Here is a 57,671-nt window from a genome sequence, read left to right as displayed (position 1 = left end):
GCATCTGGTAAGTTAGACATACCAGGGAGTTTATCGAGCATCGACATCATGCCACCCATATTTTTCATTTGCTTTAGTTGATCCGCAAAATCATCAAGGGTAAAGCCTGCGCCTTTAAATACTTTTTCAGCAACTCTGGCAGCTTGCTCTTTATCTACTTTCATCTCGACTTCTTCGATTAATGAAAGTACATCACCCATGCCTAAAATACGTGACGCTATACGGTCAGGATGAAAAGGTTCAAGTGCGTCAGTGCGCTCACCAACACCCATAAACTTAATAGGCTTACCTGTGATATGACGAATAGATAAAGCCGCACCACCACGTGCATCACCATCAGTCTTTGTTAATATAACACCGGTAAGTGGTAATGCCTCGTCAAATGCTTTAGCTGTATTTGCCGCATCTTGACCTGTCATTGCATCAACAACAAATAATGTTTCAATTGGGTTGATTGCTTTATGAAGGTCTTTAATTTCGTCCATCATGTCACTATCGACATGTAAACGCCCTGCGGTATCAACAAGTACTACATCGATGAATTTCTTTTTTGCATGAGAAATAGCTGCTGTTGCAATATCTACAGGTTTTTGCGAGATATCACTTGGGAAAAAATCAACATCAACTTCAGCAGCAAGCGTTTCTAACTGCTTAATTGCCGCAGGACGGTATACGTCGGCACTCACTACTAGTACAGATTTTTTCTTACGCTCTTTTAAAAATTTTGCAAGCTTTGCGACACTGGTTGTTTTACCTGCACCTTGAAGACCAGCCATCATTACAACCGCAGGCGGTTGCGCGTTTAAGCTTAGCTCTTCGTTTGCTTCACCCATCGCTTTTTCAAGCTCTTCACGTACTATTTTTACAAATACTTGGCCTGGGCTTAAGCTTTTTGTAACTTCAACACCGACTGCACGTTCCTTTACTTGCTTTACAAAGTCACGAACAACTGGCAACGCCACATCGGCTTCTAAAAAAGCCATACGCACTTCACGAAGAGTGTCTTTAATGTTGTCTTCAGTTAGGCGGCCACGACCACTGATATTTTTTAAGGTTTTACCTAATCGTTCTTGGAGGTTCTCAAACATGTATCGGTTCCGATAAGACGTTATATCAATCTAATTACACAGCTTTTTTATTTAGCCATCCAATTAAGGATATTGATATTATTAAATTTGAATTAAAAACAGTATACCGTAAATGGTGCCGGACAATACAGTGTTCAAGTGCCGCTAGTTGAGTTTCTTTTTTTAAGGTCTATCCATTTGCTTTGCTATAAAATACAATGCCAATATAACAACAAGGATTTTTTGACTCAAATTAAGTGGCCCAAGCACAATGCTGATTATTAGTTTAACTATTATTGCCAGTTTATTTTATGTGTTAGCAACGTCTCACGTGCTATCACGACTGTTTCATCAACAAGGCCCTAGCCAGAAAGTAACTGTAATATTAAGTACGGTTGCTATATTGGCGCACATGCTGCTGTTAGTTAATTCAGTGTTTCGATCCGATGGTCAAGATTTAAGTATCGTTAATGTCTCTTTACTTACCTGTTGGGTTATTGTTGTATCTGTCACAGCCGTGTCATTAAAGTTTCCGGCGACCCTATTACTTCCGGTTGTTTACGGTTTCGCAGCACTTCTAACTATCGCTAGTTTATTTATACCGCACCATCTTTTGTTGCAAAGTATAAATGTTGAAATAGGTTTAGTGACACATATCTCTATTTCTTTACTCGCATACTGTATTTTGATTATTGCTACCCTATATGGCGTACAGTTTTACTTTATCGATAAGCGATTAAAACGAAAAGATTTAGCAATTGTACACAGTCATTTACCCCCTCTGATGGTTGTTGAGCGCCAGCTCTACCAACTTTTAAACTTAGGGACAATCCTTCTTACTTTTGCATTATTGTCAGGGTTTTTATTTCTTGATGGGATGTTTGCTAAAGAGTTTATCCATAAAACGATACTGTCGTTAATCGCGTGGGTAATTTTTGCTGTTGTTGCATTAGGTCATATGAAAAAAGGTTGGCGAGGAAAACCGGTCGTTATTACAATTATGATTGCTGCATTTATCCTCACACTTGCTTATTTTGGCAGCCGTTTCATACAAGAAGTAATACTAAATAAGTTTTAACTTGACTCTGCTTGCTCACTCTAGCTTAATACGCATTGATTTATAAGAAAAGGATCCATCGTTGGACGACATATCGACAAGTACCCTATTTATCATTTTAGGTTTTTTGGTGCTTTTTTCTGCTTACTTTTCCGGCTCAGAAACCGGAATTATGTCAATCAATCGTATACGCTTGCGACACCTCGCTAAAGAGGATCATCGTGCAGCTAAACGAGTCAGTAAATTACTTAGCCGTCCAGATAGGCTCATCGGTTTAATCTTAATCGGTAACAATCTTGTTAATATAGCAGCAGCCCAAGTTGCAACGATTATAGGCATTCGCCTTTACGGTGACCTTGGTATTGCTATAGCAACGGGTGTGTTAACTTTAGTCGTGCTTATATTTGCCGAAGTAACTCCGAAAACCCTTGCTGCCCTCTATCCTGAAAAAGTGGCCTTTCCAAGCTCAATAATACTTAAAGGGTTACTAAAAATTCTATTCCCTTTTGTCGTTGTTATTAACTGGATGACCAACGGAATACTGCGATTATTTGGTATTAGCGCCGCTCAAATAGACGAACACAGTATGAGTAAAGAAGAATTAAAAACCGTACTCAATGAGTCAGGCGCACTTATTCCTGCACGCCACCAAAGCATGCTCACCTCAATTTTAGACTTAGAACAAGTAACCGTTGAAGATATCATGATCCCACGTAACGAAATTGTGGCGATAGATATAAATGATGATTGGAAACTAATTAGCCGCCAGTTAACTCATGCACAACATACCCGTGTGTTGTTATACAGAGATAACATAGATGATGCCGTCGGTTTTATTCATTCACGCGATGCGCTTAGGCTTCTTACAAAAGAGCAGTTTGATAAACCTTCGCTGCTACGTGCTGTACGTGAAATTTACTTTATTCCTGAAGGTACGTCCCTTAATACTCAACTTTTAAAATTCCAATTATCTAAAGAACGTATTGGCCTCGTCGTTGATGAGTACGGTGATATTCAAGGCCTAGTAACCCTTGAAGATATTTTAGAAGAAGTGGTTGGCGATTTTACAACAACACAAACACGCACTCCGAGCGAAGAAGTAACAACCCAAACTGATGGTTCTTGTATTGTGGATGGCGGTGCTAACGTACGCGATTTAAATAAAGAAATGGGTTGGGATTTCCCACTTGACGGTCCTAAAACATTGAGTGGTTTAATTGTTGAATATTTAGAAGATATTCCTGATGCAAATATTAGTTTACGTATTGCGGGATACCCTGTTGAAGTACTTGAAGTAAAAGAGAACATGATTAAACAGGTAAAAATACATCCCAATAAACGAACTCGTTAAAGTAAAAAGGAGCCGAATTGGCTCCTTTTTTAGTAATGAAAATAATTAACCTAAACTCTGGTTAAGAGGTTTTCAGTAAATTCAATAAAATTAACGCTGAAAATAGCTACTCGAGATAGATTTATTATCCAGAATTCAGGTTAATTAACTAAATAATCGCTCTAACCACCCTTTATCAAGCTCTTCTTCACAACGCTTTAATTGTGCGCCATAGCGACTAGCTCGGTGTTTAACTTTATTTGCGACGCCCATTAGCCATTTTTTCTTTTTATAAGTACCACGCTTATATCCGCCCCAGCCTTCGTGATAATTAAGATATTGCGCATAAGCATCCCATTTAGAAATACCATTCACTTTATGCGTTTTATAAACAAACCATGCCATAAAATCTATTGCATCATCAAAGTCATCTCTATCAGCACCATTATTACCTGTTTCGCGAATATAATCTGCCCATGTAGGAGTCTTAGCTTGCGAGTAACCATAAGCGTCACTGGCACGCCCAGTTGGAATTATCCACAAAAAGTATTCCATTGGTGGCGCTGCATCGTGTTTAAATGAGCTTTCTTGATACATCATGCTCATTAATACATGCTTAGGTGAACCCCACTTTTCTTGAGCGTCTCTTGCATCGAAATACCAATCGGATTTTTCCTTAAAAATCTTACAAATATCATTCGGTTGCTTTGGTGGGGCTGTAGCGCACCCCGCAAGAGTAATAGCTAGAGATAACATTAGTGCATTTTTTTTCATGTTTTTAGATCTCACTGAACTTTTATAAAAAGTGTGGGTCTGATTTTATAATGCAGCAGTACAGCATTGTTTCATCCCTGAAAAGTATTTACGCAGCCAACTTGGGCTGCGTTTTTTTTGTTTAAAAATAGTGGGCATTAAACTTACTTACTGGCAAAATATGCATCTAAGAATGCTTTGAACGATTGCGTATCCGCTTGCTCAATTGCCACTTGTGCCTCATTAGACTCTATAACTTGTTGTTCCAGCCAAGGCTTTAAAAACTCACTATAGTCAGTTTCAGCATGACTTTTTTTATACTTATTAGCTAATGCTAATGCGAAGTGCCCGTTATCTAAACCAGATTCTTTTAGTTGTGAAACGTAACGCCCCGAGTAAGTCAGTGCGGGGTTATCAATCCACGTTGCCATACGCTTTATAGTATCTGAGTAATAATTAACACCGTAAGCATTATCCATCCATTTAGCAACATCCGTTAGCTGGGTAAATATTTCGCCCCCCCACGACTGCAGGCTTCGTTCTTCGTTATTAAAGTTAAGCATTAGTCCTTCTTCTCGACCTTGATTTACTACTGTGTCGAGGTTTTCAGTACTACGCGCTTGTTCTTTCCAATCCATTGGAGCTGAATCTTTTAATAAACAATATGTTAAAAATACATCTAAAAAGTGAATTTGCTCTATATCAATACCCACTTCGCTAAAAGGGTTTACGTCTAATGCGCGAATTTCTACATACTCAATGCCAGCTCTAAGCAGCGAGTCTGTCGGCGTTTCACCATTTTTAGCATTTCGTTTAGGGCGAATTGGTGAGTAAAATTCATTTTCTATTTGCAAAATATTTTTATTAAGCTGTTTAGGAGCTTCACTCGTATAATCGTCAATATCGCTATAGATTTCAGATGGGGTATTGATCGCTTTTTTCAAACCCGCTACATATTCATCTAGTGAATTATACATTACGCGCAATGATGACTGTGCGCTATTTGTATACCCCAGATTACCTAAACGAAGTGCAGTACCGACTTCTAAATAAAGTGTACCTTTCCCTAATTTTTTAAATGGCAAGTCGGTTTTGCGACCTTGTAAAAATGAATTACATAGCGCCGGAGATGCACCGAACATATAACTTATCAACCACAGCTCGCGTTTAAAATTACGGATCAGTGCTAAATAACCATCAGAGATAAAATCTTGTAAACTGGCGTTACTTTGTTTTAGTGAATGAAGTGATTGCCAAAGTGTGTCCGGAAAAGAAATATTAAAATGTACGCCTGCAATTGCTTGCATCATACTACCGTAACGATTTTTTAACCCTTCACGGTATAACGTTTTCATTTGACCAGTATTTGAGCTGCCAAATTGTGCTAATACAATATCATCTTGATGTTCAATAAAGCACGGCATGCTAATAGGCCAAAGTAATTCATCGCCCATTTTTTCTAAAGTGAATTTTTGCAAATCTTTTAATTGCTTAAGTGTCTGTATAGACGATTCGCTAACAGGGGTAATGAACTCAAGCAAAGACTCAGAAAAATCAGTGGTGATATGCCCATTAGTTAATGCACTTCCAACCCCTTTAGGATGCCCTTGAGCTGATATAACACCATCGTTTTTTATTCTTAACGACTCTCGCTCAATACCACGCTTAATGCCTTTAACTGCGTGTTTATGCTCATTTGCTGATAACGCGTTTAGCGTATTTGTTAAATCATGTGTTGTCAAAAATGCTTCCTCGGGCCACGTGGCTTAATCATAGGGTTATGGGGGCTAATTACCTAGACTCAAGATTAAATTGCTAAGAACAAAACAATTTCTCAAAATTAATTATCATTTATCCAATTTGGATATGCGTTTGATATGGCAGGCATCATACAGTAAACCCTAATATTGCCACCGCTCTTGGTATTATACAATTTTTTTGCATGGGTATTTAACCTAAAAAACGTGAAGACTCACGCGACTCAAAATCTCTCATTGCAGTACTTACGGTGTTGAATCCACTTGCAGTCGATTCATTTTAATCTGCGTTCAGAGTAAAGATTAAATTTCATCAATAAATAGACCGGCACTTACACGACATTGGCTCACCTAACTTTCAATAATCAGCTTAACAATTCAATTACTTGATGTAGATCATAAAAATATGAAATTTAAATTATAAGTACTAAAGAAATACTTTGTTTTTTTGCTTTGTAGTTAACAAGCAATATAATGACGCCAACGATAAAGGATGATAAAAAATACAATGCGCAATAATAAAAGCTTAAAAAATGAAGAAGTCCATTTTGATGAGTCACAAGAACTTGTTTCTACGACTGACCTAAGGGGAGTAATAACTTATGCTAATCAAGAGTTTTGTATCATCGCTGGATACACCTCAGAAGAACTCATAGGAAAAAATCATAATATAGTACGTCATCCTGATATGCCTAAAGCAGCATTTAAAGAAATGTGGGATATCTTAAAACAAGGCCATTCTTGGCGAGGTATGGTAAAAAATCGCTGTAAAGATGGCCGCTACTATTGGGTTGATGCATTTGTAACGCCTATTTTTGAACATGGTCAGCTTATTGGCTATCAATCTGTAAGAACAAAACCAAGCCAACAACTAAAACAACAAGCACAAGACTTATATAATAAAATAAATGCGGGTAAGTCACTATTTAGCCTCAAAGAACAAACAACAATAAGACAAAGCATCAGCTTTGTATGCATATTACTATGGCTAATTTATGTTGCTCTATTTGGTTCGCTAAGCATTGTCTTAATAAACTTATTTATTTGCTGTTTAGTTATTGCTCTTAATTATGAAGAGCTAATTGTGACACCTAAAATATTACGTGATCAAAAAGCTAAGTCTGATTCGGTATCTCGTTATATTTATAGCGGCTATAACCCGCATAGTATAAGTGATTACAGAGAACAAATGATCAGTGCAAAATTACGTACTGTATTGGGTCGTATGAAAGATTCAACATTAAGCTTTAATAACATTGCGACCGACTTAGATAAACAATCCGCGATGACTGAAAAAGGTATTGCGGCACAAGGTGAGCGTTTAGAACAAATAGCATCAGCTATGGCACAAATGAGCTCAACAATTGGTGAAATATCAAATAGCACCACAGAAACAGCAGATAAAGTAAACCTCACTCACCAAAGCTGCTCTGATATTAAAAATCATATTGCCGAAAACAGTATCATGGTGTCTGATTTAGCAACACAGGTGGAACAAGCCGCGACAACCGCAAGCAGCTTAGCTTCTGAGGCTGATAAAATAGGTCAAGTGATGAGTGAAATTGAAGGGATTGCGGATCAAACAAACTTACTGGCATTAAATGCAGCAATAGAAGCAGCAAGAGCAGGCGAACATGGTCGAGGCTTTGCCGTTGTAGCAGATGAAGTAAGAACCCTATCGTCAAGGACTCAAAATGCAACAACACAAATCCATAGCTCAATTAAAGAAATACAAGATACCTTATTTAGCTGGTCTAAAGTAATGCAGAGCACTAAAACTCAAGCCGATACTTGCGTAGATACAACCGCTAAAACTCAGATCGAACTTGATGGTATTTTTGTTCAAATAAGTGAGATTTCTCAACTAGCAATTCAAATATCGACTGCAGCAGAAGAGCAACAGGTAGTTAGTAATGATATTGGTAATAATGTATCGCAGATTAAGGGGTTTGGTGACGAAAATCTCAATTTAAGTTTTAATGTCGCAAAAGGTGCAGCAGAGCTGGTTGAAGGTTCTCGTAAAGTAAATGACCTTTTACTGACGTTTAAAGTTTAAATTAGCACCTATAAAAAAGCCGCTGATTGAAGTGGCCCACAATAATTGGAATGTCCAACTATTGGGTGTCACTTTAGGTAGCGGCTTTATATATTTAACTTCTATTGATTAGCGATTTGTAAATACTAGACCTTCATCGGTTGCATCAATAATGATAACACTGCCAGGTAGATAATCACCACTGAGTAACTTTTGCGCGAGTGGATTTTCAATGGTTTGTTGAATCGCACGTTTAAGTGGACGCGCGCCATAAACGGGATCAAAACCACTTGCTGCAATGCGTTCAAGCGCAGTGTCCGTTATTTCCAGTAAGTAACCCATTTCAGTTAAACGCTCACGTAATTTCATTAACTGAATATCAGCAATCTCTTTGATATGTTCGTTAGCTAATGGATGAAATACCACAGTCTCGTCTATACGGTTTATAAATTCAGGCCTAAATTCATTTATTAATACATCCATCACTTTAGCTTTAAGTGTTGTGTAATCATTATTTCCAGCCTGCTCTTGAATAATATCTGAGCCTAGGTTTGAAGTCATAATAATAACGGTATTTTTAAAATCAACGGTTCTACCTTGTCCGTCGGTTAGACGACCATCATCTAATACTTGCAGTAAGATATTAAATACATCAGGGTGTGCTTTTTCGATTTCATCAAGCAGTATTACCGAATAAGGTTTACGGCGTACAGCCTCGGTTAAATAACCGCCCTCTTCGTAACCCACGTAACCAGGAGGAGCTCCAACTAAACGTGCAACTGAATGTTTTTCCATAAATTCAGACATATCGATACGCACCATGGCATCTTCGGTATCAAACATAAAACCAGCCAGTGCTTTAGTTAGCTCTGTTTTACCAACCCCCGTTGGGCCTAAAAATAAAAACGAGCCAATCGGACGGTTAGGATCAGCAAGTCCGGCACGAGAGCGGCGTATTGCGTTAGAAACAGCAACAACAGCTTCATCTTGGCCTATTACCTTACTGTGTAACTTATCTTCCATTTGCAGTAGCTTTTCACGCTCACCTTGTAGCATTCTCGATACCGGTATACCGGTCCAGCGAGAAAGTATTTCTGCTATTTCATCCTCACCGACTTGGTTTTTAAGCAGAGTCATTTCTTGCATTTCGGCTTGTGAGGCTAAATCAAGTTTTCGTTCAAGTTCAGGGATACGCCCGTATTGCAGCTCTGACATACGCTGTAAGTCACTTGCCCTTCGCGCTACATCTAAATCTAATCTTGCTTGTTCAAGCTCAGCTTTAATTACTTGCGTGCCTTGAAGTGATGCTTTTTCAGCATTCCATATCTCGTCTAGCTCACGATATTGCCCATCAAGGTCGGTGATCAACTCTTGCATTTCAGCTCGGCGTTTTTGGCTTGCTTCGTCTTTTTCTTTCGCTAGTGCATTATCTTCTAACTTTAGTTGGATAATACGACGTTCGAGTTTATCTAATGACTCTGGTTTTGAATCAATTTGCAAACGAATTGAAGAACCCGCTTCATCAATCAAGTCAATCGCTTTATCCGGTAGCTGGCGATCACTAATATAGCGGTGAGATAACTGCGCTGCAGCAACAATCGCGGGATCTGTAATTTCTACTGAATGATGTAACTCATATCGCTCTTTTAAGCCGCGTAATATAGCAATGGTATCCTCGACTGAAGGCTCTTCAATGAGTACTTTTTGGAAGCGACGTTCAAGCGCTGCGTCTTTCTCTATGTATTTACGGTATTCATCAAGCGTGGTTGCGCCAACACAGTGTAATTCACCGCGCGCTAATGCTGGTTTTAGCATATTGCCCGCATCCATTGCGCCGTCACTTTTACCTGCCCCCACAATGGTGTGTATTTCATCAATAAATAAAATGACTTGGCCTTCTTCTTTAGCCAATTCGTTTAATACTGATTTTAAACGTTCTTCAAATTCGCCACGGTATTTAGCACCCGCAACTAACGCGCCTAAATCAAGTGATAGTACGCGTTTATTTTTTAATCCTTCTGGTACTTCACCATTAATAATACGCTGCGCTAAGCCCTCAGCGATTGCTGTTTTACCAACGCCAGGCTCACCTATTAGTACAGGGTTGTTTTTAGTCCTGCGCTGCAGAACCTGAATCGTACGGCGAATCTCATCATCACGGCCTATAACAGGGTCAAGCTTACCCTGCTCAGCGCGTTCAGTTAAATCAATGGTGAACTTTTCTAATGCTTGGCGTGTTTCTTCTGCATTTGGATCATCAACTTTTTGACCTCCACGAATCGCTTTAATCGCACTCTCAACTTTGCTGGCGGTTATATTTAACGCTTTAAAAATAGTCCCAAGTGGGCCTTTATCATCACATGCAACAAGTACAAATAATTCACTAGAGATGTATTTATCTTTACGCTTTTGCGCATATTTATCGCATAAGTTGATAAGCGACACCATGTTATTGGACAGTTGAACATCACCGCCGACCCCTTCTACTTTAAATAGCTTTTCTATTTCTTGGGAGAGCTTGGTATTGAGTTCGTCTGCACTTATGCCTATTTGGGCAAATAGCGCTCGAACACTTGACCCGCTTTGCTGAAGCAATGAGTACATTAAGTGTACAGGTTCAATAAATTGATGATCGCGGCCAAGTGCCAGCGATTGCGCATCAGAAAGCGCAGATTGAAATTTACTTGTAAATCGATCTAAACGCATAAGGGTTTACCTATCAAATAATCTAATTGCTTAATTAATGGGTATGTTTAGGCGTTTGTTCAAGGTGTAGCAGAAAATATAATCACAACAATGATAAATTACTTGCGCCAGATCAAACTTGCCATGCGTCCAGTTTGGCCATCACGACGATAAGAAAAAAACAGGTCTTTGCGAGAAACAGTGCAGTACTCTCCCCCTGTAATTTTTTTTATACCTGATTTATTTAGTAATATACGAGCAATATTATAAATATCGGCAAGGTATTTGTGGTTAGTTTGTAGTTTAAACGCTTCAACAAAAAGAGATGATTGAGCTTGAAATAGCTCAAAAATGTCTGAGCCAACTTCGAATTTATTTGGACCAATAGCAGGACCTAACCATGCATTGATATCCTCATGCTTTGCATCAAAACAATCAAGAGTACTTTTAATTATACCCTGCTCTAACCCTCGCCACCCTCCGTGAATGGCCGCAACTTCATTGCCATCATTACTACTTAATAATATGGGAAGGCAATCAGCGGTCATAATAGCAAGTGGTTGATCAATTAGTTGTGTATAAAGAGCATCAGCATTATGTAACTCAGTGAAGTCAAAATGCTCATCAACAATAACAACATTGTTACTGTGAACTTGATTTAGCCATACCGCTGGTTTTGGAATATGCGTATTTAACAATGCGCGATTTTTTAATACGTACTCTTTATTATCACCAACATGAAGTCCAAGGTTTAAACTTTTAAATGGGACTTGAGAAACGCCACCTTCACATGTAGTACTTAACGTACCTACATTATGAAGGTTTTGCCATGTCGCTGATAATAAATACACTATCTATCTATATCAGGATTAGCTTTGGTGTCTTCGCGTAGTGCTAGCGTCATAGCAACCATATCATCAGGTATAGGCGCTTGCCATGTCATCATTTCACCCGTAATAGGATGAGCAATGCTTAATTTAACCGCGTGGAGAGCTTGGCGTCTAAAACTACGAAGTAGCTCAAATAACTCAGGAGTTGCACCTTTTGGTGGACGCGGACGGCCGCCATAAGACTGATCACCAATTAATGGGTGATTTAAGTAAGCCATATGAACACGAATTTGGTGTGTACGACCGGTTTCTAAGCGCAAACGCAAGCGAGTATGTGCGCGAAACTTTTCAGCCACACGGTAATGCGTAATAGCAGGCTTACCCATTTCATGAACAGCCATGTGTGTACGCTGTGTCGCATGGCGACCAATAGGCTTTTCAATCATGCCACCAGCGGTCATGGTTCCATTACAAAGCGCTTCATATTCACGGGTGAAGTTTTCACGTTTTTGTAGTGCTGTCACTAAATGCGTTTGTGCAGGGATCGTCTTAGCCACAACCATTAATCCGGTCGTATCCTTATCTAACCTGTGCACAATACCAGCTCGCGGAACATTGATAATTTCCGGGTAGTGATGTAATAGCGCATTTAATACTGTGCCATCAGGATTACCCGCCCCAGGGTGAACCACAAGCCCCATTGGTTTATTAATTACCAAAATATGATCGTCTTCATAAACTATGTTCAAATCGATGTTTTGTGCAAGGTATTCTCGCGGTGCTTCAATAGTTGTTTCAACATTAAGAAGCTCACCACCTAATAACTTAGTACGTGGTGTGTTTAATATTTCGCCATCAACAGTAATTTTATCATCCAAAATCCATGTTTTTATACGTGAACGTGAATAATCAGGGAACAATTGCGCTAATACTTGGTCTAGACGTTTACCACCTAAGTCAGTTGGAACCTCGGCTTGAAGAGAAATTTGCTCTGTCATTAGTAACTTTACCCAATTTACCAGTGCAAGCTTTGCTCGACTGGGTTAGAATCGCTTTTAATAAAAGCATAATATAATACGTATAGTTTACTCGGTTTTACCGACTTGGCCTAGCCGAAGACATCGAAGGTAACAAATAAAATGATAAATAAAATAGGGAAACGTGCATTTGCCATTGTTTTTTCAGTTTCTGTACTTAGTTTAGGCGCTTGTTCGTCTGCGCCTGACCAAGAAGATATTCAACGTGTACCAAACAGATCAGCACAAGCTTTGTATGAAGATGCAAAAGAAACACTAGATTCTGGTTTATATGCACGTGCAATTGAGCTTCTAAGTGCAATAGATTCTCGTTATCCATTTGGCCCGTTTTCTAAGCAAGTACAAATGGATTTAGTGTATGCGCATTATCAATCGGGTAATACAGAGCAAGCATTAGCAACAGTCGATCGCTTTATACGCCTCAACCCAAATCATAAAGATTTAGATTACATGTATTACATGCGTGGTTTGGTAAACATCAAAGCAGACAAAAATGCATTTCAAGAATACTTTGGTGTAGATAGAGCTGACCGTGATGCAAACCGAACACGTGTTGCATTTACCGATTTATCAACATTGGTTAAACGTTTTCCAGATAGTGATTATGCACCAGAAGCTAAACGTCGTTTGGTGTGGCTGTTAAACCGCATGGCACGTTACGAATTAAAAGTAGCGACTTACTATTACGAACGTGAAGCTTATTTAGCAGCAGCTAATCGTGGTAAATTTGTTGTTGAGCATTATTCACAAAGCAGCTATTTAGACCCTGCACTTGAAATGATGGAAAAAAGTTACGACAAACTAGGGTTAACTGAACTTAGCAAACATGCAAAGCAAACGCGAAAACTGAATAATAGAACCAAATAGAAAAGCGCTTGTAAGCTGCCTCTTATACACAAACCCCTGCTAAGTAATTAGCAGGGGTTTTTATTAGGGGTGTGTGCAGGACACGGGATCTTTGCTCAATTTTGACTTATTTTCTCACGGATGTAAGCCAATAGCATCAAACAGGGGCAGTTACCAAGCCCACTAAGTTACAAACCTCGCGCCGCGATTAAACCCCCTAAATAGAACAAATTTTAAACCTGAAAGGTAATACCAATCTGCTTATATATGGGGTCTATTTAACGTTAAGAAAATTACGCTAGAACAAGGCAAAATTTTTGTATCTAGTTGTTCTCGGCAATTGCTCCCTGCATTGCTCTACCTCCTGCATCCATGCAGTCGTAAATAAAAATTTTTAACGACGTTATAGTGCAATTTAATTCGTTAAATTGATCAAAGATTTATGCAGGTTGGTATAAACAGGCCCTGTATTAATTAAAACGTTAAATCGCGTCTTCATCTTCTTCTGCTGTTCGGATCCGTACGACACGCTCAACATCAGTGACAAATATTTTACCGTCACCTATTTTTCCTGTTTGCGCTGTTTTAACGATAACTTCTATAGCACGTTCAACATCATCATCACCAAGTACGATGTCTAATTTTACTTTTGGCAAAAAATCAACCATATACTCCGCACCACGATACAGCTCAGTGTGCCCTTTTTGGCGACCAAAACCTTTAACTTCACTTACGGTCATTCCATTGATACCTACTTCAGACAATGCTTCACGTACATCATCAAGTTTAAAAGGCTTAATAATTGCTTCTATTTTTTTCATGTTAACTACTTTTTTAAAGCTTCAGATGCTTCGATTTTAGACAATCATAGAGTTCATAGCAAACAAAGCAATTGAATGACGGTGATAAAACAATCAACCATGGTATAATTTACCAAATAAAAATAGCTATACTTAAACAACTCGCAGTAATGAGATTAATATGAACAATAAACAAAACGGATTCACCCTTCTAGAATTAATGGTCACTGTTTCTATTGTGGGTATTATTGCTTCTATTGCCTTTTGGAACAGTAGCGACATGCTTGAAGAAAATAGGGCTGAAAATTTTTTGTTAGAGTTGAAAAGAAATATTAGCTATGCACGTTCTCAAGCAGCAAGTACTGATGAAATAATGGTGCTATGCCCTGGACCATTAAATAAGATAAGCGAAAATAAATTCTTTAATTGTCAAAACACATGGCAAGGCGATTCGGTAATAGCATTATTTGTTGATAAAAATAACAATGGTAAATTTAATAGAAAAACAGACACTATTTTTAGAGCAATGGAAAAAATTAGTTCTACAGATAAATTAAAATACACTGGAAATGAAAAAATGCTGCGCTTTAATACCAGCGGTCGTATCACGACTAATCCAGGCGACTTTATCTTTTGCCCCAATAACGGTACTGAAAACAATAAAGCGCTCAGAGTTTCTCAATCAGGAACAGCCTTTTATCTAGGAGATACCACAGAAAAATGTGATTAAAAAACACACTAATTAAATTTGTCATATTCTGATTGTTTACTAGACTAAATTAATCATTTAGATTGATTTAAGGCTTCAGGGATGAGGTTTAAAACACGTTCAAACAAAATATTAGGGATAATTCTCATAGAGTTAATGGTGGCTTTATCAATCATTGCTATCATCAGTCAGCTTTCAATATGGTTCTTTTCAGATTTTTTAGCCTTAAATCGTGCCGACAATCAAGTTAACCTATTACATCGTAATATTAACTACGCACGGCTGTATGCAATCGAAAATAGCACCTACGTTACGCTATGTACGTTAAAAGAAAAGGAATGTGTGAAAGATGATTGGGACGGTCGAATCTCTTTATTTATCGATAATGATAAATCCACTACACTAAATAACGATGAACTACTTTTGAGTACATTTGAACATACTCATGATGCAGATAGCTTAAAATACCCTCGTGATGCAATAACTTTTAGGCCTGACGGTTCACTAAATGGCTTTCAAAATGGCACTTTTATCTATTGTCCAAATAGCGACAAGGCAAATCTTGAAGGGCTTGCCTTGTCAGTAAGTCAAACGGGTCGAATACGAATTAAATCAACCGATATATGTCAAAAAAGTAACTAACCTGAACTCTGGTTAAGAGGTTTACTAACGTATTTAATCATGGTGATGTTTAAATTTATTTTCTCTAGCCAGAGATTTTCAGTGAAAACAAGGCTAACTTACTTGCAATAGCTGGCCTATTGCAAGTAAATTCAACGCAGTCAGTACTGAAAATAGCTGCTTGAGATAGATTTATTATCCAAAGTTCAGGTTAACTAATAATTACCGACCCCAACAATAGTCAACGTCAGTAGCTCCTTTAGTACCTTTTGCACCCTTTAAGCCAATATCAGTAATAGATAGTTCAGTACAATCACCATCACCTTTTACTGCGCCACCTATGGGCTTTGCTTTAATGGTAAACGTATTCGTTTGTTTCACTTCGATACTGAGTTCAAAATGTTTACTTTCTGTTTTATTATTAATACCAAGGTTATCAAACGATTCTGTGTATTCCCTATTATCAACAAAAAACTGCTCTTCTTTATTTGCCGCATCCAATAATGCCGCAGCGGCTTCAGCACGCGAAGTGCGCTTAACATACTCAGTGTAATTAGGTAATGCTATTGAAGCTAATATACCAACGATAGCAACAGCTATCATTAGCTCAATTAACGTAAATCCACCTTGTTTATTGCTCATCTATTTTTCCTTAATTTTTGATTTCGTCATTTTCTTCACGCTTATAAATATAAGTTTGCTGCGTTTTGAAGCCAAAGCCGATAGGTTGAACATCATTAACTAACTTAATCTTACCATCAACAACATTTAACCCAGGCCCTACAATCTCGACTGGTTTCATTGGATTTTCAGCATTTTCGCCTTTGATGCCAGGGCCAATTAAATAGAACTGACTTTCCATTTTAACATCTATGTCTGTATCAATGATATCTGGTGGTGTAGGGTCATTTTCATCCAGAATAGGCTCTGCATCACATTTACCATTATTATTTTCATCCACACAAGATTCTCCTTCGCCAAAATAAAGCTGTGCTGTATCGGGTACATCATAACTCGTGGAAAATTTTAATTCGTCATACACTTTCGTCCCGTAGTGTAAATGGAATGCATATAAAGAACCTCCTCCCCCACTAAGCGAGCATTGGTTTTCAGTTGACGTATCTGAAGCTGGCTTAAATGATGAAAAATAAGCAACACCACCTACAACGGCAGCTGCAGCTAACGACTTTTCACCTGTGCCTAATTCATAGTGCCAGCCCTTGAATCCAGCTAAATCTACTTCTAAGTCGACAAATTTATCAACATCATTTAATGCATTACCAAAAGGGTCTAAATTCATCGGCATTAAATCAGCTAGTTTAATCGCATCTGGTGTATTTGTTGTAAACGTTCGTGTTACCGTGTTTTCATCTCGAATCATTAACAATTGATCTTTTTCATTGGTATCATTCGGTTTCGAACGATTACCGCTCCCTAATACCACAGCATCAAAGGGTGTATCTAGCCGAGTTATAACTTTTTTACCATTTACAGTCACTTCAGAAACTTTGCTAAACATCGTTCTTACTATTAATGGGTTATAAAAAAAGCGTCTATCTTCTGTTGCTTGACTACTTCCCAATTCAGCAAACTTAAAGTGACTAAATTTATTTACATCGTCTCCTGGCATATCAATACGCCATATATCTCCTCCAGTATCAGATGCGTAAATTCTATCAATGTATCCATCGTAATCAGAATCAAGTAAAGAAACATTAGCAGCAATACTGTGTTCGCCCTCAAATCCATTAATATCAGGGGTGAGCGCCCATACTCTTTTTCCTGTTTCAGCTTCAACAATATAAATACCTCTACCTATATTATCTTTACTTCGAATAGCCGCATCCTTATTCGTATCATACCCTGCACCAAACACAAGTAACGGCTTGTCACCAAATGCTTTTATGTAAGCAATCTGTGGCTTTGACCACGTTTGAGCTAATTCTTTAAAATCGCCTTTACCACCTTCGATTGGCTGTGCCCACAACTTTTTTGGCTCACTAGGGTCTGAAATATCAAGTGCATAATAGTTTTTACCACCACGTCGCATACCTGCTACAGCCCAGACTTGATCACCTTGACTTGCATCAATAACACCATCATTTAAGCCATTATCATTTAGGTTTTTATTATTAAAATAAACACTAATCGGCCCATCCATACCATACAGTTTACCGGTTTCATTATTGCGAAGAGGTTTAATAATGTCATATAGATCAGAAGGTATAAATGCCCAACTTTCGCTCACTTCATTATTAACATCATCATCTTTGAACATATGCAGAAATCCAGCATTAGTGCCTATTAGAATACGAATATCATCATTGCCGTAATCTATCGCTATCGGTTTAGAATGCAGGGGGTCACCAAAAATATTACCTCTTTGATCTGTTCTATCGCCATCACCGTTTTCATCATCAACATCAATGCCCATAGACCATTTAATATCAGAGCTACTTAAAGTAATCGGATTGTCATCTAATGAATCAAGTATCTCGCTTACAATCGTGGTGTTAAATTCAACAATACTTCCTTGCTTATTTGTATAAAGATTCCGCCTTTTTAAAGCATCACTGCCAGTCAGTGAACTTAAGTGATAATTTACACCACCTTCTGCAACCAAACTTCCATCAGCTGACTGATCACTTGGTAACCAATAGGTTTTTGCATCATCATCAATTAAACCATTCGAATCAAGCGCCGCTTTATTCGTTGAATCAATAATACGGCTACCAGAAACTTTTAATTTTTTTAAGTTTCCTTTCCACCTAGTACCTATTTCAGGATAAAACATAGCGAAATAAATAGCATTTCGACTACGAGTTTGATCGACGTTATTACTCGCTACAGATGGCGATGAAAAGCTATCATTTACTTCTCGAATTTTAGAAATTGCTTTATTTAGTGACTTAGATAATTCATCTGGGGTACTGGCTGGAAAGTTTTCGCCACCACCTAATGACGAAGCTTTAACTAAAAGCTCTTGCCCCTTAGCACTCATTCCAGAACCAAAACCTATTGTGTATAGACGCCCTGTCTCGTGAATATCAGGAGTCGCTGGATACAAATCTACTTTTACATTACTCGTACCATGAATAACTTTAGCCAACTGATGTAAATAGCTACTGTAATAACTATCAGTACTCCAATTTAGGCCTTGCCCAAAGTACTTCTTATGCTCATCACTAATTACGCTATCACTATCATTATCTCCTGACGGATCACCATCAGTCATATAAATAATATTTACTGAGTTATCACAACGCTTCGCTTCCTCTACGCTGTCATTAAATGGAGAAACATACGTATAAGTAGTTTGTGTATCATAATAGTTATAACAAACCTCTCTGCGATTTCGCCCCCAACCAGTCCAATAGCAATGCTCTTTTTCTATCTGAGTCGTTACAATATCTTCAACACTGGTATCTCTTTCAACTTCGCTTGCTCCCAAACCATAGCTCACACTTTGCCCTGTAATATATAAATAGGCTTCCCAGAGTGTCTCTGTTAGCGGCGTTCCACCATCCGCTGGTAAATTTGCGATTGACGATTTAACCACAGAGGGGTCTTTCCCCAAGCCATTTATAATATAACCGCCATCAGTCTCTTTAAAACGCATTAAACCAAAGTCAATATTATCGTTATCTTCTATAACTTTATTCATCGCATATTGTGCCGCACCTAGGCGACTATCCGAGCATAATATATAGCGTCTTAGATTATTACTGTACCCACAATCATTACCCGAACTTGATGAAAACGCCATACTTCCCGATGTATCAAATATAAGCAGCACACGTGGTTTTTCATCCACGTTAATATTATGATTCACGTAGAGCTCTATATCCTCAGCGGTAGCCGGTACACTCATTGTTAACCCTAGAGATGCAGCAAATAATTTATTTAATTTAAGTCTCATTTTAAATTCCTTTGCCTGTACTAGCCATTTGTTGAGCAATACCGGTAACAATGGTTAACTGATGTTTGCTTTTAGAGCCATACTCTATTGTTGTTGATACTTGCATCATATTGCAAGCAACCCCTTTTGTGCAGCTATAGCACCTGGGACACTCCAGATTAAGTGCGCCTTTATTTAAGTTAATCATTTTACTTGGCATACCATTATGTTCAGCAATAAGCATTCCGTCGGTGCTTTCGTCAGCTATTTTAGTGACTTCCTCGGGTGACAAGAAGAACTGATTAGCCGCACCTTTATTTGCTTCCTCAGCAATCACGCGAAGTACTTCGCCTATCAATTCATTTTCAGCTACTTCGCGCTCTTGTGCTGCATTCGTAATTTTAATATCAATACTGCTACTGCTCATTAATGTTACCGCAATACCCGTGACAGCAATTACCATTATCAAAGCAGTAATCAGTACAACACCTTGTTGCTTGATTTGTGATTTCATTAAATGCGCCATAAATTTTCCCCAACGTTATTTAATCGAATAGTCGTTGTAAAAACAGTTCGCCTAAAATTATCTGTAAATTGTAATTCTCTATTATCTGCATCTTCGCCTAACGTGTATGTTTGATTTTTAATGCTAAGGTCTGCATCAGGTTGCAGGGCCCGTATCAATAAAAATACTTGCACAGTTAAAATTCCTTTGCGATTTTCCCAATCGGCTGGAGCCATATTATCAATGCTCTTATACATATCTATTCGACTATCATTTGTTGTGTCTAAGCCAAAAACAAAACGCATGTTTTCGACCCCTTCCATTATTGTTTCGGTTTTCATAGCATCGTCAACCAAACGTTTACGCATTAATGCAGGAACCGTTAACTTATTATTATTTACCGTATAGGTTTGATTAGAAATATAATAAACATGATGACTATACGGCCACACTGTCGCATTAACATTTAGCGTCGCTGGATCAACAATATTTCGCACAAATTGTGCACGCTCTTGCTCTGCTATAAAGTAATTTTCTTTATTTTGTGTTTCATTACTGCCCGCTTTAACTGTAATTGGATCACCCTGTAAAAACTTAAGCTGCAGGATATCCGTTCCACCTATTGGATTAGTTACGCAATTAAGCTCTTTTACGGCTCCCGCTGTTTTGGCATAAATAGTGCGAAAGTTAGTGGTACTGGAAAGATCTGGGAAACTGCCGTTATTTAAGCCTTCAAGGCAATCGTTTGCTGCATTAGGTGTTGCTAATGTCGTCGTGTTCGCTGATGAAAATGAATCATCATAAAATGTTCCCCAAAACCCAATTTGCTCAATATCTCGTTGCATTATATTTATAGCTAAGCGACCTGATTCTTGCAGCTCGCCTATTGTCATAGTATCTCGAGTTGTTACTTTCATACCTATGTAGGTAAACATGACGCCACCAAGTACAAGACCACCAATAAAAAGAGAGATCATGACTTCTATAAGTGTAAACCCTTTTTGTTTCATGCTTAGCTCCTAAGATAAATATAGCTGGTCAAAACAACTAGACGGCGTCGTTTATCTGCTGTCCCGCATTTAATATCGCCCGTCGCTTTATTAGCGGTAAATTCTTGCCTGCCTTGCCACGAGACAACAACCTCTAAGTTGAATGCTTTACCGCCTGAGCCACCAATAGCTGAAGGGTTTATACATACTGTGGCCCCATCCAGCGTTCCTGTATTTTCGCGAGCGCGTATAGCTCGTTTCCACTGTTCAATATCCAACAGCGCAATTTGTGCTGAACTGCATGAATTACTAAAACAAGTAGTTGCCGATTTCATAGCGGTTTGGCTATTAAACGTTTGTTTATAGAGTGTGCCTAATTGAGACGTATCATTAGCACGAATACGTTGAATAATATCGTTGCCAAGCGCTACAGCCGCAGCGCGCTGCATTGAATCAAAACTTGCTTGCTTTGCTTTAGCTTGTAGTGCGATAGCACCTAACAAACCAAAGCTGAGAATAATAAATGCAATAAGCACTTCTATCAGTGTGAAACCTTTTTTGGAAGAAGGAAAGTAAGATTGCATAAAAAAACCAAATGAAAATTATCTAATTATTAGTTTATCTGCTAAATGGTAATGTTCAATCAATACTACGATAGGCGGTTAAATTTGTTGATAAGCGGTTAACAGAATATATTTAAGAGGAATAAAATCAAAGCGCGCTTTTGACAGCCTTGAGCTCACGACGACTAACAGGCAGTAACTCGCGACTCCCTTTAAGTTCAATCATGTGATGACTACTCCCTTGCGAATGCAAAGCAATAACCCTTTTTTTATTAACTAATGTATTACGATGAATTCGTAAAACATACGCTGGATAGAGTAATTCTAACTGCTTTAAACTTTGTTCTAGTAAAGCTTCTCCAGTTAAAAATACCATTTTGGTGTATTTTTCTTCTGCACTAAAATACAAAACATCTTTTATATCAACGCTACGTAGAGTACCAGCTAGCTGATAAGAAATTTTTACATTTTGCTGTTTTTGAATATGCACTTTGTTTAAACGCCCGACTTGCTTAAGCACCTTTTGCAATGATTGCTCTGAAATAGGTTTAACTAAATAACCCGCTGCGCTTAATTGTAAAGCATCGAAGGCATGCTCAGGGTGAGCAGTTATAAAAACAATTGCTGGAGGTAGAATTAAACTATTGAGCTCATTAGCAACTTGTAAACCATTCATTCCAGGCATATCAACATCTAAAAAAATTAAATCTGGCGTTTGCTTTTTAGCAAGTATTAGGGCTTCATTACCATTACTTGCCTCACCTTGTACAACTATACTTTTGTCGTGTGCTAACAAACGAATTAAGCGCGATCTCGCAAGAGGTTCATCATCAACAATGAGTACATTCATACACTGCCCTCAATTAGCTTAGGGATCACGACCTTGACCCTAAACACATCATTTTTACTAGTAATTGTTAGCTGCGCTTTATTCTTATAATAAATATTTAATCGCTGGCGAATATTTTCAAGCGCCATGCCGTTATTAGGCCTAGTTTGAGCATTAGAAATTATTATGGGGTTAGATACAATCATGGTTATATAGCCGGTAGTAATATGCAGCTCTACTTTTATTTCTGCACCATGCTCACTTGTTTCAACGCCGTGGCATACCGCATTTTCAATTAATGGCTGCAGGGTTAAACAAGGAATACTCAATGCAGGTAGTTCATTGGGTATTTGCCAATCAACTCTTAAGCGGTTACCAAAACGCCATGTTTCAAGTGCTATATATTGCTTACTCAGTGTTATTTCATCGTCAAGAGATACATTTTTTCCTGAGTGCATTGCAGCCTGCGATAAGGCGGCTAATGCTAAAATGGCTTGCTCTGCCGCATCGGCATCATGATGGGTAAGCTCTGCAGCAGTGTTTAAACTATTATATAAAAAATGAGGACGTATTCTAGCTTGTAAGGCATCAAGCTCAGCACGAGAGAGCGCCTTAGTTTGTTGCGCTTTTTCAAAATGAATTAATAAAAATTGGACGAATAAAGCCGCCAGCAAAGCCACTATAATGCAATTGCGAAGTGTAAAATAAATTAGGTTCTTTGTATCATCTATATCAAAAGCAAAATGGGAAAATAAAATACTAAAAATGCATGTAGATAATAAAAAAGAGGCAAAAAATAGACTTAACTGAAAAGCTTGAGTACGGTTTTGTAAAAAAAAACGACAAAAATATAAAGAAGAAGTGCCGACTAAAACAATTAAATGTAAAAATAAGCTAATGATCCCAAGTCGAAGCCAAATATCGCCTTCTACATTGGGTGCAAAGGCTAAAACAATAGCAATAACTTGAGAAACAATAAGCGAAGCTAATACGCCTCGCTCATTAAAAAGAGCCGAAAAAAGCAAACCATCATTTTGAAGTGGCTTGCTCATAACGACTCTCCTTTAATCTAAATTTTAAATTAACGTAGCTCTACAGGAACAGCAAATACGATATTCTCTTCTTCGCCTGGGTTTTCAACAACCTGTGTGCCACCTAGCTCTTTTAATCGGCTTATAACTTGTTGTACAAGTACTTCTGGCGCAGAGGCTCCCGCAGTAACACCCACTGATTTAGAACCCGAAACCCACTGTTCTTGCACATCAGTTGCATCATCAATTAAATAAGCAACCGTGCCCATTTTATCTGCCAGCTCACGCAAGCGATTAGAATTAGAGCTATTTTTAGCGCCAACGACTAATAGCACGTCAACTTTGTCAGCTAAGTCACGCACAGCGTCTTGACGATTTTGCGTTGCATAACAAATGTCATCTTTACGCGGTCCGTCAATTGATGGAAACTTACTGCGTAACGCATCAATAACATCAGCTGTATCATCAACTGAGAGTGTTGTTTGGCTGCAATAAAAAAGGTTTTCAGCATTTTTTACATCAAGCGCAATTACATCGTCAACAGTTTCAACAAGGTAAATGCCACCGGCTGAGTTATCATATTGTCCCATTGTTCCCTCTACTTCAGGGTGACCATGGTGTCCAATTAAAATACACTCAATACCTTTGCGACTCGCACGTGTAACTTCCATATGTACTTTAGTTACCAGCGGACACGTTGCATCAAATACTTTTAAGTCACGGCGTTTAGCCTCGCTGCGAACAGCTTGCGATACGCCATGTGCGCTAAAAATAACAATGCTGTCGTCAGGTACTTGATCAAGCTCTTCAACAAAAACCGCACCACGGCTTTTTAGTCCATCAACCACATAGCGGTTATGTACTACTTCGTGGCGAACATAAATTGGCTTTTCAAAAATATCGAGAGCGCGCTCAACAATACTAATAGCACGGTCAACACCAGCGCAAAAGCCGCGTGGATTAGCTAATAATATTTCCATTAACCTTCTACCTCTATAATATCAACTTCAAACGTTAAACGCTGACCAGATAAAGGGTGATTAAAATCAATCGTTACCGACTCGCCTTGCACTTCACGTACTAAACCTGGAAGTTCAGTCCCATCAGGTTGAGTAAACGCAATAATTGCACCTACCTTAGCTGGTGTTTCTGGACCAAACTTACTACGGTCAACGTAGTAAATATTATCTGGGTTTGGCTGGCCAAACGCATCTTCAGGTTCTAATTCAAACGTTTTACTTTCGCCTGCAGTTAGCCCTAATAAACACTTTTCGAAGTTTGCCGTTAAGCTGCCATCGCCCATTGTTAATTTAGCAGGTTTATTGTGCACCTTGGTAGAGTCGGCGGCAGAACCATCTTCTAATTTAATAGAAAAATGGAAAATAACTTGTGAGTTTTCACCAATTACAGCTTGGCTCATGCTTTATGCTCCTTCGGACTCTCACCGGTAAAGGCGTCAAATAACAATAGTGCTGCGCCAATACAAATAGCGCAATCAGCAATATTGAATACAGGAAAATGTGAGTCTTTATAAAATACGTGAATAAAGTCGATTACATAACCATACGCAATACGATCGTATAAATTACCAATAGCGCCTGCAAGTACCAGTGCATAGGCACCGCATAGTACTTTGTTTGTTGCAGGTAAACGTTTTAGCCACCACACAAGCAAAGCACTAATAGCAATGGCAATTGCACTTAAAAACCAACGCTGCCAACCACCCGCTTCACTTAAAAAGCTATAAGCAGCACCATAATTATGCACATAAGTAATACTAAAAACAGGGAGTAAATTTATCGACTCTTGATAAGCCATTGTCCCTACAACAAGTGTTTTACTGGCAAAGTCTATTACTAAAAGTAATAGACTCAACCAAAGCCACACTAAACCACTTTTTTGGGCTAGTTTGCTCACTAAGAATAACTCCTAAGCGAATTGACGCTTTTCACCTTCGCCATCAACATTACTTACACAGCGACCACAAATTTCAGGATGAGCTGGGTTAACACCTACATCTTCACTGTAATGCCAACAACGCTCACATTTAGCAGCATCTGTTGCAGCAACACTAATGAACAAACCTTCAATTTCGGTAGCTTGTGTATCAGCAGGCTGGCTATCAACTTCAGTAACATTTACCGCTGATGTTAACAATACAAAACGCAGTTCATCACCAAGCGCATTTAACTTAGCGGCAAGCTCTTTACTCGTAAATAAATTAACCGTTGCTTGAAGTGTTGCACCAATGACTTCTTCTTTACGTGCAGCTTCTAATAAGCGGTTTACTTCGTCACGTACTGTTAGAATTTCTAACCAGTCATCGTTACTAAATTGGCTATTTGTTGGTGCTTGTAAGCCATCATACCAAACTGATGTAAATACGTAGTCACTACGCTCACCCGGTAAAGCTTCCCAAATTTCTTGTGCGGTAAAGCTCATAATAGGGGCCATCCAACGCGTCATTGCTTCTGCTATATGATAAAGCGCTGTTTGACAAGAACGACGTGCATGGCTGTCGCTCTTAGCTGTGTATTGACGATCTTTAATAACATCTAAATAGAACGAACCAAGTTCACCCGTACAGAAGTTCATTAGCTTTTGCGTTACTAATAGCATTTGGTAGCTGTCGTACGCGGCTAAAATCTCGTCTTGTAACTGAGCAGCACGGCCAACAATCCACTTATCAAGCTCAACCATATCATCAACAGCTACTTGATCAGTTTTTGGATCAAAACCATTTAGGTTAGCAAGCAAGTAACGGCTGGTGTTACGAATACGACGGTAACGATCGGCTGAGCGTTTAAATATCTCATCCGACACAGTCATTTCTGCCGTGTAATCGGTAGAAGCCACCCATAAACGTAGAATGTCGGCGCCTAGTTTATTCATCACATTTTGTGGAGAAATAACATTGCCTAACGACTTAGACATTTTGCGGCCGTTTTCATCAACAGTAAAACCATGAGTCAATACTTGGCGGTATGGCGCATGACCATTAATTGCCACTGACGTCATCATTGACGACATAAACCAACCACGATGCTGATCAGACCCCTCAAGGTATAAATCAGCTGGACCAACTAAGTCTTCACGTGCGTCTACAACACATGCATGTGAAACACCTGAGTCAAACCATACATCTAGCGTATCTTGCACTTTCATGTATTGCTTGGCATCTTCTTCACCAAGTAATGTAGCTGGTTCTAAATCGTACCATGCTTGAATACCTGATTTTTCTACAAGCGCTGCTGCTTGAGCAATTAGCTCTTGTGTATTTGGGTGAAGTGCACCGGTGTCTTTATCAACAAACAATGCAATTGGAACACCCCAAGTACGCTGGCGAGAAATACACCAATCTGGGCGGCTTTCAACCATGTTAGAAATACGGCTTTCGCCCCACTCTGGTAACCACTGCGTATTTTTAATCTCTTTTAAAGAGTCTTGACGCAAGTTAGCCTGATCCATACTTACAAACCATTGTGGTGTAGCACGGAAAATAATTGGAGTCTTATGGCGCCAACAATGTGGGTAACTGTGCGTAAGTGCATGATGATGCATAAGTGCACCGCGCTCTTTTAATACTTCAATTACGCTCGCATTCGCCTTAAATACATGCTGACCTGCAAAAAGTTCAGTATCTGGTAAATAAACACCATTTGCGCCAACAGGGTTAGCTACTTCAAGGTTGTAATTTAAACCAGCCACGAAATCTTCTTGACCATGTCCTGGTGCTGTATGTACAACACCGGTACCTGAGTCAGTCGTTACATGCTCTGCAACAATGACAGGTACGCTAAAATCATAAAAAGGATGGGCTACTTGTAAGTTTTCAAGTGCAGCACCTTTTACATAACCTAATACATGGAAGTGATTAAAACCAAAACGGTCCATTGCATCTTTAACAAGCTCAGAGCCTAAAATTAGACGTTGTTGTACGCCTTCATCTTCAACCTGCACCAATGCATATTCTAAATCGGCATGCACAGCTACTGCGCGGTTTGCTGGAAGCGTCCACGGTGTTGTTGTCCAAATAACAGTACCAACACTGCCTTCACCTTTATGACCATCAGCCAAATCAAATGCACTTACAACAGCATCTTGATCAACAAATGTAAAACGTACATCAATCGCTGGTGATTGCTTATCTTGGTATTCAACTTCAGCTTCAGCTAGTGCAGAACCACAATCTGTACACCAATGCACAGGCTTAGCACCTTTATGCAAATGACCTTTTTCAATAATACGACCAAGTACACGAATTGCATTCGCTTCAAAGTCAAAGTTCATTGTTAAGTAAGGCTTATCCCAATCTGCAAATACGCCTAAACGTTTAAAATCAACTTTTTGACCTTCAACTTGTTTTTTAGCGTATGCACGGCATTTTTCACGAAACTCGCTCGCGGTTACTTTTACGCCCGGCTTGCCTACTTTTTTCTCAACCATTAACTCGATTGGTAAACCATGACAATCCCAACCTGGGACTAATGGTGAATCAAAGTCAGATAATGTTTTAGACTTAACAATAATGTCTTTTAATATTTTATTAACTGAGTGGCCTAAATGGATGTCGCCATTTGCATACGGAGGGCCGTCATGCAAAATAAAGGTCTTTTTACCTTTCTTAGCGCTGCGAATTTGACCGTACAGGTCGTCTTCATACCATGCTTTAAGCATTTTTGGTTCACGTTGTGCCAAATTGCCACGCATTGGAAACGGTGTTTCCGGTAAGTTCAAAGTATGTTTATAGTCGCTCATTTATCCTACATTCCGTCTCTATCGGCTACCTGATTTAAACCAAAACACTGCTTAGCGGCAGCAACATCAGTTGCTATTTGCGCCGTTAATTGTGTTAATGTCTCGAATTTTTTTTCATTGCGAAGTTTTTTTATTAACTCCACATGCATAAATTGTCCGTAAATATCCTGTGCAAAATCAAAAAGGTGAACTTCTAATAATGCACGAGTTCCATTAAATGTCGGCTTATTGCCTACATTTGCAACTCCAAAAATCTGTTTTCCTGCAATCGTTGCTTGCACTGCAAACACCCCGTCGACAGGACACACTTGGCGTTTTAGGGCAATATTTGCAGTTCTAAAACCGAGTTCACGCCCTCTTTTCCAGCCGTGTATAACACGCCCAGAAATAGCATAATCGTGACCAAGCATTGTTTTAGCACTTGCTAAGTCACCAGATGCCAGAGCATCTCGTATTAAAGTGCTGCTTACTCTAGCATTTAATTGGCGAAAACTCGCGGTGCTTTTTACGTCCATACCCGCTTGCTTGCCCATGCTAGCAAGTAAGTCAAAGTTACCTTGGCGCTGCTTTCCAAACTTAAAATCATCGCCCACAGTGAGAGCTTTAACACCTAACTTTTTAATCAAAATATCATTAACAAATTGCTCAGCATGCATGTTTGCAAATTGCTGATTAAAGCTAATGCAAATAACTCGCTCAATACCTAAATCACTAAGCAAACGTAGCTTATCTCGTAAGCGCGTTAGCCGTGCTGGGGCATTGTTTTTAGCAAAAAATTCTTGTGGCTGGGGTTCAAATAGCATTACAGTGCTAGACAAACTATGCGCTTTAGCATCGCTAAGTAAGCCTTTTAGTACTTCTGCGTGGCCTAAATGAACACCGTCAAAATTACCAATAGTTAACACACAACCAAAGTGGTGTGGGCGAATATTGTGTATACCTCTAATTAACTCCATGCCACCTAATGCCTTGTTTAGCGAGCTATTAATTACGACTAAAAATTAATTAAAGCCGCAGAGTTGCCGATTATAATCTTTTTTTTAGTTTGATTCAGTAATTGCTACACTTTTTATCGTATTTAGTCTAACGCCCATTAAAAATAGCATTGCAAAGTAGCTAATACCTGCCAAAGCCACGAGTGCTATTAATAAGACTACCTGCTGTGTAAAAGCCCATGTAGCCCAGTAATAGTAACTGCTCACAAACCATGTAACAGCTCCCATAACCATACTTGCAACAACACATTTAAGTGTAAAGCGCATACTCATTGATGAAAACTGATACACATTTTCTTTTTTAAGCTGCCTATACAGCAAAAATGCATTACAACTAGCCGATAGCGAAGTAGCAAGTGCTAATCCTAAATAACCAATGAAAGGAGCCAGCATAATATTAAATACCATATTCAACACTAAGGTAATAATACCAATACGCACGGGCGTTTTAGTGTCTTGGCGAGCGTAAAAGCCAGGAGCCAGTACTTTAATTAGCATAAAACTTACAAGCCCTACTGAATATGCGACTACGCCTAAACTTACTGCTTTAACATGATCAACACTGTCTTCTTTAAACGCACCGTGGTCGAACAATACGGTGATAATAAGCGGGCTGATGATCATTAGACCTATCATTGCTGGTAGGCCTAAAAATATAACAAAACGCACCCCCCAGTCGAGAGTATGCTGAAAGTCACTACTTTTTTTACTGCTATGTAGTTTAGAAAGCGCCGGTAAAATAACTGTCGCAATACCAATACCAAATAAACCCAGCGGAAATTCAATTAAGCGGTCTGAATAATAAAGCCATGCAATTGAGCCCGTCATCAGTAATGACGCAATCATGGTATCTAGCAACAGATTAATTTGACTAATAGAGACACCAAACAAAGCCGGTAGCATAAGTTTTCGTACTTTTTTTACGTTTTCGCCTTGCCATGCCCAACGCGGACGCGCCAACATTTTTGCACGGTATAAAAATGGAAGTTGAAACAAAAGCTGTACAACGCCACCAATAAATACGCCAATTGCGAGAGAATAAGCCCCGACGCTAAATTTATCATGTAAAAAAATGGCACACGTAATGATAGAAACATTGAGTAGAACAGGTGTAAATGCAGCAACAGCAAAACGGTTATACACATTCATGACTGCACCACTAAGCGCCACTAAACTTACAAAAAATAAATAAGGGAATGTAAATTTAAGTAATGAACTTGCAAGTTCAAATTTTTCGGCATTAGGCCCTCCCTGCCACCAATCTATAAACCAACCTGTACCAAATAATGCTGCAATAACGGGTGAGGCAACAACACCAATAATAGTGACAATCAATAAAATGGTTCCTAATGTACCTGCCGCTTGTGCAACAAAAAGCCTGACTTTGTCGTCACCTTGTTGCTCTTTAATTTCACTCAACACGGGTACAAATGCCTGTGCAAACGCCCCTTCTGCAAATAAACGACGTAGAAAATTAGGAATACGGTTAGCAAATAAAAAAACATCAGCCGCTGCACTTGCACCTAATAAATTGGCAACGACAGCATCTCGAACGAGCCCTAAAATACGCGATATCATAGTCATACAACTAACTATCATACCGGAGCGAAATAAACCTTTTGACACCTTAAACCTACTCAAAAATCCCTAAGAGAGGCGATTATGCCACAGTCTTTTTTATAAATCGCTTTAAAGCACTAGGCTGGGGGTCTGTGCTTTGTTACAATGTCAGTATTAACTGCTAAAGCGGCAAATTGATGCTCGTTATATGGTGCAGTTTTTCTTGGATTGTTAAATTTAAATTGACATTCATGATTGAAACAGGCATATTCCACGGCCTTTAATTTAAGCTTTATTTTAAGATTGTTAGGAGCAAACCTTGGCTAACATCAAGTCTGCAAAAAAACGCGCTATCACAAGCGAAAAAAACCGTCAGCACAACGCAAGCCGTCGTTCAATGATGCGCACTTACTTCAAAAAAGTAATTGTTGCTATTGAAGCGGGCGATAAAGAAGCTGCACAGCAAGCTTTTTCTGTTGCTACACCTATCCTAGACCGTTACGCAACTAAGGGTCTAATTCACAAAAACAAAGCAGCTCGTCATAAGAGCCGTATAGCAGCTAAGATTAAAGCTCTATAATTTGTTTTTGATAGAATATAAAAAACCGGCTTTTGCCGGTTTTTTTTTATTTAAAATTTAATTATATAATTACACGTTTTCTAAATCTGGATAGAACTTCTTAAGCATTGCCGCTATTTTTTTAGGAGTGAATGGCTTAACCACAAAACCTTTAGCGCCTTTATCTATCGCATCTTTTACATTCTCTATACCCGAATGAGCCGATACCATAACAACATTAGTTTCAGGGCTTAATTCATTTATTTGTGCAATTAATTCTTTGCCATCACCATCAGGTAATTCAATATCTAAAAAGATGATATTATATTTTGCAGCGCGGCACTCGCTAATACACTGTGAGGCGGTAGATGCTTCCTTTACGTTATCTATCCCTAAATGCATCAGCGTTTGACTTAAAAAGCTGCGTACAGTGCTAACGTCATCTACAATTAAAATTGATAGCTGCGTATTCATCTTCATTCCTCATAGGCTACAAGCCAAATTTACGTTATTATATTGGTATATAAATTTATTCATTTAATTATAGAGACCTACACCAAAAAGGCCAGATCTGCTTTATGTCAAAAACACAAAAAAAACAAACACTACTTGGAAAAACGCCTGCCAAAAAAAAGCAAGTACAACAACGTAGGCCTCGTACAGCATCGCAAGGCGCAATAAGTGAAACTCAAAGTCCGACTATTTCTAGCCAAGGTGGCAAAGAAACTAAGTCAAAAAAAGGTTTAATAATAACTTTAAGCATTGCTCTATTAATAATAATAACGTTTCCAAAGCCGACATTACTCACCTATAAAAAATTAGGGATGGTAAGCGAGAGCATTTATTGGCCTGGTGTATTTGGCTACGGAGCTACCATTATAGATTCAAACTTGCACCCACAATTAGATTCTAGACGAAAGTCCCTTTATTTATGTACTAATCCAGAAAGTTTAAATAACTGTCAAAAGTATCAAGTCATAGCAGATCATGGTTTATTTGCAGCGATTGGAAGTTATTTTTAGCATTAAAAAAACTAATCTGAAAATTTAAAATTACTTGGTTGAAAGGTGCGCAAAATATCAACATAATGGCGCTCCTTTTTTCTACAACTGAACTATTGAAACGACCATGCTAAACGAGCTAGATTGGCTTTTAAACACGATACTACTTGCACTAGGTTTAGGTGCATTCTTTATTAACCAGATAACACTGCTACGCGTTGCCGCGATTAGTGCATGTGGTTTGTTATTTTTATCTTTTAGCTTAGATCTTATGTCGTCGAGTGTTATTTCAAATATGAGTTTGGTGCTGATAAATACTTTTTACTTGTTCAAAGTTTATACATTTGGACAGTTCAATGTAACTCAAAGTTAACAACTTTCCCTTAGATTATTTTATAGCCCAGCATTGCTGGGCTTTTTATTGCAAAAATAGAAAGGTTCTCGGAAACATCATAAATTTAGAAAAATTATTGTCATTAGCGAAATTTTGGGTGAGTAAGGCCGTGTTTACTCTTTTAAGGCTGAATTTGTATAATGGATTGCTTGCTCGCCTACATCCAACGCTCGATACAAAAATTAGACGATGAATTTTTTATTCTTATACCTATTAGCTTAATTAAGTGATGTATTTTGAGGTAAGAAAACCGTGCCAATAACAAGGCAATAATTTCGTTATTTAGTTGTTATCACTAATTGCTCCTGCATCCGTGCAGTCGTATATCAGAAATATTTAACGCAGTTAGGTCAGATTTAATCCCTCAAAATGATTAAGTATTATTGCGGATTGGTACTACCTAGATGTGAGTGGGTAATACTAAGGAAATAACTTGGCTCTGGATAATAAATCAATCTCAGGCAGCTATTTTCAGCGCTAACTGCGTTGGATTTACTTGCAATAGGCCCGAAGGTTTCAGTCGATTAAGTAATCTCTTAACCAAAGTTTAGGTTAAATAGTATTTATGGAAACGATAAAAAAGCAAAAATTTGGAAATAACCACAGCAAAATTAAATAATTGACTGTGGCATTGTATAATTACAGAACAGTCGGTTGATTAAACCAAGCAGATACACCCAATACAATAATCGAAATAACAATTAAACTTAACTTCACACCACCTTGATTCGTCTTCATAACACCCTCTTTATTGTTTTTATTAATGAGAATACCTAACAACAATAATAAAAATTACAAGTGTTAACAAGTAGTTTGTTAAATTATTTAACTATCCATTAATAACCTTTCGTTCTATCTATTAGATTATTAAGTTTACTACCTTGCCTTAAACATTCAATATTTTCTGCTATTTGCTCAATAACACTTCTTAAATCAGATAATGCGGCACAGTGAGGCGTCAGTGTTATTTTTGGGTGCTGCCAATATGGGTGGTCGATTGCGAGTGGCTCTTGCTCAAAAACATCTAAAGTAGCTACTCGTAAGCTATCTGTATTTAAAGCATCTAATAAATCTTGCTCAATAACATGCTCCCCACGGGCAGCATTAATGAGTCCTGCATGAACTGGAAGCTTTGATAATAATGTGCGATCAATTATACCGGTAGTTTCTTGTGTAAGTGGCAATAAACAAATTAGATAATCTATATTAGGAAGCATTTTATTAAGGCCTTGTTTAGAATAAAACATTTCAACATTAACTGCCTTTTTCTCTCTTTGCGCCCATGCACTTACAAGAAAGCCATTACTAACAAGCTTTTTTGCACACGCCTTGCCCAACTCACCAAACCCTAAAATACCAACATTTTTATAGCTATAAGCACGCTTTGGCTGCCAACTTTGCTGGTTTTGTTTAATAAAATACTCTTTAAAACGTAACTTTTGCGCTAATACATGAGCAAGTACATATTCAGCCATATCCTCTGCCAACTGAGTATCAACAATGCGCACAACCTCAACATTACTAGGTAATAATGCTAAATCGATACTGTCAACTCCAGCACCAAAAGACGAGACAACTTTTAAATTAGGAAGTTGTGACCACATTGTTTGCGGGGCTTTCCAAGCAAGTACAAAGTCGACTTTATCCAAACTCTGGCAATCTGGCCACTCTTCTATGCATACATTAGGTAACCGTATTTTTAATTGCGCCATTAATTTTTTGTTATCTCGCCCTGTGATAGCAACTAATACAGACATCTTTATTTCCAAATAAGTTCGAGTTTAACTAATTATACTAATCAAGATATCTTTGCCTAGGGCCTACTGACCTTTTAGATTGAAATTCGTTCAATCTAGGGGCGATTAAATCGCGGCGCGAGGTTTGTAACCTAGCGGGCTCGGTAACTGCTCCTGCGTTACCCTAGTGGCTTACATCCATGTAAGAATAAGTAATACCAACCTGCATAAATCTTTGATCAATTTAACGAATTAAATTGCACTATAACGTCGTTAAAATTTTTTTTATTTACGACTGCATGGATGCAGGAGGTAGAGCAATGCAGGGAGCAATTGCCGAGAACAACTAGATACAAAAATTTTTGCCTAGTCCTAGCGTAATTTTCTTAACGTTAAATAGACCCCATATATAAGCTGATTGGTATAAAAACCGAGCAACAAAGAGTAAATTGCCCCTAGGCAGAGTCCTACGGGCTGCGGATGTTTAACCTCAAAAGATAAACATGCCTTGGCTCAATTCGCACTTTAAAAAGTCACACAACTGCAAAGTAACTGTCACACCCTTTTTTTATTCTAAGTAAATGGTAAACATGCCAATGCGTGAAAGAGGTTTATATGATTAGTATTGATAAAGTGATTGCAGCAAATTTACCACAATTAGAAAAATCACCAAAAGTAAAAGGCCTTGTAAAAAAAGGGCTAGGGTATCTGTTACATGAACAGGAGTTTGTTGCCTTTGGTGATGCTTACCCTCACTTGCAAGGTTTAGAGTTTGTTGAACAGGTATTAGATGAGCTTGATTTTGATACACGCTACAAACCTAAACAAATTGAACATATCCCCAATGAAGGTAAGCTGGTTATTGTTGCAAACCACCCTATCGGCTCTTTGGATGCACTTGCACTTATTAAAGTACTCTCAACTGTTAGACAAGATTTAAAGGTTGTAGCTAACCGTATGCTGATGTCGGTTACCCCCATGCATGAACTGTTACTACCCGTTGATAACTTATCTGGAACAAGTAAAAAACAAGAACTCAATAATATCCACCAACACTTAAAAAACGAAGGTGCACTGCTTATATTCCCTGCCGGTGAAGTCTCTCGTTTGAGCCCCACAGGCATAAAAGATTGCAAGTGGAATAGCGGTTTTTTACGTATGGCAAAAAAAGCCAACTGCCCCATTTTACCTGTTTTTATAAAAGCTAAAAACAGCCCTTTATTTTATGGCACATCAATGATTTATAAGCCTCTAGCGAGTTTGCTACTGGTCAAAGAAATGTTTAAGCAACGTCAAAAGTCATTGGAGTTTGAAATTGGAGCTTCAATTCCGCCTGAGTCTTATTTGATAGAAAATCTAAAAGATAAAGAAGTTGTAAACCTTATTCGTAAGCAGCTTTATAGGCTAACGTCTAAAAAGCCGTTACCACTAAAAACACAAATGCCTCTTGCTATACCTGAATGCAGAAAAGAGCTAAAAAAAGCGATTGATCAATGCCAGTTGCTGGGTAAAACAATCGACGATATGCATATTCACCTTTATCAATATACCGGTAGCTCTGCGGTGTTTAGAGAGCTAGGTCGATTAAGGGAAATTGCATTTAGAGCAGTGGGAGAAGGCAGCGGTAAGCGTCGAGATATAGATAAATATGATATGGATTATCAACATCTTGTATTATGGGATCCTACTCAATTAGAACTCGTTGGTGCATACCGATTAGCTTGTGCGCAAGATATAATAAAAAAACACGGACGAAAAGGGCTCTACACTGATAGCTTATTTTCCTATACAGAGGCCATGACCCCCTACTTACACCAAGGTATTGAGCTTGGTCGCAGCTTTGTACAACCAAAGTATTGGGGACGTAAAAGCTTAGACTATCTTTGGTATGGTATCGGCGCCTTTATTAAAAACTACCCACAATACCGTTACTTATTTGGCGCTGTAACCGTACCTAATACCCTACCAGAGCAGGCAAAAGCCATGCTTGTTTATTATTATCAACATTACTACAAAAACAATGTGCAACTAGCAATGCCTAACAATGAATTTAGACTAAGCGATCAACAACTCACACAATGCCAAACAGTGTTCAGTGGCAACAATGTGAAAGAAGATTTTGTAGAGCTTAAGCACGTACTAGCCAATATGGGAGCGCAAGTCCCCACGTTATTTAAACAATACACTGAGCTCTGTATGCCCGGTGGCGTACAGTTTTTAAGTTTTAGTATTGATCCCGACTTTAACAATTGTATAGACGGCTTGGTTTTAGTCGACCTGGAAAGCGTAAAAGAGAACAAAGCAAAACGTTACTTAAAAAAATAATAACTAGTGCAAAAACTAGAAAAATTTATTACAACATGTGTTTGGCATTCATGTTATCTCATTGCCTATTTATGCACAGTAACGGCATTGCATAGACGTGGCCGATTAAATAACCTGAACTCTGGATAAATCTATCTCAAGTAGAGTTCAGGCTAAAGGGTTCTTTCTAGGGACAATTAACTCTTTGTTGCTCGGTTTTTACTTATTCTTACACGGATGTAAGCCACTAGGGTAACGCAGGAGCAGTTACCGAGCCCGCTAGGTTACAAACCTCGCGCCGCGATTAATCGACCCTAGATTGAACAAATTTCAATCCACAAAGATCAACACGCCCTAGCTATTTAAAAAAACCTGCTCGAGCAAAGAGCTATAAATTTCTTCTATTTTTACTAAATCACTTATAGGTACATGTTCGTTTACTTGATGTATCGTATTATTACGCACACCGCACTCTATAACTTGAGTGTGGTTATTTGCAAAAAAACGCCCATCGGATGTTCCACCGCTGGTACTGAGCAGTGGATAACTGCCTGTTTGCTTGTAAATAGCCTGCTCAACATGAGAAAGTAAACTCCAGTCATTAGTGTCTGCTGTATAATATGGCTCACACGGACGCTCCCACTCTATTGTAAAGTAATGGGCAAACTCACTAAGCGATTGTGTCAATAATGCTTTAATCGCCTCGCTGCTATATGCATGACTATAACGCACGTTAAAAGTAACCTCACAATAAGCTGGCACAAGATTATCAATAACGTTATCAATATTAATACCCGTTACTTGCAATGTGGTTTTTGAGCTTTGTTCATCAAGTTGCCACGTTTGTTCACTCAAGTAATTAACTATTTTAGCAGCTATAAAAGCTGCATTGATCGTATTATCAGGATAAGCCACGTGCCCAGCCTTACCTGTTACCTTAATGCGTGCAGAGAGTGCACCTCTTCGCCCATTCTTGATAGTGTCACCTACGCACATATGGCTGGTTGGCTCTCCAACAATACAGCCATCAAGTACAACACCTTGCTCGGCCAGTTTATTAACAATTACTTGAGAGCCAAATTCAGCCTCGCCTTCTTCATCAGATGTAATAAGCCAATACAATGTTCCTTGCTTATTCTCGCTATTATTAATAAGATTATTTGTTGCGCTAAGCATTGCAGCCACACCACCTTTCATATCTGCAGCGCCTCGACCATACACTGAATCACATACAATATTCCCTGCAAAAGGTGGACTTAACCATTGCCCTGTTGCTGCTGGTACTACATCTATATGCCCTGAAAAGGCGACGCATGGTCCGGTTCCAAAACTAATTGAAGCGATTAAATTACTCACGCCGTTTACATTAAAATGCTCACATTGTAATCCCAAGTCACTCAATTCTCTAGTAAGCCAATCAATTGCTCCAGCCTGATTAGGTGTAACAGATTCAAATCGAATAAGCGTTTGTAAATATGCAACAACGTCGCGTTGGAATTCTCTTTCACTGATTGCTTTATCAAAAATAGCGATAGCCATATCAAACGCCCTTTATTGCTTAGCCCTAACTTTAGTTAAGAGACTCACGAAAATATTGAGTTATTATTAAAGCCTGAATTTATGACTAAGCGATGTCAGTATTAATACACAGCTGTGACTATTTTTTATATTTTATTATTATGAGCTGTTTAACTTTTGAGGTTAAATTTACAGCAAACTGTGTGGCAATCAGGTAAGGCAGAGCCTAATCATGAAAAAAAGAGACGTCGTTTTCTCGATTCTGGTTAAGGGGGATTTATAACTTTTGCTACCTAAAAACCTGAACTTGCACGCACTAAACACATTCAGAACAGCGCTTTTAGTTATTTAAGAAATCAAGAGTCAAGTATCTCTGTCGCTAATCAACATCAAAATTAATCTAAATCAATAAAACACTTCACAACGTTCAAACATTTTTGAAACTTTGATCTAGGACAGGTTTTGAACATTTTAAAACTGCAATAATAGCGTCAATCAAAAAGTAGTTCTTGGAGAACAACATGAAAACCACTATTAGTATTGCATTACTGACTTCTTTATTAGCACTTTCTCCTGCTGCACACGCCAATTTTAGCGTAAATGTGGGTGCTATTAACATTAACCCTGATAACAGCAGCTCAAAAATTAACGAAGCACCGACTTTAGGTCTAAAAGGTGATTCTGATACGCAACTAGGTATTACGCTTGACTACGCATTTAACGACCAATGGGTGCTAGAGCTTATTGCAGCAACGCCATTTTCGCATGATGTTAATGGTACTGGTGGGCTAGCGGGTAATAAAATCGCGAATATAAAACAACTCCCCCCTTCACTTATTGCTCAGTATCACTTTTTAGATACAAGTTATGCATTAAGACCATTTGTTGGTATTGGAGTTAATTATACAACATTCTTTGATGAGCAACCGTCGCAAGCGCTTAAAACAACGCTTGGTACAAATGATGTAGAAGTAAAGTTAGACGACTCATTTGGATTTGTAGCACAAGTAGGTGCTAATTATAAAATTGATGAAAAATGGGGTTTACATGCAATGGTATCAATTATGGATATTGATACTGATGCCACAGTGTATGCTAATGGCGCAAAAGCTCTCACTTCAACCGTTGAACTGGACCCAGTAGTCGCCATGTTTGGGGTTAGGTATAATTTTTAAAAATGCTTTAATGCATGTGTGTGCAAAAGGCCGAAAGGCCTTTTTTATTTTAATTAACTAATCATTTGGGTAAGTTATTTGCTTTTTTCTGTTCAAGCATTTCTTTCCAATGCATAACTTCACTTGGTAGTATCGGTGTTTTACCTTTAAAACTAGCGACTTCAAGCATTTCTTCGATACTTACAATGCCTTTTTTACTTTTAAACACACCGCGTACATAAGCAATAGCATGTAAGCCTCGTGCTGAATGAAATTTTTGTTCTATATAAAAATACTTATGATCCCAACCAACTAGTTTTGTACTAATAGTGTAGCGTTGCATTGGTTTAATATCACGGATATACGTGATAGCGGTAGCATTAACAATAGGAAACCAACGGCGTTTCAAAATTTGCTTAAGCAAACCCACTCGTTCCGTCATCCATGTACGTGACAAATCCATCATGGCTAAATAACGTGAATTTGTTAAATGCAGATTTATATCGCAATCAGTTGGTAGTGCTTTGTAATCAATATCTACTGTATCAAGTAAGTCTTGATATTGATGATTACGCTTAATTTTAAAAAATAATAAAAGAAGTCGAATATATAAGTTCACAGCAAAGGTCTTACCAGTTCAATTTACCTGAGTGTAACACAGGCACTTGCTAAGACGAATATTCTGCTTTAATCTGAGGTTATAAATACAACTAAAAATTTACTTATGAATTCAAAATTAAACATCCTTATTGCTAGTATATTCTTAACAGTGAGCCACCACGCGTTAGCCGATTTTAATTTCCCCGGTAATGGCTCTATTACTTACTCTACAGGGGTAGAAAAATCGTTTGAATTTGGTTTTGCTTGGCAACAAAAATTTAAGAAGTTTACTATTGGCTCAAAGAGTTATGAAATGGATCAAATTCCTAGTTCTTACTCAGTCGCCATCACGCTTGCAAAAGACGGCAGCCAAGTATGGGTTCAAGAATTTAATAATGGATTTATAGAAGCGTTTGATTGGACAATAGGCAAGCACACCATCACTCTAAAAAAACAACAGTTTAGTGATCAAGTGAAAGGGAATTATGTTATTGAGTTAGATGGCCGAAGTTACTTTTTTGCTCGTAATAATGCCAGTATTGTTATGAAATTTGATGAAGATGGTATAAAGACGATTGCCATTGATGGTGTCAAAAAAAATATGGGCACTAAAAATTAATTAGCGCCCTATTTTAAATATTGCCGTATTTTAAACTTTAACTGTTTTACGGTTAATACTGTAATCTCGTAGTTTATTTGCAACTGCTGTATGGCTAAGACCTAAACGTTTAGCGAGCTGTCGTGAACTTGGATAAGCTGGATAAAGTTTGCGTAATAATGTTGCTTCAAAACGTTTTACCGCTTGATCCAGTGAACCTTCAAAATCAGATTCTAAATACCCTAAGTCATGCGTAAACGTAGGTAACTGTAAATGCTCTACTCGTAACTCACTATCATCTAATAAAGATACCGCACGATAAATTGCATTTTCTAATTGGCGTACATTCCCAGGCCAAGGATACTGTTGTAAAAAGCTTAAGCATTCTTGAGATAACAGTGGCACCGCGTGACCATTTTGCTGTGCATATTTTTGAATAAAATGCTCTGCGAGTGGCCCAACATCGGCTTTGCGATCTCTAAGTGGTGCAATATCTAATGTTAATACGTTGATTCGATAGTATAAATCCTCTCTGAACACGCCCTCTTGCACCATAGCAGGTAAGTCTTTTTGAGTAGCTGCGACTATACGAACATTAACTTTAACTTCGTTCTCATCACCCACTTTCCTAAATGTGCCATCTTGTAAGAAGCGCAATAACTTAGTTTGCAGTTGAGTCGACATTTCGCCCACTTCATCTAAAAATACAGTCCCACCATCGGCTTGCTCAAGTACGCCGCGTTTAGGTGCTGCATTTTCTTCATAGCCTGCGTAGCCAAATAACTCAGATTCAGCAACATCGTCTGGTAACGATGCACACGACAGCGCAATAAAAGGCTTCACTGAGCGATTAGATGCATAATGACACGCCCGTGCTAATAGCTCTTTACCTGTTCCTGTTTCACCCGTAATTAGTATTGGTGCTTCTAACTGAGACATTTTACGCGCTTCGCGAACAACACGACGCATAGCAGTACTAAAGTTATGAATAGTTGCAAAGCTTTCTTGTCCGTAACGTCTAAACGCACTAACTTGTTGACCTAATCGGCTTTGTGATTTTATATTAATAACAGCACCGGCAAGTACATCACCTTCACCACCTTGCGGCACAGCAATAGGTAAAATATCGGCTATAAAGTCTTCACCAGCGACTTCCACTCTGGTGGTTTGCCCTAATACTTCTTTACTTTCTAACCAGCGAGTAAAATTAAAGCCTTTCAACAAATTATTGATATTTGCACCAATAACCTCTTTTTCGCTCAATTGTAAGTCTTTACAAGCCGCATCGTTACATAAGCGTACCCAACCCTTGGCATCAATAGAAATAACACCATCGGGCAATGCTCGAAGCAATGTGTTTAGCTCATTATGCTCACGCTCAGAGGGTAAAAAAGCGGTTGTACGTACATCATGAACACCATCAATTAAACGAATTGATGGCATTATTTTCTGGAACTGTTCAAACTCAATTTCAGGGAAACTTACATACATACGACAATTAACTGAATCAACCTCTATTCCTTTTAGATCAACACTGTAATTAACTAAAATATTGAGAATTTCTTGGGCGATACCGATTCTGTCAGCACAATGAATATCTAAACGCATACATCCTCTAAGGAAGGAAAACTATATTAATTGAATAATACGCTAAGTGGCTATGAGAAGGTAGTTTATTGTAAACATTTTTGGACAATACTAGTATTTATAATAAATGAGTAGATACATGGATTTATTCACGCAATAACAGCAATAACATATTTACTCCATGAAATATGCCACTACTGCTATTGCAGTTCTTAATAAAAATTAATCACCTTGTGGGTATTCAGACCAATCACCGCCATCTAATTGTATGTATGGTCGTTGATTAACATACATCATTATAGTATCTGCATTTTCAGCAACTTTTGGAGCTTTCGGTAAATTATCTAACAAATTTGCTATACTATTTTTCCCACCAAAAACATTAGTTTTCAATGTTTTACTCACTAATTCTGACAATGAAAAATAACTGATTGAATCATCAATTACAATTTGGGAATAGTTTTGCACATCAGGGCCAATAAATTTAATTGCAACTGGAACTGATACAATAGCTGGGCTTGGTATTTCTCGCAAACCAGCAAATTGTACTTTGTCTCCTTTTAGTGCAGCACCATGCTCAGGTACTACCATCAGCATTACATTTCTACCACGTTTTTCTAGGTTTTTAATAAAGCCATTAATATCAGAAAATAAGTTTGCATGCCTAAGAGGATAACTTTGCTGGCTATTCATGCGGGCTCTATTAGCAAGTTGATTACCATCGTGTAAACTCGTGGTATTGTAGTACATTGCACAAGGCTTACAGTCTTTAGCTTGTTGGTCAAGCCAGCCGTTTAAAACCGCACCATCTGAATAAATAGGGCTATTATCAAACCCATACTGAGCAATAGGCATAGAATCAATATTAAATGGCTTGCTGTCTAAGCCACCATATCTATTTATTAGGCCTTTAAATTCATCAAAATGCCCATCGTGATTCATCACTACGTTGTTTTGATAGCCTAGTTTTTCTAAGTTCTTAAATAAATAACACTGTTCTGGCGCATCCTTGAACAAAGACGCTTGGTTTGTTTGTCCACAGCTTGCTCTTAATAATCGAATGGCTGCTGGACCACTATATGATGTGGCTGAGTTGAAATCAGGAAACACCACATCAAAATCTTTATACATGTCTGTAACGCTAATACCTAAAAAATTTAAGTCAGCAACTGCCATAGAACAAATATTTAAAATAATAACGTCAAACAACTCGCCATTGTATTCCTTTGGAAAGTGACTTGTTAATAAGCTTTGTTGTTGATAAAAATCACTAAGCTTTTGGTCGGGCGATTGGTATTGGGTTGTTACAACAGGCGCCTTACTTTGAGTTGCAATACTACTGTTATTAACCACTGTAGGGCTTTCATTAATATCTAATGAGTTACTTTGACCTTGCCAGCCAATAAACGCCAAGCCAATAATAGTCACTGTAGTAAACCGAATCCATTGAGAGCTGTACCAAAATAAAACAACAATAATGAATAAGCCAAGTAGCATATCGACATTAACTACCCGCCCAACTAGTTCGATAAAATAATCAAAGCTAAAATCTTGAACGTTACCAGCCTGTTTAATTAAACGATTAATGGGAGGTAACCACGAATCTTTATACAGTAAAATCACAGCTATAATCAGTGCGATAATGTGTTTAACCTTCTCAACTCGCGCATTTTTAAATTGTATTACTAACAAAGCGGCCAACGCAGCATTGCTCAAAAAACTAAAATCGATTACGCCGTAATAATACAGGGCAAATTTAACTAAAAAATAGAGATTCCAAACCCCTAGACCAGACAATTTCACTTACGTTCCTTATTTTTAGGTGTATAGGGTTCTAGCACTTCGTGCTTAAATGTCATTTTGTAATAATACTTTTTTAATTTAGATACTATGTAAGAGCCAATTAGGCACAATAAAACACCAAATAACCCCGAGATTAATGCTGTAATTAAAAGTTGATTAATACTCATATCACAGCTCTTTAACTTTCATTGTAAAAGCTTTTGCATCAGGACGTTCCTGAGTGAAAAATTCAGGCGTAGCAATATCAATACTGGGATTTTTTGCTAAAGCAGGATCGAACTTGTAACTGTCATTTTCTTTTAGTTGATTTGTAAAATCACTCACATCTTTATCTCTATAATATCGGCGTAATTGTTTACATTCTTGCTGAATATAGAAGTGGTCCGAAATAATGCTCTGTTGAGCAAAAAAATCACTGGTTTCTAATTTGAATAAATGTTTAATCGCATTCATTACATCATTTTCTCTACAAGCATGTAGATACAAGTAAACTTTGTTTTCAGCAACACTAAATACATCACCTTCACGTTTTATGTGAAATAGATGAAGTGGGTGAATAGGATCTATTCTTGGTAATAACTCAAGTACAACCAGTACCCCGCTGACCCCTAAATTAACCGCCGAGTCACTGTGCACTTCAACTTGGCGAGTAAAATCAATAAATGGTAAGTAACCTTTTGAAAACGTGTTTTCAGTATATCGTAATACATGCTCAACAGATGGAGGCAATGGTCGAGAAAATTGAAAGCCTTGGATCGACTGAATTTGCGATAACAACCGAGAAGGTTCGGAAAAGCTATACAAAATAAGATTAACACCCAGCGTTAAAAATAAGCACTCGTCTTGGTGCCTGATAATCCCATCTACATTTTGAATCACGAGTTTTAACCAACGACCACAATTTTTTCTCAATTCAAAACATTGTTTACCCAACTCAGATAAGTCGGTATAGCGTGTAACCGAAAATACTAATGTTGCGGCTTCTAGCTGAGGACCTTTTTCAAATAAATCGCTGTTACTTTTTACAACATGGTAATTTGCAGGCAGCTTTGTGCCCTCTGGTACTGAGTTTTGTACTAACCACACAACATCTTCATCATTAAAATATTTATTGCTAAGTGTTTGGGTTTCTATTTTCCCTTCTTCTACAACTAACCGATCATTTTGCAAAATTAACTGATAGTGAGTATTTGATAATACCCCTGTGCTGTGTCTCCAATAGTCGTACTCAAGTACTCGTGCAGCCGAATCATTATCGACAAACACAACGCCGCTAAAGAGTTGATTTAAGCGCCTTACTAAAAATCGATAATTAGTAACTTCAGGACCTGAGATTAAAAATAGAAGACTAGTATTTGTATCAATTAAAAATGATTTATATTGCTCAATAAGCGTTTCAAATTGCTGTTCAGTGGTATCACGTAATTGCTGAGTACCAAAATGAACAACGATTAGAGCATTTTTTATATTTTCATACGCACTTAACTCTTTAATAATCCCTTTATTTATGCGTTTTGCATTCCACTCACTAATTTCTTTTGTAAATGAAAAAGAATGTACTCGGCCTTGCTCACTAGCATCAAGTAATAAATTCGAACAAGAAGATTCAAAGAATGACTCTATCTGAGAAGAGACTATAAAAATATTTTCTTTCACATCATTGGGGCTTATTGAATGCAATATAAACTCAATAGAAAAATTGTCCAAAGGCGCTAAAACAGCATAAATTGCAGCAGGTTTTATTTCTTCAGCTGCGGGGTCTAATCCCAAAATGTTAAACTTATGCACACAAAACACCTTTCAAAAAAATACTTTTTTACTAGTTTTAGCCGCTATTCTATATATAATAGTCAAATAATGTCCATATATTATAAAATAAAACATACTGATACAGGTAGTAATGCAAAACTTAATTTCAAAAAACCCTCAAACACTTACATCTAACGATATAGCAAACTTAGCTCATCGCTTTGGCGGTAAAAGTGAAGATTACATTGAAATAGTGAATACGCAAAAAAACATGCAAACTATAAATAAATATGCGTTATTAAAAGAAATTGATAACGAACTTGCGTCTATTACTAGCCGTTGAAACTATAGGTAACCCCATCACGTGCAAAGAATTTTTTTAAAAGGTATAAAAGGTGGTACAGGTTGTACCGCAATTGTGGCTAATCTTGCCTGCGTGCTGAAAAAATCCGATGTACACGTAATTGCGATTGATTTAGACCCAAAAAGTGATTTAGGGCTGCATTTTGGTTTGCCTTGGAAAAACACACAAGGCTGGAGCGACGCTGAAAATTTCAACGATATCCTGACATGTTTTTACCAAGATAGTGACGGCATCATTTTTTTACCCCATGGCGAAAAAACACCTTCTAATACCGCATTAAACGAACTGATTGATAATTGCAATAAACTGGACAATATTCAAAACACTTGGGTACTCTTCGATTGTCCTAGTCATATAGATATCAGTAACTACACCTTACATGAAGACGATATTGTCATTGAGTTAGTCAATTGCGATGCGGTATGCCACAGTCTTATTTATAGACGTTTGCAAAAACTAAAAAAGACAGAAAATTCGTGGCATCACTTTTTTTTAGTTAACCGATACAATTCATCCTCTGAATTAGAATTCGATTTATTCTCACTTTGGCAGTCAACACTCCCACTTATGGCACCTTTTTTTATAAATAGTGACGAAGTGATTAAAGAGTCAACGGCTTATCGTAACGTGGCACTAAACTGTGCACCTTATAGCATTGCTAACGACGATTTCGAAACGCTGGCTGGCTGGTTGGTAAGTAAAACAGCATTATGATCTCATTTAAGGCACTTCATAAACACCCTTTTCAAAACACCTTTCGACTGGTGCTGAGTTTATTGTTTAGCGAAAAATTAGTCCGTTTGATTCTGTTTAAGTTTCACGGCTACTTCAATCAACACAGAATGAATGCGATTGAAGCATTGCTGATGCCATTTCTGATTATAGTAAGTTCTCTATTTGTAAAAATTAGCGTTCATAAGCGTAATATTCGTGAATCGATAAGCGTGAATTATCCGCATTTAAGACAACCGTATAGAAACCATCCTTATTCAAATTCAATACGCTTTATTTTACAAAGCGTTTTTTTGACGTTCGTTAAAAAAACGACAAAAAAAAGAGCGACGAAAGAAAAAATATCACACCATTTCTATGACTCAGTGAATCGTCTCTTTAGGCAGTTTAGGTGGTTTGATTTAAAATTAGGTAAGTTACTAAGGCGTATACTGTCAAAAAGCAAAAATAAACCTAAACAAAGTGCTTTTTACTCTATTGCCGATGCGCATGTTTGGCAAAATAAATATGTAAAATACATTGTGATTTCATTCATATTGTTTTTATTAACAATTTTTATCACTATTCCTTTCAGTCTAGAAGCGCAAGCCATTTTTATAAGCTTCATTTTATTAGTCGCCTATTCACTTAAGCGAATAAAAGGCCAGATGGCAACGATTGTAATGATCACTTTATCGGTGACAACGTCCTCACGTTACTTATGGTGGCGTTACACTGAAACACTAAATTGGGATGCTCCTCTTGCTTTAGCCTTAGGAGCAGGACTACTACTTGCTGAAACATATGCTTGGCTTGTTTTAATACTTGGTTTTTTCCAAACTATTAATCCACTCGAACGCAAGCCCATACCATTACCTAGAAACACTGACTTATGGCCTACGGTTGATGTGTATATCCCAACTTACAATGAACCATTGAGTGTTGTAAAACCAACTACATTAGCAGCGCTAAGTATCGATTGGCCTGAGGACAAGTTAAATGTGTATATTCTCGATGATGGTAAACGTCCTGAATTTGCTGATTTTGCAAAAGAAGTTGGCGTAGGGTATTTAACGCGTCCGGATAACAATCACGCCAAAGCTGGCAATATGAACAGCGCTATGCGCTATACCCACGGTGAGTACATTGCTATATTTGACTGTGACCATGTTCCTGCGCGTTCTTTTTTGCAAACAACCATGGGCCAATTTTTAAAAGACAGTAAAGTCTGTTTAGTGCAAACACCACATCATTTTTTCTCTGCTGATCCGTTTGAAAGAAACCTTAACAATCACAGCCAAATCCCAAATGAAAACATGTTATTTTACGGGCTTATTCAAGACGGTAACGACATGTGGGATGCGACTTTCTTTTGTGGCTCTTGTGCGGTATTAAAACGAGAAGCGCTGGATAACATTGGTGGTTTTGCATTTGAAACTGTAACCGAAGATGCTCACACAGCACTGCGCATGCAACGCGCAGGCTATAAAACAGCTTATATCAACATTCCACAAGCCGCAGGACTCGCTACGGATAGTTTATCGGCGCATATTGGGCAACGAATTCGTTGGGCACGCGGTATGGCGCAAATTTTCAGACTTGATAACCCTTTAATGGGCAAAGGGTTAAGTATTCCTCAACGCTTGTGCTATATAAACGCAATGTTACATTTTTTATCGGGAATACCTCGTATTGTATTTTTAACAGCCCCTTTAGCACTGATCTACTTTAATGCCTATATTATCTATGCGCCTTTTTTAGCTATTTTTATTTATGTAGTACCTACGCTTATTCAAATTAAAGCGACTAACTCACGCATTCAAGGTAAATACAGGTACTCATTTTGGGGCGAAGTGTATGAGTCGGTGTTGGCTTGGTACATATTGAAACCAACCACTGTTGCCTTATTTAATCCTAATAAAGGTAAGTTTAATGTAACAGAAAAAGGTGGGCTAAATGATGAAGAACATTACGATTGGGGCATTTCTAAACCGTATTTAATTCTCTTACTTATTAATTTACTCGGTATATTTGTGGGTGTATTACGTTTATTTTTAGGTGACCCAAGCCAGATTGGCGTACTTATAATAAGTATGGGTTGGGCTTTTTATAATATTATAATTTTAGGTGCTGCGGTTGCTGTTGCTGCTGAAGCTCGTCAAGTAAGGCACTCGCATCGTATAAAGGCAAACTTTCCTGCCGGCGTTCGTTTAGCAAATGGCCATACTTTAAAAGTAAAAATAACGGATTATTCAGATAACGGCGTAGGCATAGAGACAGATCACGCGCATTTATGCCGTGTTAACGATAAAATTGAATTATTAATGAGTCGCGGTAATAAGCAATTTTCGTTTACAACGTATGTATGTAATACCCGCAAAAAACAAATTGGCCTCACACTTAAAGATTTATCTCTCGAAAAACAGAGAGCTTTTATACAATGTACCTTCTCAAGAGCAGATGCTTGGCTAGATTGGCAAAATAACTTTAGACATGACCGTCCATCGTATAGCTTCAAAGAAGTACAAAAAACCAGTTTACGGGGCTTTAGTAATTTATTATTTCATGCTCCAAGAGCGTTACAACCAGTTATTAAGTTAATGACTAATATTGTCATTTATATAAATTCATTTACTCCAAAAAAACCGATAGTGCATAATAATTATGATTAAAAAGTTACTTAATACATTTCTAACATTGTTACTTATTAGTAGCGCATATAAAGTGCTCGCTATCGAGCCTATGCATGACAAAATCCTGTTTGTAAATGGCTACCCTGAGAGTGCTCAGGTTTCTAGTTTACGCCTTAGCTTTGAAAAATTAGGATTCAACGACTATAAACTCGACGGCGTGAATAATAATTCTCGTGTCGATTTCACAAATAGAATTGATAAATTAAGCACTAATTTAAAGCTTAACTTTTCGTACACTAACTCACCTTCATTACTGGCTAATGTATCGCACTTAAAAGTTTATTTTAACAATAACTTAGTAACAGTATTGCCTATTAATGAACAACTAAGTGTTGTAAAAAATACGGTAAGTCACAGCCTAGACCTAAATGCTAAATACATTAAAGACTACAACCAAATTCGCTTTGAACTAGTTGGTTACTATGATTTACGATGCCAAGATTACTTTAGCCGCTCAATTTGGACTGAAATAAACAAATCAAGCCACATAACGCTTGATCAAAAGCAGTTAGCAATTGATAGCCGCCTTGAATATTTACCAGAACCATTTTTTGATGCTAAAGATTACAACAAATTAAACTTACCTTTTGTATTTGCAAGCACACCAAATACACAGGCAATAGAAGCGGCAGCCACTTTATCTAGTTGGTTTGGCGCACAAGCAGACTGGCGTGGCGCTAACTTTCCAGTAGTTTTAAATAAAACACCAGAACAGCACAGTGTGGTGTTTATTACTAATGATTCAAAACCTGATTTTTTAAAAGATTATCCAGATGTTGAAAAGCCAACCGTCGAGCTAATTTCAAGCCCTATTCACAGATACAATAAAATGCTGTTAATTTTGGGGCGTGATGAAAAAGACTTAAAAACAGCCGTAACGGGTCTTGTATTTGGTCATAAAATTATGACTGGCCGAAGTGCAAGCATCGAAGCAATTAATAAGCTACCACTGCGTAAAGCATACGATGCTCCTCGATGGCTCAGAAGCGATCGCCCTGTGCACTTTGACGAACTTATTGACTACCCAACTCAGTTACAAGCTGAAGGTCTTAACAACGGCCCTATAAAACTCAATGTACGTTTTGCACCTGATTTATTTACTTGGCGTGAAAAGGGGATTCCGATCACTTTGCAATACCGTAATACGCCAGATAGCGAAACCTTAAATTCACGTTTGAACATGTTAATAAATCAAAAGTTCATAACTGGTTATTTACTTGATAAAGAAGATACATCTTTAACAACCGCTAAAACGTTGCTGCCTTTAATCGCTAACACAGACACAGCACAAAGCGCAGATGATTTTTCATTAGAGGGTATTAACCTTGCCAATCGCAATGAACTAAACTTTGATTTTAGATTTGCAGTGCTTAAAAAAGGCGAGTGTGCCGTTGCTCCACCTGGTGGCGAGTACGGTGTAATTGATGGAAACTCCAACATTGATGTAAGTGGGTTTGACCATTACATAGCTCTGCCTGATTTAAATGTATTTGCAAACAGCGGATTCCCATTTACAAAATATGCGGATTTACAACAAACTTTAGTATTGATAGATGAAGTTCCATCACTTAAAGCGCTATCTGTATTGTTTAATTTAACAGGCCACTTTGGTGCTATCACAGGTTACCCCGCTCATAGAATAAGCGTTGCTCATTTAAATGAAGATGCCAACTTAGATGATAAAGACATCTTAGTAATCGCCAAACCTAATAGCATTGCTAACAACTTAGATGAAGATGCGCAAACTAATATCTTGCTTGATAACAATCAGCGCGCTATTAAACAAGCTATATACAATGGAGCTTACGATGAACAAACAACAGATAAAGTTCAAGTAAGTATAAAAAGTAGTGGTGATATGGCCGTTATTACAGGCTTTCAATCACCGTTTGATTCAGAACGCTCAATTGTATCGCTAAGTGCAACATCACAAAGAGCCTTTACTCTTTTAGATGATGCGTTAATGAGTTCACAAGCTCTTGCGCAAATTAAAGGCAGTGCTGCGGTCATAAATTCTCAAGGCATTAAAACAATTAAAACAGATAAACAGTATTTTGTTGGTCAGATCCCTGTTCATACCTTAATTTGGTTTCACTTATCAGATCACCCATTTATATTAGCGTTATTATCTATTTTAACGCTACTGCTGATCTCATTTATTCTATGGCGATTATTACAAGCACTTACATACAAGCGTTTAGCTGAAGGAGATAAATAATGAAGTCACTTATAAAGGTATTCTGCGTTGCTGTGGCATTATTTGCTTTTAATGCGAAAGCACAGATAGAACAGTGTCAGCCGTGGCAAGCATGGCAAGTATTTAAAAGCCACTTTATAAGCCCAGATGGTCGTGTTATTGATTTAGGTAGTAAGCAGAGTATTACAACATCTGAAGGTCAGTCTTACGCGTTATTTTTTGCTGTAATAGCAAACGATAAAGCAATGTTTGATTTAGTACTTGATTGGACCGAAAATCATTTATCCGAAGGTGATTTAAGTACGCGTTTACCAGCATGGCAATGGGGTATAAATGAAAAAAATGTAGGAGCAATTTTAGATTCAAACCCTGCCGCTGACTCTGATTTATGGATAGCTTATAGCTTATCACAAGCTGCTATTCTCTGGGATGACCGTCGTTATAGTATTTTAGCGGCCGTACTAGCTCAGCGTATAATACGAGAAGAAACAGCCTATATTTCTGGTCTTGGTTTGTCATTACTACCGGCTCCAGCTGGCTTTGAATTTAAAGATGAACAATATAAATTAAACCCTAGTTACTCACCTTTGTTTATATATCAACAATTTAAAAAACTATATCCTCATTCTCCTTGGGAGCAACTGCATGAAAGCTCAGCAAAGTTAATTCTAGATACGGCCAAACAAGGTGTTAGCCCTGACTGGGTAATGTACGACACTAATAATGGTTTTTATTACGATAAAAAAACAAGTGACGTAGGAAGCTACAACGCTATTAGGGTTTATTTATGGGCCAGTATGATGGCAAACGATGCACCTTATAAAAAAGAATTGTTAGCACAATTTAATCCATTTTTAAAAACAATTAATGACCGTGGTTATGTGCCATTAAATACGTTTTCGAAATCAGGTAAATCAGAAAAAAGAGGCCCATTAGGTTTTAATGCAGCTCTACTACCTTTACTTACAATACAAGACGATGATTCCTTAGCGATGACAATTCAGCAAAAATTAATGGTTGATAAGTCATTCACTCAAACTCGTTACTACGACAGTGTATTAAATTTATTTGGTACAAGTACTTTAAATAAACGTTTTGCAATTACAGCGGATGGAACATTACAACCTAAATGGAGTACTGAATGCAGCTAAAGGTTGCCCTACTCTGCGTATTAATACTGAGCCCAATGCTAAACGCAAAAACAGTAAATGATATTGATACGCGATCTGTTGAGTGGTTACTAAGCCAAATAAATATTGGTGAAGCACAAAAAAATAAAAGGCTTATTGAAGATAGCTTGAAAAAGCTGGTCGCGATTGCTCCAACCCGCATAGAAACACAGTGTGCTCAAGCGCATTACAGCTTTGTTAACGGTGATTTAGATGGAGCAAATCAACTACTAAGCAAGTTAGATAACGGACTTGTTAAGCAATCCCCTTGCATTGAAAAACTCAAAGTCATGTCTCGAATTGAAGGCAAAGATAAATCGGCTATTCAAGAAGCTAAATTACTAGCTCGCGCAGGTCGGTACGAACCTGCACGTCAAATTTATAATAAAATATTTAATAATGTATACCCAACACTCAATTATGAACTAGAACATTTAAGCTGGTACGCGCAAGACAGCTCTCAATGGCAAAGTGTTAAAAATGGTTACGAAACATTATTGCAAAGTTACTCTAATATAGGCCAAGTTGAGATTGCTTACGCGAGGCATTTACTCAGACGTAACCCAAGTGACAAGCACGCTATTCGTATTCTAAGTAAATACGGCTCAACTTCTAGCTTTAGTAATGAAGTAGAAGAGATTTGGCTCGGTTCGCTAGCAAACATGCCAATTAGTGGTGCCACTGATAAAGAGTTTCAAACCTACTTTATGCTTTACCCGTTTAGTACTAAAGGTGAGTTACAGTATCAGGATTTCAAAAAAGATTTAACAGCACGTCAAACCTTAATTGCAGATCCAGCCTATCAGCTCTGGGTTAGAGGCGATAAACTCCTTGAAAAAAACAAATTAAAAGCGGCTGAACCGTTACTGTTAAAAGCGATAAGTGGGCGACCTCAAGACGGTGCAATAATGCGAAGTCTGGGTATTCTTTATTTACGCTTAGGTGACAATCAAAAATCCTATGAGTACTTTACACGAGCGCAACAGCACACCGCCGATTTTGCACAAAGAGAAACCTTAAAAGGATTAGCTAAAACAGCAAAGTTTTGGCTTTATATACGCCAAGCCAAAGATGCAATTAATAAGAATGAATTTAAAATAGCAAAGCTAAAATTAGACTTAGCTGATGCATTGGAGCAAAACCCTAATGCAGTTTTATATAACAGAGGCTTGTTACAATTTGCTCAAGGGCAATACTCTCAAGCAGAACGAACCTATCAAGTTGTTTTAAAGAATGACCCTCTCAATAACAGCGCCTTATTAGGTTTGCTTGAAATCGCTGAACTTGAACAAAGTGAACAAGCTTTAACATCTTTTTATAACCGTTTAACATTTGCTCAAAAGGAGCAAATTAAGCAATCCTATTCAATATCGCTTAGTAGCCAATATCGAGCAAAAGCAAATACCCTAGCGCAAGCTGGTGATTTAGAGCAGGCTGAAAAAGTGTTGCGTGAGGCAATAGATATTGCACCAGAGCAATCTTGGCTATATTACGACTTAGCTTTTATATACCAACAAAAAGGGCTTACTAATAAAGCTCGTACGTTGTTTAATAACGTATTGTGGCAGTTCCCTTTAAATCCTCAGTTGCGCTATAGCCACGCGCTTTTTCTACGATCTATTGATGACTACCAAGGCGCTATTGCAACCTTGCAATATATTCCCTTTAGAGCCAGAAATGCAGATATTGTTACGTTAGAACAACAGCTACAACTTAACGAATCTTTAACCCAAAGCGAGCGCCATCTTGATGCTAAAAATAAAGCAACAGCCATCTATCATTTAAGCGCCTTAGAAGCACAAAACTTAACTCCCGTAATGCAAGCCGAATTAGCACGTAATTGGTATCGAATTAATGAAAAGCTATACGCTGTTAAACTTATAAATAAAGCATTAACGGCACAACCTACACTTTCTGCTTATTGGCATATGCTTTATGGCGAATGGCTATTAGAACAAGGAAATGAGCAACAAACTAAACAATGGTTCACCAGTTATGCTCTTTCAGAAAATGCATCTGAAAATGATGTTAATCAATATGTACAGTTACAAAACAACTATATTAACCAGTATTACAGCGGCAGCGATTTAATTGCGAAACTAAATCAACTAGACCAAAAATATAAAAATAACGCAGCAATAACCACAGCATTAATTAACGCAAATTTAGCGCTTGAACAACGCCAAGCAGCGATTATCTTATATCAGCAAAAAGTGCAAAATAAGCAAATTATTGAGCCACAAGCTTTACTAGCGATTGCTAAAGCTTACAGAGAGCAAGGTGATGATTTTCAAGCCAAAGAAGTAACACAACGAGCTATAACGCAAACTTCATCACAGGAAAGCTATTTACAGCGTCAAATTATGGCATCTCTTAATGATTTTAATTACTCAGGTGACGCACTTGGTTTAGCTGCAGAACTCATTACTAAATCGCCAAATGATACAGAGTTACGTTATTTGGGCGCCCAAGTGGCCAGCAATTTCAATGAAACAGAACAAGCTCAACTTTGGTACACACAAACACTCTCGCCTAACCGCACATTAACTGAAAAAGAGCTGTATAACTCGCTTTCGCTAATAAATGAAAGCGATGAGTGGTATATAAACGGCGCAAAGCGTGAGCTTATTAATGAACAAAACAAAAACCAAGCTTACATCGCTATTGGTGTTAACTTTAGTGGCCAGACAAGCACTGAAAGTGAAGCAACCCTTGGGGCTGGTTTAGTGCCTATTGAAGCCTATTTCCCACTTTGGCAAGGTCAAGGCTTTGTAAAAATAGACCCGACAACAATTAGTGCGCAAACAACACGTTTTGATGAGCAATTTGCGGGAAGCCGTTATGGCCAAGGTGCTTTATGTATATTTACGTGTTCTCTTGATGAAGTAAGCCCAAAAGAAAGCGGCGTAGATATTGGATTAGGCTGGCAGAATGAAAACTGGCGTTTAGATATAGGTACAACCCCTTTAGGGTTTTTAATTGAGGATATTGTCTGGGGCGTAAATTACGCCGATGATATTGGCGACTTTGGATACAGCCTTGAATTAGAGAAGCGTCCCGTTACCAGCTCAGTACTTTCTTATGCGGGTCTTGAAGATATAAACACCGGTAAAATATGGGGCGGCGTACGCTCTACAGGCCTCACTGCAAATATATCACACGATTTAGGTGGTAATTGGGGATTTTGGTCTAGTGCTGACTTTACCTTATATAAGGGCCAAAATGTAAAAGACAATCAGCGATATCGTATTATGGGTGGCAGTTATTATCGCGTAATTAGCAATCAAGAACGCGAATTTACTGTAGGGGCAAGCTTATTACATTGGGCATACCAATATAATTTAAGTGAAGAAACTTGGGGGCATGGTGGTTACTATAGTCCACAAAATTACGTTGGTTTATCAGTACCACTTAGTTATGACGCACGTTGGGGAAATGATTTTGTTTATCGTTTGAAAACGGGCGTTTCATATTCACAAACTAAAACCCAAGCAATTGACTTTTTCCCTAACGATCCAGACTTACAAGCAGAAGCGTTTATTCGTCAGCTTGAAACGGGAGCAAATCCAGCGTTTGAGGGCGACACAAGTTCAAGTATCTCTTATAACCTAGAGGGCAGCTTTGAATATAGAATAACGCCACACTGGTTTTTTGGTGGTTACCTGGCAATAGATCGTTCAGACTTTTACGAGCCTAACTTTGGCCAATTGTATATGCGATACTACTTCAACCCTGTATATGGCACTCTTGAATTTCCTGGCACTCCAATTGTACCTTATGTCGAGTTCTAACTCGGCATAAGGTGATACACCGCGCAATACTTCCCCTAGCACTAAGGTATATGTATACTTGTGCCCAATTGTAACTAGGATAAGGGTGTGCCTCTTACCTTGTGGTGTTATTACCCTATAGCAAATCATTATCTTAGCTACAAATACTATACTGATGGTCGAGCATTCTAGTAAATACAAATACTAAAATAGCTAAAGCAAAAAATTATAAGGCCATTACAACAATTCTTAAAGTTAGGAAGTAAATATGAGTTCAGCTCCAGATAGTGGCTGGTTTGGCCACCCTAAAGGACTTTCAACATTGTTCTTCACTGAAATGTGGGAACGAATGAGTTATTACGGTATGCGAGCTATGCTCGTATTATTTATGACGGCAAGCTTACAACAAGAAGGCCTTGGCTTTACCGTTGCATCAGCTGCTGCAATATATGGTTTATACACAGGCGCAGTATACTTTTTAGGTTTACCTGGCGGTTGGCTAGCCGATAGACTATTCGGTGGTCAAAAAGCGGTTTGGTATGGCGGTATTATTATTATGTGTGGCCATATTATTTTGGCAGTTCCACATGATTATTCATTTTTTATTGGCTTAATATTTGTAGCGACGGGTACTGGTTTATTAAAACCAAATATCAGCGCAATGGTTGGCCAGTTATACAGTGATGCCGACGAACGTCGTGATGGTGGTTACGCTATTTACTACATGGGTATTAACCTAGGTTCTTTGATTGGTTACTACGTTTGTGGTTACTTTATGGAAAACGTAGGCTGGCACTGGGCGTTTGGCGCAGCAGCTGTTGGTATGGCTATTGGTTTAGTGCAATATAAGCGCTCACTTAATAACTTGCCAGAGCATAGCGTTTTACCAGCCAACCCATTAGGCCCTAAAGGTACTTCCCGCGCATGGGGTGGTATTGCTGCGTTTGTAATTATAGCTGCAGCAGTGACTACAGCGGCAATGACCGGCGCAATTGTAATCAATCCAACAGTGGTTGCAGGATACGTAGCTGTTGTATTCACTATTATCTTTTTTGTTTATTTTGGTGTTATTTACTTTACAGGTAAATTAACTGATGCTGAAAAACAAA

General features: G+C 38.1%; 46 protein-coding genes (2 of these 46 running past the window's edge). 19 read left to right on the top strand and 27 right to left on the bottom strand.

Going from position 1 to position 57,671, the window contains the following annotated elements; translation table 11 throughout:
* Positions 1–1,088: the 5' portion of a signal recognition particle protein gene (gene ffh / locus NRL14_RS01185; RefSeq protein WP_008135724.1), read on the bottom strand. The gene continues 292 nt to the left of window position 1, outside the view; only the first 1,088 of its 1,380 coding nucleotides appear in the window; its start codon is at positions 1,086–1,088; its stop codon lies beyond the left edge, outside the window.
* Between the two features lie 250 nt (positions 1,089–1,338).
* Here ffh and NRL14_RS01180 point away from each other — a divergent pair, with 250 nt between their 5' ends.
* Together NRL14_RS01180 and NRL14_RS01175 are read left to right on the top strand one after the other, a co-directional pair.
* Positions 1,339–2,145, top strand: a complete 807-nt coding sequence (locus NRL14_RS01180; RefSeq protein ID WP_007378359.1) for an inner membrane protein YpjD — start codon at positions 1,339–1,341, stop codon at positions 2,143–2,145.
* A 61-nt stretch (positions 2,146–2,206) separates the two neighbouring features.
* Complete coding sequence (locus tag NRL14_RS01175) at positions 2,207–3,475, top strand: HlyC/CorC family transporter (RefSeq protein ID WP_008135726.1); 1,269 nt, start codon at positions 2,207–2,209, stop codon at positions 3,473–3,475.
* Positions 3,476–3,619: 144 nt separating this feature from the next.
* On the opposite strand, the gene NRL14_RS01170 is transcribed toward NRL14_RS01175, so the two are convergent.
* Complete coding sequence (locus NRL14_RS01170; protein WP_007378361.1) at positions 3,620–4,228, bottom strand: transglycosylase SLT domain-containing protein; 609 nt, start codon at positions 4,226–4,228, stop codon at positions 3,620–3,622.
* Positions 4,229–4,371: 143 nt separating this feature from the next.
* Entirely contained in the window at positions 4,372–5,949 is a 1,578-nt protein-coding gene (gene gshA, locus NRL14_RS01165) for a glutamate--cysteine ligase (protein WP_306723786.1), read from the bottom strand.
* A 523-nt stretch (positions 5,950–6,472) separates the two neighbouring features.
* Here gshA and NRL14_RS01160 point away from each other — a divergent pair.
* Complete coding sequence (locus tag NRL14_RS01160; RefSeq protein ID WP_306723857.1) at positions 6,473–8,020, top strand: PAS domain-containing methyl-accepting chemotaxis protein; 1,548 nt, start codon at positions 6,473–6,475, stop codon at positions 8,018–8,020.
* Positions 8,021–8,128: 108 nt separating this feature from the next.
* Here NRL14_RS01160 and clpB read toward each other — a convergent pair whose 3' ends face one another.
* From clpB to rluD, 3 genes are all read right to left on the bottom strand, one after another.
* Positions 8,129–10,705, bottom strand: coding sequence for an ATP-dependent chaperone ClpB (gene clpB / locus NRL14_RS01155; protein ID WP_033031737.1), 2,577 nt, complete (start codon positions 10,703–10,705; stop codon positions 8,129–8,131).
* A 98-nt stretch (positions 10,706–10,803) separates the two neighbouring features.
* On the bottom strand, positions 10,804–11,535 hold the full coding sequence (pgeF, locus tag NRL14_RS01150; RefSeq protein WP_306723785.1) for a peptidoglycan editing factor PgeF: 732 nt from the start codon (positions 11,533–11,535) through the stop codon (positions 10,804–10,806).
* Positions 11,535–12,512: a 23S rRNA pseudouridine(1911/1915/1917) synthase RluD gene (gene rluD / locus NRL14_RS01145; protein ID WP_007378366.1), complete on the bottom strand. Its 978-nt coding sequence runs from the start codon at positions 12,510–12,512 to the stop codon at positions 11,535–11,537. Before rluD ends, pgeF begins: the two co-directional genes overlap by 1 nt.
* Positions 12,513–12,653: 141 nt before the next feature.
* Here rluD and NRL14_RS01140 point away from each other — a divergent pair, with 141 nt between their 5' ends.
* Entirely contained in the window at positions 12,654–13,418 is a 765-nt protein-coding gene (locus NRL14_RS01140; protein ID WP_007378367.1) for an outer membrane protein assembly factor BamD, read from the top strand.
* 461 nt (positions 13,419–13,879) lie between these two features.
* On the opposite strand, the gene NRL14_RS01135 is transcribed toward NRL14_RS01140, so the two are convergent.
* Positions 13,880–14,218: a P-II family nitrogen regulator gene (locus tag NRL14_RS01135; protein WP_008135742.1), complete on the bottom strand. Its 339-nt coding sequence runs from the start codon at positions 14,216–14,218 to the stop codon at positions 13,880–13,882.
* 160 nt (positions 14,219–14,378) lie between these two features.
* On the opposite strand from NRL14_RS01135, the gene NRL14_RS01130 reads away from it, so the two are divergent.
* On the top strand, positions 14,379–14,927 hold the full coding sequence (locus NRL14_RS01130; RefSeq protein ID WP_007378369.1) for a GspH/FimT family pseudopilin: 549 nt from the start codon (positions 14,379–14,381) through the stop codon (positions 14,925–14,927).
* Positions 14,928–15,008: 81 nt separating this feature from the next.
* Positions 15,009–15,548 carry a GspH/FimT family pseudopilin gene (locus tag NRL14_RS01125; RefSeq protein WP_007378370.1) on the top strand — a complete coding sequence of 180 codons (540 nt, stop codon included), beginning with the start codon at positions 15,009–15,011 and terminating at the stop codon, positions 15,546–15,548.
* Positions 15,549–15,749: 201 nt separating this feature from the next.
* On the opposite strand, the gene NRL14_RS01120 is transcribed toward NRL14_RS01125, so the two are convergent.
* The 13 genes from NRL14_RS01120 to murJ form a co-directional block, all read right to left on the bottom strand.
* On the bottom strand, positions 15,750–16,169 hold the full coding sequence (locus tag NRL14_RS01120; protein WP_007378371.1) for a type IV pilin protein: 420 nt from the start codon (positions 16,167–16,169) through the stop codon (positions 15,750–15,752).
* Between the two features lie 10 nt (positions 16,170–16,179).
* Positions 16,180–19,446 carry a pilus assembly protein gene (locus tag NRL14_RS01115; RefSeq protein WP_306723784.1) on the bottom strand — a complete coding sequence of 1,089 codons (3,267 nt, stop codon included), beginning with the start codon at positions 19,444–19,446 and terminating at the stop codon, positions 16,180–16,182.
* Between the two features lies 1 nt (position 19,447).
* Positions 19,448–19,951, bottom strand: a complete 504-nt coding sequence (locus tag NRL14_RS01110; RefSeq protein WP_007378373.1) for a hypothetical protein — start codon at positions 19,949–19,951, stop codon at positions 19,448–19,450.
* Positions 19,939–20,940, bottom strand: coding sequence for a PilW family protein (locus NRL14_RS01105; protein WP_007378374.1), 1,002 nt, complete (start codon positions 20,938–20,940; stop codon positions 19,939–19,941). Before NRL14_RS01105 ends, NRL14_RS01110 begins: the two co-directional genes overlap by 13 nt.
* Before the next feature lie 2 nt (positions 20,941–20,942).
* Positions 20,943–21,503, bottom strand: a complete 561-nt coding sequence (gene pilV / locus NRL14_RS01100; protein ID WP_306723783.1) for a type IV pilus modification protein PilV — start codon at positions 21,501–21,503, stop codon at positions 20,943–20,945.
* 127 nt (positions 21,504–21,630) lie between these two features.
* Complete coding sequence (locus tag NRL14_RS01095) at positions 21,631–22,332, bottom strand: LytTR family DNA-binding domain-containing protein (protein WP_033032062.1); 702 nt, start codon at positions 22,330–22,332, stop codon at positions 21,631–21,633.
* Complete coding sequence (locus tag NRL14_RS01090; RefSeq protein ID WP_306723782.1) at positions 22,329–23,363, bottom strand: sensor histidine kinase; 1,035 nt, start codon at positions 23,361–23,363, stop codon at positions 22,329–22,331. Before NRL14_RS01090 ends, NRL14_RS01095 begins: the two co-directional genes overlap by 4 nt.
* Before the next feature lie 29 nt (positions 23,364–23,392).
* The gene (ispH, locus tag NRL14_RS01085) at positions 23,393–24,322 is read right to left on the bottom strand and encodes a 4-hydroxy-3-methylbut-2-enyl diphosphate reductase (RefSeq protein WP_008135758.1); all 930 of its coding nucleotides are present in this window, start codon (positions 24,320–24,322) and stop codon (positions 23,393–23,395) included.
* The gene (gene fkpB / locus NRL14_RS01080; RefSeq protein WP_002958231.1) at positions 24,322–24,762 is read right to left on the bottom strand and encodes an FKBP-type peptidyl-prolyl cis-trans isomerase; all 441 of its coding nucleotides are present in this window, start codon (positions 24,760–24,762) and stop codon (positions 24,322–24,324) included. The genes ispH and fkpB overlap by 1 nt, the downstream gene beginning before the upstream one ends.
* A complete protein-coding gene (lspA, locus tag NRL14_RS01075) occupies positions 24,759–25,259 on the bottom strand; it encodes a signal peptidase II (RefSeq protein ID WP_007376920.1) in 501 nt (166 codons plus the stop codon). The genes fkpB and lspA overlap by 4 nt, the downstream gene beginning before the upstream one ends.
* 12 nt (positions 25,260–25,271) lie before the next feature.
* Entirely contained in the window at positions 25,272–28,100 is a 2,829-nt protein-coding gene (ileS, locus tag NRL14_RS01070) for an isoleucine--tRNA ligase (protein WP_306723779.1), read from the bottom strand.
* A gap of 5 nt (positions 28,101–28,105) precedes the next feature.
* Entirely contained in the window at positions 28,106–29,056 is a 951-nt protein-coding gene (ribF, locus tag NRL14_RS01065) for a bifunctional riboflavin kinase/FAD synthetase (protein ID WP_306723778.1), read from the bottom strand.
* A gap of 84 nt (positions 29,057–29,140) precedes the next feature.
* On the bottom strand, positions 29,141–30,679 hold the full coding sequence (gene murJ / locus NRL14_RS01060; RefSeq protein ID WP_373462514.1) for a murein biosynthesis integral membrane protein MurJ: 1,539 nt from the start codon (positions 30,677–30,679) through the stop codon (positions 29,141–29,143).
* 295 nt (positions 30,680–30,974) lie between these two features.
* On the opposite strand from murJ, the gene rpsT reads away from it, so the two are divergent.
* Positions 30,975–31,235, top strand: coding sequence for a 30S ribosomal protein S20 (rpsT, locus tag NRL14_RS01055; protein WP_002958225.1), 261 nt, complete (start codon positions 30,975–30,977; stop codon positions 31,233–31,235).
* A gap of 69 nt (positions 31,236–31,304) precedes the next feature.
* Here the strand turns inward: rpsT and NRL14_RS01050 are convergent, their stop codons facing one another.
* Entirely contained in the window at positions 31,305–31,688 is a 384-nt protein-coding gene (locus NRL14_RS01050) for a response regulator (protein ID WP_007376916.1), read from the bottom strand.
* 104 nt (positions 31,689–31,792) lie between these two features.
* On the opposite strand from NRL14_RS01050, the gene NRL14_RS01045 reads away from it, so the two are divergent.
* Positions 31,793–32,236, top strand: coding sequence for a hypothetical protein (locus tag NRL14_RS01045; RefSeq protein WP_033040243.1), 444 nt, complete (start codon positions 31,793–31,795; stop codon positions 32,234–32,236).
* 106 nt (positions 32,237–32,342) lie between these two features.
* Positions 32,343–32,588, top strand: a complete 246-nt coding sequence (locus NRL14_RS01040) for a hypothetical protein (RefSeq protein WP_007376914.1) — start codon at positions 32,343–32,345, stop codon at positions 32,586–32,588.
* Positions 32,589–33,445: 857 nt separating this feature from the next.
* Here the strand turns inward: NRL14_RS01040 and NRL14_RS01035 are convergent.
* Positions 33,446–34,366 (bottom strand): glyoxylate/hydroxypyruvate reductase A, encoded by a 921-nt coding sequence (locus NRL14_RS01035; protein WP_306723776.1) that lies wholly within the window; start codon positions 34,364–34,366, stop codon positions 33,446–33,448.
* 594 nt (positions 34,367–34,960) lie between these two features.
* Here NRL14_RS01035 and NRL14_RS01030 point away from each other — a divergent pair.
* A complete protein-coding gene (locus NRL14_RS01030) occupies positions 34,961–36,670 on the top strand; it encodes a lysophospholipid acyltransferase family protein (protein ID WP_033041286.1) in 1,710 nt (569 codons plus the stop codon).
* 333 nt (positions 36,671–37,003) lie between these two features.
* Here the strand turns inward: NRL14_RS01030 and dapE are convergent, their stop codons facing one another.
* Complete coding sequence (gene dapE, locus NRL14_RS01025) at positions 37,004–38,188, bottom strand: succinyl-diaminopimelate desuccinylase (RefSeq protein ID WP_306723775.1); 1,185 nt, start codon at positions 38,186–38,188, stop codon at positions 37,004–37,006.
* Between the two features lie 500 nt (positions 38,189–38,688).
* On the opposite strand from dapE, the gene NRL14_RS01020 reads away from it, so the two are divergent.
* Complete coding sequence (locus NRL14_RS01020; RefSeq protein ID WP_007376909.1) at positions 38,689–39,342, top strand: OmpW family protein; 654 nt, start codon at positions 38,689–38,691, stop codon at positions 39,340–39,342.
* Positions 39,343–39,403: 61 nt separating this feature from the next.
* Here NRL14_RS01020 and NRL14_RS01015 read toward each other — a convergent pair whose 3' ends face one another.
* On the bottom strand, positions 39,404–39,940 hold the full coding sequence (locus tag NRL14_RS01015; RefSeq protein WP_007376908.1) for a thioesterase family protein: 537 nt from the start codon (positions 39,938–39,940) through the stop codon (positions 39,404–39,406).
* A 105-nt stretch (positions 39,941–40,045) separates the two neighbouring features.
* Here NRL14_RS01015 and NRL14_RS01010 point away from each other — a divergent pair, with 105 nt between their 5' ends.
* Positions 40,046–40,540 carry a hypothetical protein gene (locus NRL14_RS01010; protein ID WP_008134718.1) on the top strand — a complete coding sequence of 165 codons (495 nt, stop codon included), beginning with the start codon at positions 40,046–40,048 and terminating at the stop codon, positions 40,538–40,540.
* 30 nt (positions 40,541–40,570) lie between these two features.
* Here NRL14_RS01010 and tyrR read toward each other — a convergent pair whose 3' ends face one another.
* From tyrR to bcsE, 3 genes are all read right to left on the bottom strand, one after another.
* On the bottom strand, positions 40,571–42,127 hold the full coding sequence (gene tyrR, locus NRL14_RS01005; RefSeq protein WP_149606649.1) for a transcriptional regulator TyrR: 1,557 nt from the start codon (positions 42,125–42,127) through the stop codon (positions 40,571–40,573).
* A 201-nt stretch (positions 42,128–42,328) separates the two neighbouring features.
* On the bottom strand, positions 42,329–43,909 hold the full coding sequence (bcsG, locus tag NRL14_RS01000) for a cellulose biosynthesis protein BcsG (RefSeq protein WP_007376905.1): 1,581 nt from the start codon (positions 43,907–43,909) through the stop codon (positions 42,329–42,331).
* Between the two features lie 168 nt (positions 43,910–44,077).
* The gene (gene bcsE / locus NRL14_RS00995; protein WP_149606648.1) at positions 44,078–45,697 is read right to left on the bottom strand and encodes a cellulose biosynthesis protein BcsE; all 1,620 of its coding nucleotides are present in this window, start codon (positions 45,695–45,697) and stop codon (positions 44,078–44,080) included.
* A gap of 112 nt (positions 45,698–45,809) precedes the next feature.
* Between bcsE and bcsR the strand changes: the two genes are divergently transcribed.
* The 7 genes from bcsR to NRL14_RS00960 all read left to right on the top strand — a co-directional run.
* Entirely contained in the window at positions 45,810–46,001 is a 192-nt protein-coding gene (gene bcsR, locus NRL14_RS00990; RefSeq protein WP_007376902.1) for a BcsR/BcsP family cellulose biosynthesis protein, read from the top strand.
* A gap of 21 nt (positions 46,002–46,022) precedes the next feature.
* Positions 46,023–46,736, top strand: coding sequence for a cellulose biosynthesis protein BcsQ (gene bcsQ, locus NRL14_RS00985; protein WP_149606647.1), 714 nt, complete (start codon positions 46,023–46,025; stop codon positions 46,734–46,736).
* A complete protein-coding gene (gene bcsA, locus NRL14_RS00980) occupies positions 46,733–49,405 on the top strand; it encodes a UDP-forming cellulose synthase catalytic subunit (RefSeq protein WP_149606646.1) in 2,673 nt (890 codons plus the stop codon). Before bcsQ ends, bcsA begins: the two co-directional genes overlap by 4 nt.
* Positions 49,398–51,644: a cellulose biosynthesis cyclic di-GMP-binding regulatory protein BcsB gene (gene bcsB / locus NRL14_RS00975; RefSeq protein WP_306723774.1), complete on the top strand. Its 2,247-nt coding sequence runs from the start codon at positions 49,398–49,400 to the stop codon at positions 51,642–51,644. Before bcsA ends, bcsB begins: the two co-directional genes overlap by 8 nt.
* The gene (bcsZ, locus tag NRL14_RS00970) at positions 51,644–52,774 is read left to right on the top strand and encodes a cellulose synthase complex periplasmic endoglucanase BcsZ (protein WP_306723773.1); all 1,131 of its coding nucleotides are present in this window, start codon (positions 51,644–51,646) and stop codon (positions 52,772–52,774) included. The genes bcsB and bcsZ overlap by 1 nt, the downstream gene beginning before the upstream one ends.
* Positions 52,765–56,583, top strand: a complete 3,819-nt coding sequence (locus NRL14_RS00965; protein ID WP_306723772.1) for a cellulose synthase subunit BcsC-related outer membrane protein — start codon at positions 52,765–52,767, stop codon at positions 56,581–56,583. Before bcsZ ends, NRL14_RS00965 begins: the two co-directional genes overlap by 10 nt.
* A 247-nt stretch (positions 56,584–56,830) precedes the next feature.
* A protein-coding gene (locus NRL14_RS00960) for a peptide MFS transporter (protein ID WP_033031529.1) crosses the window boundary here: on the top strand, positions 56,831–57,671 show its 5' portion. 653 nt of this gene lie beyond the right edge of the window; 841 of the gene's 1,494 nt are visible here — the first part of the coding sequence; it begins with the start codon at positions 56,831–56,833; its stop codon lies off the right edge, out of view.

Source organism: Pseudoalteromonas sp. 20-92 (genome assembly GCF_030847595.1).
In the GTDB taxonomy this organism is placed as follows: domain Bacteria; phylum Pseudomonadota; class Gammaproteobacteria; order Enterobacterales; family Alteromonadaceae; genus Pseudoalteromonas; species Pseudoalteromonas fuliginea.
This window is presented reverse-complemented; position numbering and strand designations above follow the sequence as displayed.

What these genes read in the sequence shown, in the direction of transcription:
- bcsA (WP_149606646.1), top strand. Translation starts at nt 46,733, where the DNA reads ATGATCTCATTTAAGGCACTTCATAAACACCCTTTTCAAAACACCTTT.
- pilV (WP_306723783.1), bottom strand. Translation starts at nt 21,503, where the DNA reads ATGCAATCTTACTTTCCTTCTTCCAAAAAAGGTTTCACACTGATAGAA.
- NRL14_RS01010 (WP_008134718.1), top strand. Translation starts at nt 40,046, where the DNA reads ATGAATTCAAAATTAAACATCCTTATTGCTAGTATATTCTTAACAGTG.
- ispH (WP_008135758.1), bottom strand. Translation starts at nt 24,322, where the DNA reads ATGGAAATATTATTAGCTAATCCACGCGGCTTTTGCGCTGGTGTTGAC.
- NRL14_RS01180 (WP_007378359.1), top strand. Translation starts at nt 1,339, where the DNA reads ATGCTGATTATTAGTTTAACTATTATTGCCAGTTTATTTTATGTGTTA.
- ileS (WP_306723779.1), bottom strand. Translation starts at nt 28,100, where the DNA reads ATGAGCGACTATAAACATACTTTGAACTTACCGGAAACACCGTTTCCA.
- NRL14_RS01130 (WP_007378369.1), top strand. Translation starts at nt 14,379, where the DNA reads ATGAACAATAAACAAAACGGATTCACCCTTCTAGAATTAATGGTCACT.
- NRL14_RS01135 (WP_008135742.1), bottom strand. Translation starts at nt 14,218, where the DNA reads ATGAAAAAAATAGAAGCAATTATTAAGCCTTTTAAACTTGATGATGTA.
- NRL14_RS01115 (WP_306723784.1), bottom strand. Translation starts at nt 19,446, where the DNA reads ATGAGACTTAAATTAAATAAATTATTTGCTGCATCTCTAGGGTTAACA.
- NRL14_RS01040 (WP_007376914.1), top strand. Translation starts at nt 32,343, where the DNA reads ATGCTAAACGAGCTAGATTGGCTTTTAAACACGATACTACTTGCACTA.
- ribF (WP_306723778.1), bottom strand. Translation starts at nt 29,056, where the DNA reads ATGGAGTTAATTAGAGGTATACACAATATTCGCCCACACCACTTTGGT.
- NRL14_RS01170 (WP_007378361.1), bottom strand. Translation starts at nt 4,228, where the DNA reads ATGAAAAAAAATGCACTAATGTTATCTCTAGCTATTACTCTTGCGGGG.
- rluD (WP_007378366.1), bottom strand. Translation starts at nt 12,512, where the DNA reads ATGACAGAGCAAATTTCTCTTCAAGCCGAGGTTCCAACTGACTTAGGT.
- NRL14_RS01030 (WP_033041286.1), top strand. Translation starts at nt 34,961, where the DNA reads ATGATTAGTATTGATAAAGTGATTGCAGCAAATTTACCACAATTAGAA.
- bcsR (WP_007376902.1), top strand. Translation starts at nt 45,810, where the DNA reads ATGCAAAACTTAATTTCAAAAAACCCTCAAACACTTACATCTAACGAT.
- NRL14_RS01105 (WP_007378374.1), bottom strand. Translation starts at nt 20,940, where the DNA reads ATGAAACAAAAAGGGTTTACACTTATAGAAGTCATGATCTCTCTTTTT.
- NRL14_RS01035 (WP_306723776.1), bottom strand. Translation starts at nt 34,366, where the DNA reads ATGTCTGTATTAGTTGCTATCACAGGGCGAGATAACAAAAAATTAATG.
- tyrR (WP_149606649.1), bottom strand. Translation starts at nt 42,127, where the DNA reads ATGCGTTTAGATATTCATTGTGCTGACAGAATCGGTATCGCCCAAGAA.
- NRL14_RS01050 (WP_007376916.1), bottom strand. Translation starts at nt 31,688, where the DNA reads ATGAATACGCAGCTATCAATTTTAATTGTAGATGACGTTAGCACTGTA.
- fkpB (WP_002958231.1), bottom strand. Translation starts at nt 24,762, where the DNA reads ATGAGCCAAGCTGTAATTGGTGAAAACTCACAAGTTATTTTCCATTTT.
- NRL14_RS01045 (WP_033040243.1), top strand. Translation starts at nt 31,793, where the DNA reads ATGTCAAAAACACAAAAAAAACAAACACTACTTGGAAAAACGCCTGCC.
- bcsB (WP_306723774.1), top strand. Translation starts at nt 49,398, where the DNA reads ATGATTAAAAAGTTACTTAATACATTTCTAACATTGTTACTTATTAGT.
- bcsZ (WP_306723773.1), top strand. Translation starts at nt 51,644, where the DNA reads ATGAAGTCACTTATAAAGGTATTCTGCGTTGCTGTGGCATTATTTGCT.
- dapE (WP_306723775.1), bottom strand. Translation starts at nt 38,188, where the DNA reads ATGGCTATCGCTATTTTTGATAAAGCAATCAGTGAAAGAGAATTCCAA.
- NRL14_RS01160 (WP_306723857.1), top strand. Translation starts at nt 6,473, where the DNA reads ATGCGCAATAATAAAAGCTTAAAAAATGAAGAAGTCCATTTTGATGAG.
- NRL14_RS01020 (WP_007376909.1), top strand. Translation starts at nt 38,689, where the DNA reads ATGAAAACCACTATTAGTATTGCATTACTGACTTCTTTATTAGCACTT.
- NRL14_RS01120 (WP_007378371.1), bottom strand. Translation starts at nt 16,169, where the DNA reads ATGAGCAATAAACAAGGTGGATTTACGTTAATTGAGCTAATGATAGCT.
- murJ (WP_373462514.1), bottom strand. Translation starts at nt 30,679, where the DNA reads ATGACTATGATATCGCGTATTTTAGGGCTCGTTCGAGATGCTGTCGTT.
- NRL14_RS00965 (WP_306723772.1), top strand. Translation starts at nt 52,765, where the DNA reads ATGCAGCTAAAGGTTGCCCTACTCTGCGTATTAATACTGAGCCCAATG.
- NRL14_RS01140 (WP_007378367.1), top strand. Translation starts at nt 12,654, where the DNA reads ATGATAAATAAAATAGGGAAACGTGCATTTGCCATTGTTTTTTCAGTT.
- NRL14_RS01090 (WP_306723782.1), bottom strand. Translation starts at nt 23,363, where the DNA reads ATGAGCAAGCCACTTCAAAATGATGGTTTGCTTTTTTCGGCTCTTTTT.
- NRL14_RS01110 (WP_007378373.1), bottom strand. Translation starts at nt 19,951, where the DNA reads ATGGCGCATTTAATGAAATCACAAATCAAGCAACAAGGTGTTGTACTG.
- NRL14_RS01125 (WP_007378370.1), top strand. Translation starts at nt 15,009, where the DNA reads ATGAGGTTTAAAACACGTTCAAACAAAATATTAGGGATAATTCTCATA.
- clpB (WP_033031737.1), bottom strand. Translation starts at nt 10,705, where the DNA reads ATGCGTTTAGATCGATTTACAAGTAAATTTCAATCTGCGCTTTCTGAT.
- NRL14_RS01095 (WP_033032062.1), bottom strand. Translation starts at nt 22,332, where the DNA reads ATGAATGTACTCATTGTTGATGATGAACCTCTTGCGAGATCGCGCTTA.